The 55186-nt window shown below is 68.4% G+C and carries 57 protein-coding genes (1 of these 57 cut by a window edge); 34 read left to right on the forward strand and 23 right to left on the reverse strand.

The features are described 5' to 3' along the window. The coding region (locus ACQG07_RS18215; RefSeq protein ID WP_426739043.1) for a PDZ domain-containing protein at positions 1-243 on the forward strand (243 nt) is incomplete at its 5' end. Positions 244-368: 125 nt separating this feature from the next. After that, positions 369-1586, forward strand: a complete 1218-nt coding sequence (locus ACQG07_RS18220; protein WP_426739044.1) for a DUF429 domain-containing protein — start codon at positions 369-371, stop codon at positions 1584-1586. 8 nt (positions 1587-1594) lie between these two features. On the opposite strand, the gene ACQG07_RS18225 is transcribed toward ACQG07_RS18220, so the two are convergent. Next, entirely contained in the window at positions 1595-2092 is a 498-nt protein-coding gene (locus tag ACQG07_RS18225; RefSeq protein ID WP_426739045.1) for a DUF2809 domain-containing protein, read from the reverse strand. Next, positions 2089-3453, reverse strand: a complete 1365-nt coding sequence (locus ACQG07_RS18230; RefSeq protein WP_426739046.1) for an LssY C-terminal domain-containing protein — start codon at positions 3451-3453, stop codon at positions 2089-2091. The genes ACQG07_RS18225 and ACQG07_RS18230 overlap by 4 nt, the downstream gene beginning before the upstream one ends. Positions 3454-3516: 63 nt before the next feature. Here ACQG07_RS18230 and ACQG07_RS18235 point away from each other — a divergent pair, with 63 nt between their 5' ends. Continuing rightward, entirely contained in the window at positions 3517-4800 is a 1284-nt protein-coding gene (locus ACQG07_RS18235) for a M18 family aminopeptidase (protein WP_426739047.1), read from the forward strand. Between the two features lie 91 nt (positions 4801-4891). Here the strand turns inward: ACQG07_RS18235 and ACQG07_RS18240 are convergent, their stop codons facing one another. Further along, positions 4892-5977 (reverse strand): NYN domain-containing protein, encoded by a 1086-nt coding sequence (locus tag ACQG07_RS18240; RefSeq protein WP_079704288.1) that lies wholly within the window; start codon positions 5975-5977, stop codon positions 4892-4894. A gap of 201 nt (positions 5978-6178) precedes the next feature. Between ACQG07_RS18240 and ACQG07_RS18245 the strand changes: the two genes are divergently transcribed. Both ACQG07_RS18245 and ACQG07_RS18250 read left to right on the forward strand, forming a co-directional pair. Continuing rightward, on the forward strand, positions 6179-6436 hold the full coding sequence (locus ACQG07_RS18245; RefSeq protein WP_426739048.1) for a CopG family ribbon-helix-helix protein: 258 nt from the start codon (positions 6179-6181) through the stop codon (positions 6434-6436). Next, positions 6433-6777, forward strand: a complete 345-nt coding sequence (locus tag ACQG07_RS18250; RefSeq protein WP_274498837.1) for a type II toxin-antitoxin system PemK/MazF family toxin — start codon at positions 6433-6435, stop codon at positions 6775-6777. Before ACQG07_RS18245 ends, ACQG07_RS18250 begins: the two co-directional genes overlap by 4 nt. A gap of 21 nt (positions 6778-6798) precedes the next feature. Here ACQG07_RS18250 and ACQG07_RS18255 read toward each other — a convergent pair whose 3' ends face one another. Further along, a complete protein-coding gene (locus ACQG07_RS18255) occupies positions 6799-8277 on the reverse strand; it encodes a SulP family inorganic anion transporter (protein ID WP_426739079.1) in 1479 nt (492 codons plus the stop codon). Between the two features lie 132 nt (positions 8278-8409). Then, the gene (locus ACQG07_RS18260) at positions 8410-9822 is read right to left on the reverse strand and encodes an aminopeptidase P family protein (protein ID WP_426739049.1); all 1413 of its coding nucleotides are present in this window, start codon (positions 9820-9822) and stop codon (positions 8410-8412) included. Between the two features lie 181 nt (positions 9823-10003). Between ACQG07_RS18260 and ACQG07_RS18265 the strand changes: the two genes are divergently transcribed. Beyond that, positions 10004-10387 carry a hypothetical protein gene (locus ACQG07_RS18265; RefSeq protein WP_274498835.1) on the forward strand — a complete coding sequence of 128 codons (384 nt, stop codon included), beginning with the start codon at positions 10004-10006 and terminating at the stop codon, positions 10385-10387. 33 nt (positions 10388-10420) lie between these two features. Here ACQG07_RS18265 and ACQG07_RS18270 read toward each other — a convergent pair whose 3' ends face one another. Further along, the gene (locus ACQG07_RS18270; RefSeq protein ID WP_079003723.1) at positions 10421-10981 is read right to left on the reverse strand and encodes an Lrp/AsnC family transcriptional regulator; all 561 of its coding nucleotides are present in this window, start codon (positions 10979-10981) and stop codon (positions 10421-10423) included. Between the two features lie 174 nt (positions 10982-11155). Here ACQG07_RS18270 and ACQG07_RS18275 point away from each other — a divergent pair, with 174 nt between their 5' ends. The 5 genes from ACQG07_RS18275 to ACQG07_RS18295 are packed head-to-tail and all read left to right on the forward strand — an operon-like array spanning position 11156 to position 16310. Continuing rightward, positions 11156-12739, forward strand: a complete 1584-nt coding sequence (locus ACQG07_RS18275) for an ABC transporter substrate-binding protein (RefSeq protein ID WP_197977346.1) — start codon at positions 11156-11158, stop codon at positions 12737-12739. Continuing rightward, the gene (locus ACQG07_RS18280; RefSeq protein ID WP_228501403.1) at positions 12723-13796 is read left to right on the forward strand and encodes an ABC transporter permease; all 1074 of its coding nucleotides are present in this window, start codon (positions 12723-12725) and stop codon (positions 13794-13796) included. The genes ACQG07_RS18275 and ACQG07_RS18280 overlap by 17 nt, the downstream gene beginning before the upstream one ends. After that, positions 13793-14674, forward strand: a complete 882-nt coding sequence (locus ACQG07_RS18285) for an ABC transporter permease (protein WP_079704282.1) — start codon at positions 13793-13795, stop codon at positions 14672-14674. The genes ACQG07_RS18280 and ACQG07_RS18285 overlap by 4 nt, the downstream gene beginning before the upstream one ends. Before the next feature lie 38 nt (positions 14675-14712). Further along, positions 14713-15534, forward strand: a complete 822-nt coding sequence (locus tag ACQG07_RS18290; protein WP_274498834.1) for an ABC transporter ATP-binding protein — start codon at positions 14713-14715, stop codon at positions 15532-15534. Beyond that, the gene (locus ACQG07_RS18295; protein WP_079003721.1) at positions 15531-16310 is read left to right on the forward strand and encodes an ABC transporter ATP-binding protein; all 780 of its coding nucleotides are present in this window, start codon (positions 15531-15533) and stop codon (positions 16308-16310) included. The genes ACQG07_RS18290 and ACQG07_RS18295 overlap by 4 nt, the downstream gene beginning before the upstream one ends. A 94-nt stretch (positions 16311-16404) precedes the next feature. Here the strand turns inward: ACQG07_RS18295 and ACQG07_RS18300 are convergent, their stop codons facing one another. Next, positions 16405-17184 (reverse strand): DUF1353 domain-containing protein, encoded by a 780-nt coding sequence (locus ACQG07_RS18300; RefSeq protein WP_426739050.1) that lies wholly within the window; start codon positions 17182-17184, stop codon positions 16405-16407. A 140-nt stretch (positions 17185-17324) separates the two neighbouring features. Here ACQG07_RS18300 and ACQG07_RS18305 point away from each other — a divergent pair, with 140 nt between their 5' ends. Both ACQG07_RS18305 and ACQG07_RS18310 read left to right on the forward strand, forming a co-directional pair. Further along, complete coding sequence (locus ACQG07_RS18305) at positions 17325-18302, forward strand: phosphodiesterase (protein ID WP_426739051.1); 978 nt, start codon at positions 17325-17327, stop codon at positions 18300-18302. Positions 18303-18474: 172 nt separating this feature from the next. Beyond that, positions 18475-19554 (forward strand): SDR family oxidoreductase, encoded by a 1080-nt coding sequence (locus ACQG07_RS18310; protein ID WP_426739052.1) that lies wholly within the window; start codon positions 18475-18477, stop codon positions 19552-19554. Positions 19555-19660: 106 nt separating this feature from the next. Here ACQG07_RS18310 and ACQG07_RS18315 read toward each other — a convergent pair whose 3' ends face one another. Next, a complete protein-coding gene (locus tag ACQG07_RS18315) occupies positions 19661-21406 on the reverse strand; it encodes a stealth family protein (protein ID WP_426739053.1) in 1746 nt (581 codons plus the stop codon). Between the two features lie 82 nt (positions 21407-21488). On the opposite strand from ACQG07_RS18315, the gene ACQG07_RS18320 reads away from it, so the two are divergent. From ACQG07_RS18320 to ACQG07_RS18350, 7 genes are all read left to right on the forward strand, one after another. Continuing rightward, positions 21489-22940: a CCA tRNA nucleotidyltransferase gene (locus tag ACQG07_RS18320; protein WP_274498829.1), complete on the forward strand. Its 1452-nt coding sequence runs from the start codon at positions 21489-21491 to the stop codon at positions 22938-22940. Positions 22941-23069: 129 nt separating this feature from the next. Further along, positions 23070-24386 carry an ABC transporter substrate-binding protein gene (locus tag ACQG07_RS18325; RefSeq protein ID WP_194642820.1) on the forward strand — a complete coding sequence of 439 codons (1317 nt, stop codon included), beginning with the start codon at positions 23070-23072 and terminating at the stop codon, positions 24384-24386. A gap of 38 nt (positions 24387-24424) precedes the next feature. Then, positions 24425-25444 (forward strand): D-2-hydroxyacid dehydrogenase, encoded by a 1020-nt coding sequence (locus tag ACQG07_RS18330; protein ID WP_426739054.1) that lies wholly within the window; start codon positions 24425-24427, stop codon positions 25442-25444. 243 nt (positions 25445-25687) lie between these two features. Beyond that, a complete protein-coding gene (locus ACQG07_RS18335) occupies positions 25688-27316 on the forward strand; it encodes an ABC transporter substrate-binding protein (RefSeq protein ID WP_079704272.1) in 1629 nt (542 codons plus the stop codon). 124 nt (positions 27317-27440) lie between these two features. Next, entirely contained in the window at positions 27441-28514 is a 1074-nt protein-coding gene (locus ACQG07_RS18340) for an ABC transporter permease (RefSeq protein WP_124767788.1), read from the forward strand. Between the two features lie 2 nt (positions 28515-28516). Then, the gene (locus ACQG07_RS18345; protein ID WP_194642818.1) at positions 28517-29641 is read left to right on the forward strand and encodes an ABC transporter permease; all 1125 of its coding nucleotides are present in this window, start codon (positions 28517-28519) and stop codon (positions 29639-29641) included. Then, on the forward strand, positions 29638-31359 hold the full coding sequence (locus ACQG07_RS18350) for a dipeptide ABC transporter ATP-binding protein (protein WP_229939146.1): 1722 nt from the start codon (positions 29638-29640) through the stop codon (positions 31357-31359). The genes ACQG07_RS18345 and ACQG07_RS18350 overlap by 4 nt, the downstream gene beginning before the upstream one ends. A 92-nt stretch (positions 31360-31451) precedes the next feature. Here the strand turns inward: ACQG07_RS18350 and ACQG07_RS18355 are convergent, their stop codons facing one another. After that, complete coding sequence (locus ACQG07_RS18355; protein ID WP_064294105.1) at positions 31452-31766, reverse strand: YbjQ family protein; 315 nt, start codon at positions 31764-31766, stop codon at positions 31452-31454. Between the two features lie 162 nt (positions 31767-31928). Here ACQG07_RS18355 and ACQG07_RS18360 point away from each other — a divergent pair, with 162 nt between their 5' ends. Next, entirely contained in the window at positions 31929-32474 is a 546-nt protein-coding gene (locus tag ACQG07_RS18360) for a hypothetical protein (protein ID WP_274498824.1), read from the forward strand. 303 nt (positions 32475-32777) lie between these two features. Beyond that, positions 32778-34496 carry a bifunctional 3'-5' exonuclease/DNA polymerase gene (locus tag ACQG07_RS18365; protein ID WP_274498823.1) on the forward strand — a complete coding sequence of 573 codons (1719 nt, stop codon included), beginning with the start codon at positions 32778-32780 and terminating at the stop codon, positions 34494-34496. Positions 34497-34572: 76 nt separating this feature from the next. Here ACQG07_RS18365 and ACQG07_RS18370 read toward each other — a convergent pair whose 3' ends face one another. Then, positions 34573-35676, reverse strand: a complete 1104-nt coding sequence (locus ACQG07_RS18370; RefSeq protein WP_426739055.1) for a hypothetical protein — start codon at positions 35674-35676, stop codon at positions 34573-34575. Beyond that, complete coding sequence (locus ACQG07_RS18375) at positions 35673-36980, reverse strand: heparan-alpha-glucosaminide N-acetyltransferase domain-containing protein (protein ID WP_426739056.1); 1308 nt, start codon at positions 36978-36980, stop codon at positions 35673-35675. The genes ACQG07_RS18370 and ACQG07_RS18375 overlap by 4 nt, the downstream gene beginning before the upstream one ends. A gap of 204 nt (positions 36981-37184) precedes the next feature. Between ACQG07_RS18375 and rpsF the strand changes: the two genes are divergently transcribed. The 5 genes from rpsF to dnaB all read left to right on the forward strand — a co-directional run bounded on the left by rpsF (position 37185) and on the right by dnaB (position 40862). Beyond that, positions 37185-37592 (forward strand): 30S ribosomal protein S6, encoded by a 408-nt coding sequence (gene rpsF, locus ACQG07_RS18380; protein ID WP_194718777.1) that lies wholly within the window; start codon positions 37185-37187, stop codon positions 37590-37592. Positions 37593-37597: 5 nt separating this feature from the next. Further along, positions 37598-38119, forward strand: a complete 522-nt coding sequence (locus ACQG07_RS18385) for a single-stranded DNA-binding protein (RefSeq protein WP_064295656.1) — start codon at positions 37598-37600, stop codon at positions 38117-38119. 65 nt (positions 38120-38184) lie between these two features. After that, complete coding sequence (gene rpsR, locus ACQG07_RS18390; protein WP_056010351.1) at positions 38185-38448, forward strand: 30S ribosomal protein S18; 264 nt, start codon at positions 38185-38187, stop codon at positions 38446-38448. A gap of 12 nt (positions 38449-38460) precedes the next feature. Further along, positions 38461-38913, forward strand: coding sequence for a 50S ribosomal protein L9 (rplI, locus tag ACQG07_RS18395; protein WP_056010352.1), 453 nt, complete (start codon positions 38461-38463; stop codon positions 38911-38913). A 575-nt stretch (positions 38914-39488) separates the two neighbouring features. After that, on the forward strand, positions 39489-40862 hold the full coding sequence (gene dnaB, locus ACQG07_RS18400) for a replicative DNA helicase (protein WP_369808454.1): 1374 nt from the start codon (positions 39489-39491) through the stop codon (positions 40860-40862). Between the two features lie 571 nt (positions 40863-41433). On the opposite strand, the gene ACQG07_RS18405 is transcribed toward dnaB, so the two are convergent. The 3 genes from ACQG07_RS18405 to ACQG07_RS18415 form a co-directional block, all read right to left on the reverse strand. Beyond that, the gene (locus ACQG07_RS18405) at positions 41434-41706 is read right to left on the reverse strand and encodes a hypothetical protein (RefSeq protein WP_274498820.1); all 273 of its coding nucleotides are present in this window, start codon (positions 41704-41706) and stop codon (positions 41434-41436) included. Between the two features lie 67 nt (positions 41707-41773). Beyond that, positions 41774-42736, reverse strand: coding sequence for an Imm47 family immunity protein (gene imm47 / locus ACQG07_RS18410; protein ID WP_426739058.1), 963 nt, complete (start codon positions 42734-42736; stop codon positions 41774-41776). A gap of 231 nt (positions 42737-42967) precedes the next feature. Then, positions 42968-43219 (reverse strand): hypothetical protein, encoded by a 252-nt coding sequence (locus ACQG07_RS18415; protein WP_236555306.1) that lies wholly within the window; start codon positions 43217-43219, stop codon positions 42968-42970. Between the two features lie 364 nt (positions 43220-43583). Between ACQG07_RS18415 and ACQG07_RS18420 the strand changes: the two genes are divergently transcribed. Further along, the gene (locus ACQG07_RS18420) at positions 43584-44093 is read left to right on the forward strand and encodes an RES family NAD+ phosphorylase (RefSeq protein ID WP_426739059.1); all 510 of its coding nucleotides are present in this window, start codon (positions 43584-43586) and stop codon (positions 44091-44093) included. A gap of 46 nt (positions 44094-44139) precedes the next feature. On the opposite strand, the gene ACQG07_RS18425 is transcribed toward ACQG07_RS18420, so the two are convergent. Then, positions 44140-44637 carry a CGNR zinc finger domain-containing protein gene (locus ACQG07_RS18425; RefSeq protein ID WP_426739060.1) on the reverse strand — a complete coding sequence of 166 codons (498 nt, stop codon included), beginning with the start codon at positions 44635-44637 and terminating at the stop codon, positions 44140-44142. 85 nt (positions 44638-44722) lie between these two features. On the opposite strand from ACQG07_RS18425, the gene ACQG07_RS18430 reads away from it, so the two are divergent. After that, positions 44723-45595 (forward strand): alpha/beta fold hydrolase, encoded by an 873-nt coding sequence (locus ACQG07_RS18430; RefSeq protein ID WP_426739061.1) that lies wholly within the window; start codon positions 44723-44725, stop codon positions 45593-45595. Between the two features lie 62 nt (positions 45596-45657). Here ACQG07_RS18430 and ACQG07_RS18435 read toward each other — a convergent pair whose 3' ends face one another. Together ACQG07_RS18435 and ACQG07_RS18440 are read right to left on the reverse strand one after the other, a co-directional pair. After that, positions 45658-46455: a hypothetical protein gene (locus tag ACQG07_RS18435; RefSeq protein ID WP_426739062.1), complete on the reverse strand. Its 798-nt coding sequence runs from the start codon at positions 46453-46455 to the stop codon at positions 45658-45660. A gap of 171 nt (positions 46456-46626) precedes the next feature. After that, positions 46627-47556: a hypothetical protein gene (locus tag ACQG07_RS18440; protein ID WP_426739063.1), complete on the reverse strand. Its 930-nt coding sequence runs from the start codon at positions 47554-47556 to the stop codon at positions 46627-46629. A gap of 290 nt (positions 47557-47846) precedes the next feature. Here ACQG07_RS18440 and ACQG07_RS18445 point away from each other — a divergent pair, with 290 nt between their 5' ends. Both ACQG07_RS18445 and ACQG07_RS18450 read left to right on the forward strand, forming a co-directional pair. Then, positions 47847-48734 (forward strand): MerR family DNA-binding transcriptional regulator, encoded by an 888-nt coding sequence (locus ACQG07_RS18445; RefSeq protein ID WP_426739064.1) that lies wholly within the window; start codon positions 47847-47849, stop codon positions 48732-48734. A 112-nt stretch (positions 48735-48846) separates the two neighbouring features. Next, positions 48847-49353 carry a hypothetical protein gene (locus ACQG07_RS18450; protein WP_426739065.1) on the forward strand — a complete coding sequence of 169 codons (507 nt, stop codon included), beginning with the start codon at positions 48847-48849 and terminating at the stop codon, positions 49351-49353. A 29-nt stretch (positions 49354-49382) separates the two neighbouring features. Here the strand turns inward: ACQG07_RS18450 and ACQG07_RS18455 are convergent, their stop codons facing one another. After that, a complete protein-coding gene (locus ACQG07_RS18455; RefSeq protein WP_342365610.1) occupies positions 49383-49586 on the reverse strand; it encodes a winged helix-turn-helix domain-containing protein in 204 nt (67 codons plus the stop codon). 80 nt (positions 49587-49666) lie between these two features. Between ACQG07_RS18455 and ACQG07_RS18460 the strand changes: the two genes are divergently transcribed. Further along, positions 49667-50065 carry a hypothetical protein gene (locus ACQG07_RS18460; protein ID WP_137242998.1) on the forward strand — a complete coding sequence of 133 codons (399 nt, stop codon included), beginning with the start codon at positions 49667-49669 and terminating at the stop codon, positions 50063-50065. Between the two features lie 130 nt (positions 50066-50195). On the opposite strand, the gene ACQG07_RS18465 is transcribed toward ACQG07_RS18460, so the two are convergent. The 3 genes from ACQG07_RS18465 to ACQG07_RS18475 form a co-directional block, all read right to left on the reverse strand. Then, entirely contained in the window at positions 50196-50540 is a 345-nt protein-coding gene (locus ACQG07_RS18465) for a hypothetical protein (protein WP_426739066.1), read from the reverse strand. A gap of 51 nt (positions 50541-50591) precedes the next feature. Next, complete coding sequence (locus tag ACQG07_RS18470; RefSeq protein ID WP_426739067.1) at positions 50592-51809, reverse strand: Fic family protein; 1218 nt, start codon at positions 51807-51809, stop codon at positions 50592-50594. 113 nt (positions 51810-51922) lie between these two features. Next, the gene (locus ACQG07_RS18475; protein WP_274498809.1) at positions 51923-52840 is read right to left on the reverse strand and encodes a hypothetical protein; all 918 of its coding nucleotides are present in this window, start codon (positions 52838-52840) and stop codon (positions 51923-51925) included. Between the two features lie 52 nt (positions 52841-52892). Here ACQG07_RS18475 and ACQG07_RS18480 point away from each other — a divergent pair, with 52 nt between their 5' ends. Then, positions 52893-53633, forward strand: coding sequence for a hypothetical protein (locus ACQG07_RS18480; protein WP_426739068.1), 741 nt, complete (start codon positions 52893-52895; stop codon positions 53631-53633). Between the two features lie 310 nt (positions 53634-53943). Next, positions 53944-54297: a hypothetical protein gene (locus ACQG07_RS18485; RefSeq protein WP_426739069.1), complete on the forward strand. Its 354-nt coding sequence runs from the start codon at positions 53944-53946 to the stop codon at positions 54295-54297. Between the two features lie 24 nt (positions 54298-54321). Here ACQG07_RS18485 and ACQG07_RS18490 read toward each other — a convergent pair whose 3' ends face one another. Both ACQG07_RS18490 and ACQG07_RS18495 read right to left on the reverse strand, forming a co-directional pair. Continuing rightward, positions 54322-55068: a hypothetical protein gene (locus tag ACQG07_RS18490; RefSeq protein ID WP_426739070.1), complete on the reverse strand. Its 747-nt coding sequence runs from the start codon at positions 55066-55068 to the stop codon at positions 54322-54324. Then, positions 55065-55186, reverse strand: partial view of a PadR family transcriptional regulator gene (locus ACQG07_RS18495; protein WP_124767744.1) — the 3' portion only. It continues 238 nt past the right edge of the window; the window shows 122 of its 360 coding nt (coding positions 239-360); its start codon lies beyond the right edge, outside the window — the gene reads right to left on this strand; it ends in the stop codon at positions 55065-55067. The genes ACQG07_RS18490 and ACQG07_RS18495 overlap by 4 nt, the downstream gene beginning before the upstream one ends.

Here is a 55186-nt window from a genome sequence, read left to right on the forward strand (position 1 = left end):
GCCCAGACCGTGCCGGGTGCCGTGGTCGGTTCGGTGATCGAGAACACGCCGGCGGCGTCGATCGGCCTCGCAGCCGGCGATGTCATCACCGGCCTCAACGGTGTCGCCATCGATTCCGCTCAGACCCTGACGGCGACCATGGCGACGCTCGAGCCCGGTCAGACGGTCTCCGTCACCTGGACCACGGCGAGTGGGACCTCCCAGACCGCGGACGTGACGCTGATCGAGGGCCCGGTCGGCTGATCGCGCGCTCGGGACGCTCGACGACTCCTCACCTCCGGCCCGCCGCCGGATCCGAGGAGTCGTCGACGTCTGCCCAGTAGGCTCGGGAGGCGGTGCCTCGCCGCGTCCACCGGAAGGAACCGCTCGTGACCCGCTTCCTCGGAGTCGACCTCGCCTGGGGCGAGGGGACCGGCTCCCGCGCGGCGAACGAGTCGGGACTGGTGTGCATCGACGAGACCGGGACCGTCATCGAGGCCGGGTGGGCCGTGGGGATCGACGCCGTCGTCGCCTGGATCGTCGCCACCGCCTCACCGGGCTCCGTGATCGCGGTCGACGCCCCGCTGCTGGTCCAGAACGAGACCGGCATGCGTCTCTGTGAACGTGAGGTCGGGCAGCGGTACGGGCGCTGGCAGGTCTCGGCCTACCCGTCGAACCTCGCCCTGCCCGCGCTCGGTGGTGTCGCGCTCTTCTCTGCGCTGGAGGCGGCGGGGTTCCAGTACTTCGACGGACTGAGCACGCCCGCGGCGGATGCCGTCGTGTTCTTCGAGGCCTATCCCCACACCACGTTGGTGGGTGCCGAGGAGTTCGGGTACCCGGATGCGCGGCCCCGCTACAAACGCCTCGACCCCGGTCTCCCCGTCGCCGAGCGACGGCGACGCCGCGCGGAGGTCTGCGACGACCTCGTCTCGCGCCTGCAGGCGCTGACCTCGGCGACTCCGCCACTCGACCTCGACACCCACCCGGTGACGGCGCTCCTCGTCGCGGAACCGTCGCCGCTGAAGGAATCGGCGCACAAGCACCGCGAGGACCTCATCGATGCGGCCATCTGCGCGTGGACGGCATCCGCTTGGTCCCGTTGGGGGCTGGAACGGTTCCAGGTCCTCGGTGCCTCGGATGCTCCGGACGACCGTGGGCGTGTTCCGACGCTCCTCGCGATGGCGCGACCCGAACAGCGCTCGAAACCGGACATTCCCATCTCGGCATATATCACTTCGGCTCCACAACAGGCATCTTCGCTGCCAGTGGAGCCGATCTCCCGGCAAACCACAACGAACCCCGATCTCGATGAAGGACATATGAAGAAGAAGGAATACGCTCAGCCCGAGGCTCCACAGGAATCGAATACGATCGAGTTCGTCCCCGGCGGAGCGGCGAACGCCGACGCGTCACCCGCGGCCTCGACGCGAGCCCCCTCCCCCGCTCCGACGACCGTCGATCTCCTGCGCAGTGCCACCTGGCACCTCGAGCACGCACGGGTGGTGGGCCACCCCGACGATGTCGAATTCGAAGCGGCGAGGTCGGCGTTGGCGGAGGCCGTCTTCGACCTCGAGCACGTCCAGTACGGGGAGACGACTCGCGGCTAGGGTACCCGTCAGGCGGGTCCTGAGCCCGATCGGCGCCGTGTCTCCCGGTCCGCGCGTGCGCGTCGCTCGAGGATGTCGTTGCGAACCCAGCGGATCAGCAGCGACACGGCGAGCGACAGGAACAGGAACGCCGCCGCGCCCAGGGCGTAGGAGATGAAGTCCGTGGGGATGAACGTCGTGCCGAGCACGAGTGCCGAGGGCGGCCACTGGTCGGCGAGTGCGGCCGGCGCGCCCGTGGCCTGGAAGCACTCGATCGCCGCCGAGAAGACGAACGCGCCGAGGGCGATCTGCCACAGCGGACGCCGTGGGGCGGCGAAGGCCAGGAGGAGCGCGACGAGGACCGTGTACAGCGCGTTGGTCACGGGGTTCGCCCAGGCTGCCGCCACCGACCAGTGCACCGTCAGCCCGGCCACGATCGTGATGATGGCTGCGCCGAGGAGCAGCGCGCGCTTGAGCGAGGTGGCGGGGCGTGGTCCCTCGTCCGTCTGGTCGGGTGCGTCGGTCATGCTTTCGTCCTCCGGGTGCGTCGTTGTCGCCCACGGGCCCAGTCGCGGGCCTCGGTTCCGGAGAGGGCGAGGATGATGGAACAGTCGACCGCGAAGCCGATCAGGTTGGTCTGCAGCGTCAGTCCGCCGGCGCCGGCGACATAGCTCGCGGCGAGGGTGGCGATGGACGTCGAGCTGAAGGTCATGGCGAGCAGGCGCGCGAGGTTGCCTCCCCGATGGACCCGCCAGGCGAGGACGAGGTAGCAGAGCGTCACCACGGCCGACAGGGCCAGCACGGCCCCGACCACCCACGGGATGAGGACGACGTCGTCAGCCGTAGCGGCTGTCGCGCGGGCCTCCGAGATGACCTGCTTCCAATCGGAGACCAGGAGGGCGCCGGAGAGCACGGTGGACAGCGCCGCGACGACCATGAGGACCACGCCGACAGTGGTGTCCAAGGGCCGCGGGTCGCCGGCCCGGATGAGGGAGCGCGTCGGGGGAGCGTCGGCGGCCGGCAGGGTCGCCGCCGGGGGCACGACCACGGCGCTGAGATCGATGATCGGCAGGTCGCCGTCGGTGACGATCGCGTCGCCTCCGCCGTTCCGCGAGTGGTAGCCGGTGGAGAAGTTGTCGATCACGGACGTCGACGCCCCGAGGTCCGCGGCCGCGATCGACGCGACGATGTGATCGCGTTCGTCGTCGACGTCGTCGGCGATCCGATGGGTCACCTGCAGGGTGAAGACGCTGATGCCGACCGATCGGTCGTACGTCCCGGCGGCCAGCCAATCCGCCTGGTAGCCGCCCGGGAGCAGCCAGCCCTCGGGGGTCGGCCAGAACCGGACGTGGTGCCGCTTCCCCGGACTGCCGTCGACCTGCTGCTGGTAGCAGAACGCCTGGGGACGACCGAACAGGTAGAGCGACGAGACGGGTGCCTCGGAGTAGCTGCGCCTGGTCAGCGTCGAGGTCACGATCCGGAGGTTCGCGCGCAGGCCGAGGTCGTCGGCGAGCGTCCAGCCCGCCGAGAGCATCGCCATGTGGATCTGCTCCTCCCGACCACGGAGGCCGAGGTTCACGGGATCACCGAGGATGCCCTCGCGCGTGCGAGTGCGTCCGATGAAGTAGTCGGGCAGGTAGACGCGCGACAGCACGGTGTGCAGGCGGGGGAGGATGAGGTAGGCGATGACGAGGTAGATGACGAGGATGAACCAGGCTTGGGCCCACCCGCGCGCGAACGCCTCGGTGAGCAGCACGTACGCCAGGAAGACGGCCGCAGCCGTGCCGAAGGCGAAGAACCAACCGTCGACGATGCGTGCGATCCGTCCGCGACGATCCTCGGACAGGCCGCTTGCGGGCCCGATGAGGTCGCTGCGGGTCTTCGTCACCCGTCCAGGGTAGGGCCTGGTGCATCCACGTGCCGGGTGCGTGGGTGGTGGGAGGATGGTGGGATGGACTCCGTCGCCCACATCACCGACCTCGCCGACTTCATCGTCGCCTCGCCCACCTCGTATCACGCGGTCGCGGAGAGTGCTCAGCGCCTCACGGCGGCCGGCTTCACCCGGCGGCTCGAGACCGAGTCCTGGGACGGCGGCGCCGGCCGGTTCTTCGTCGAACGCGAGGGCGCGGTGATCGCCTGGGTGCAGCCCGAGCAGGCCCACGCCACGACGCCGTTCCGCATCCTCGGCTCGCATACCGACTCGCCGAGCTTCAAACTCAAGCCGAAGCCGACGACCGGCGCTCACGGGTGGCTGCAGGCCGGCGTGGAGGTCTACGGGGGACCGCTCCTCAACTCCTGGCTCGACCGCGAGCTCGAACTCGCCGGACGCCTGGTGACGCTCGACGGCACCGTGCACCTCGTCCGGACCGGCCCGTTCCTGCGCATCCCGCAGCTCGCCGTGCACCTCGATCGAGGTGTCAACGACGGCCTCGTCCTCGATCGCCAGCGCCACCTGCAGCCGGTGTACGGGGTCGGCGACCTCGCCCACGCCGACGTGCTCGCGCACCTGGCGACGATCGCAGGTGTCGACCCCACCGCGATCGCCGGGTACGACGTGCTCGTCGCCGACACCCAGGAGCCTCGGCGATTCGGTCTCGACGGTCAGCTGTTCGCCGCCGGACGCATGGACAACCTGACCTCGGTCCACGCGGGACTCGCGGCGTTGCTGGCCGCGAGCGACGGGGGAGCGACGGACGACGCCGGACACATCACGGTCTTCGCCGCCTTCGACCACGAGGAGCTCGGTTCGGCCTCGACGTCCGGCGCCAGCGGTCCGTTCCTCGACGACGTCCTCACCCGCATCGGCGCATCGCTGGGCGCGACGACGTCCGAACGGCTCCAGGCCTATGCGGCCTCCTGGTGCCTGTCAGCGGACGCCGGCCACGCGATCCACCCGAACTACCCGGAGCGCCACGACCCGGCCAACCGTCCGATCGCCGGTGGCGGGCCACTGCTCAAGATCAACGCGAACCAGCGTTACGCCACCGACGCCCTCGGGGCCGCACTGTGGGCCCGGAGCTGCGCCGCCGCAGGTGTGGCCTCACAGGACTTCGTGTCGAACAACACGGTGCCGTGCGGCTCGACCATCGGCCCGCTCACCGCGACGCGGCTCGGCATCCGGACGGTCGACGTCGGGACGCCGCTGCTGTCGATGCACTCCGCCCGCGAGCTGTGCCACATTGACGATCCGACCGCTCTGAGCGCAGCGGTCCAGGCGTTCTTCCGGGGCGCCTGAGCCGCGCCGCAGCAGGAGATCCGCGCGGGAGCAGGACGCCCGAAGGCGGACGGTCCTGCTCCGGCGCTGATCTCCTGCTACCGGGCCGGGCTCAGCCCAGTTCGCGCAGTCGCAGACGACGTCCGTCGGGGCTCGCGTCCGGGTTCACCTCGACGAGGTCGGAGCGCGAGTTGATGAAGTCGCTGAACGAGCGGTAGCCGAGCGGCTTCTCCTTGAACGCCGGATCCATGCGGATCATCTGGTTCTTCACCTCGGCGTTCAGCAGCCAGTCCTCGTCGTCGTTCTTCGCGTGCACGAGGCGGAGCGCCCGCACGAGGAGCTCGGTCGCCGCACGCTGTGCGTCGGGGCCGGAGGGGTCCGCGGTCTCCTCGTCGGTGTCGTCCAGGTCGTCGGCGTCGCGGTGGCTGAAGACCGGTTCAGTGAAGAGGCCGCCGATGCGGGGAGGTGTCTGGGCGACCGGCGCTTCGGCCGTCGGCGTGGACCCGGACGAGGCGCGACGACGCCCGCCGGACTTGGGCGCGGACTTCGGCGCCTCCTCCGGGGAGACCTCCGCCGTGCTCTCGACGGCGGCAGGGGTCCGGGGCGTGCGCGTGACGACCGGCCGGACGATCCCGGGGATGTCGTCGTAGTCGGAGAACTCGTCACACGCCGCCATGAGCGCACGACTCGTCGCACCGGCGACACCGATCCCGATCACGTGGCGTCCGAGGCGTCGGCAGCGCTGCGCGAGGGAGATGTAGTCCGAGTCGCCTGCGACGATCACGATGTGCGTGAGGTCGGGGAGGCGGAAGAGGTCCTCGACGACGTCGACGGCGAGGCGGATGTCGGCACCGTTCTTCATCGCCTTCGTCGTGGGGAACATCTGCGTCAGGTCGACCGCGCGGTCCACGAGGTCCTTCTGATACGCGGAGTTGACCGGCTCGGACCAGTCGGCGTAGGAACGGCTGATGACGATGTTCCCGAACGACGAGGTGTAGTCGAGGATGGCGCCCACGTCGACGCGAGCGGCCTGCAGGCGCTCGGAGATCTCGTCGCCTTCGGGTGCGGCGGAGGGCACGTGGGACCGCGCGCGATCCCGGCTGAACGCCGCCTTCCCGTAGAGCTGGTTGTAGCGCGAGATGACGATGTTGTCGAAGTCGATGTAGACCGCGACTCTGGGCGTTCCGGTTTCTGCCATGACTCCATCATCCTCTGGTGGCCCGCGAATCGGCGACTTCAGTCCTCCACAGCCCGGCTTGCGGGGCTCCTCTCCACCGCTGCTGCGCCGGCCAGGCCGTGACCGACCTGGGCTGCGTACCGTGGTCGCATGCCCAGTCACGCCGTCGACATCTTCAGCCCAGGGGCGCAACCCAAGTTATACCCGGTTATACTCTCACCTGTGAAGACCGCCATCTCGTTGCCTGATGAACTGTTCACCCGCGTCGAGGCTCGCGCCGCCGAGCTCGGTGTCAACCGGTCCGAATTCTTCGCGGCGGCGGCGAGTCGGTATCTCGACGAGACCGATGCCGCCGGTCTCATTGACGCAGTGGACACCGCGCTGCGGCGTGCGGGAGTCGCTTCAGCGGAGGAAGCACGGGGCGTCGCCGCGGCCGGACGCGACCGCCTTGCCGAACTCACTGCCGGAAACGATTGGTGATCCGCCGCGGTGACATCCGGTGGGTCGATCTCGGCCCTCGCGAACGGGGGAGTGCGCCCGCCGGTCGGCGCCCGGTCGTCGTCGTCCAACATGACGCCTACACGCGGAGCGCACTCCGGACCGTGATCGTCGCGGTCGTCACGTCGAACACGGCGCTCGCCGAGCTCCCGGGCAACGTTTTCCTCCCTGCGACGGCTTCCGGCCTGCCGAAGGACTCGGTCGTGAACACCACGCAGCTGCTCACCCTCGATGAGGACGACCTCGGTCCGGCCGCCGGAAGGGTTCCCGTCACCCTGTCACTGGATCTGGACGCGGGGCTCCGGCGAGTGCTGCACCTCTGAGGTGGTGCCGGAGCGATCGGCTCAGAGGTGGCCGGTGAGCTTTCCGTGGAACGCCGAGCTGCGTTCGTCGAGTCCGGTGAATACGACCTGCTTGCCGTGTGCGGCGTACTTCTCCTGCACGGCGTCGAGGACGGCGACGCTCGAGGCGTCCCAGATCTGCGAGGCGGTGAAGTCGACGACGACTTCCGCAGGATCGGCGGCGTAGTCGAACTGCTCGACCAGGTCGTTGCTACTGCCGAAGAACAGGGGGCCGATGACGCTGTAGCGGACGGAGGCGGCGTCGTCCGTGAGGACCCGGCGGACGCGGATCACGTGGGCCACGCGCCGCGCGAAGAGCACCATCGCGAGGACGGCTCCTGCAGCGACGCCGATCGCGAGGTTGTGTGTGATGACGACCACCGAGACGGTCACCACCATCACGACCGTCTCGGGGATCGGCATCCGTCGCAGGGTCGCCGGGCGCACGCTGTGCCAGTCGACGGTCTTGATGGCGACGATCATCATCACGGCGGCCAGCGCGACCATCGGGATCTGCGCCATCACCGGGCTGAGCGCGGTCACGAGCAGCAGGAGGAAGACGCCGGCGACGAATGTGGAGATCCTCGTCCGAGCTCGGCCCAGTTTGACGTTCACGACCGTCTGACCGATCATCGCGCAGCCGGCGATCCCGCCGTACCAACCGGCCAGGATGTTGGCGACGCCGAGGGCCCACGACTCGCGCCCCTTCGACGACGTCGTGTCGGTGATGTCGTCGACGAGTTTCGCTGTGAGGAGGGTCTCCATGAGCCCCACGAACGCGACGCTCAGCGCGGTCGGCCAGATGATGCCGAGCGTCTCGAGGTTCAGCGGCACGAGCAGCGCGGTCAGGCCGGGGAGGCCGCCGGAGACGTCGCCCTGGTCGCCGACGGTCGGCACGGCGGCGCGCGCGATCATCGTGATCGCGGTGACGACGACGATGGCGACGAGTGGCGCCGGCACCGCGGTGGTGAGCTTGGGGAGCAGCAGGACGATCAGCACCGTGATGACGAACAGCGGGTAGACGAGCCACGGGACGCCGAGCAGGTGGGGGACCTGGGCGACGAAGATGAGGATGCCGAGCGCGTTGACGAACCCGATCATCACCGAGCGGGGGATGAACCGCATGAGCCGGGAGAGACCGGTGACGCCGAACACGATCTGGATGAGGCCCGCGAGGATGACGGCGGGGAGCAGGTACTCCACGCCGTGTTCCTTGACGAGCGGCGCGACGACGAGGGCGACGGCTCCCGCGGCGGCCGTGATCATCGCCGGACGCCCGCCGAGGATCGACATCGAGATGGCGAGCACGACGGAGGCGATGAGGCTGACCTTCGGGTCGACGCCGGCGATGATCGAGAAGGAGATGACCTCGGGGATGAGCGCCAGCGTCGTCACGATCCCGGCGAGGATCTCGACACTGAAGGCCCTGGGGTTCCGCAGGGTCGCGAGGACGCCGGGGCTCGGGCGGACGGCGGTGCGCATGGGGGCGTCGGGCTGACTCACCGTGCAAGCCTAGGCGCGTTCACAACGCAGGACGCCCCCGGCGTGTCGCTGCTGGCGCCGGAGGGGCGCGTCGCGACACAGCGACGACCGTCCTGAGTTGCGAACCGTCGGTCAGCTCCGCAACCATGCCTCGAGACCGTCCGCGCTGATCGGGAGTGCTGCGGAGAGGACCTCGTGGCCGGTGGCGGTCACGAGCAGGTCGTCCTCGATCCGGACGCCGATACCGCGCAGCTCCGGCGGCACGGTGAGGTCGTTCGCGTGGAAGTAGAGGCCCGGTTCGACCGTCAGGACGGCGCCCGGCTGCAACGGCTCGTCGAGGTACCGCTCGTCGCCGATGCGGGCGCAGTCGTGCACGTCGAGTCCGAGATGGTGGCCGGTGCCGCTCGGCAGGTAGCGGCGGTGCTGCTGGCCGTTCGGCGACATCGCCTCGTCGACCGACACCTGCAGGATGCCGAGGTCGCGGAGGCTCGTGGCGATCTGCTCGTAGGCCGTGTTCCGCATGTCGATGAACGACCGGCCGGGGCCCACCTCCGACATCGCGGCGCGGTGGGCCCGCTCGACGTGGTCGTGGACCTCGCGCTGGGCCGCGGTGTAGGACCCGCTCGCGGGGAAGGTCCTCGTGACGTCGGCGGTGTACAACGAGCGGGCTTCGACACCGGCGTCCATGAGGATGAGATGCTCGGGGAGGACCGGACCGTCGCAGCGCGTCCAGTGCAGCGTGGGAGCATGCGGTCCGCTGCCGATGATTGTCGAGTACCCGACACCGTTGCCGAAGGTGCGGGCGTGGCGCTCGAAGGTCGACTGCAACCAGCGTTCTCCGCCGAACTCGATGGCGGCGGGCAGTTCGCGCACGACCGAGCGGAACCCGCCGACCGTGGCGTCCACGGCGGCGCGGAGCTGCGCGATCTCCCAGTCGTCCTTGATGAGCTTCGCGGCGGACAGGGCGATGAGGAGCGCTCGCGACGCCGCGAATCGACCGTCGACCCTGGGCTCCGGGGCGCCTGCGCGGAGCGCGTCGGCGGGTACGAGGGCGAGGGACTCGTCCAGCGCCTCGAGCGAGCGGACCTCGATGCCGAGCGCCTCCGCCCACTGGGGGAGTCCGGCGGACGGGCCGATCCAGAGCTCGCCGCGCATGGCGTCGGCGTAGAACGCCTCCTCGCCGGGACCGACGGGCTCGGCGAGGTACAGCGTCGCGTCGTGCCCACCGGCGGTCGGCCGCATGACGAGGACGGCGCCCTCCGCCTGACAGGAGGTGAGCCACACGAAGTCGCTGTCGGGCCGGAACGGGAACTCGGTGTCGTTCGCGCGCGTCACGGCGCGTCCCGCGGTGACCACGAGCCACTGGCCGGGGAACTGCGCGCTGACGACGTCGCGGTGACGCCCGGCGGCTGCGCCGGCACCCTCGGCGAGGTCGACGGAGCGGTCCACCGCACCCCAGCCCGTCGCGAGGTACTCGCGGAACGCGTCGTCCCGGGGGAGCGGCTGGGTGCGGGGGTCGCGGAACTGCAGGCTGTCTGGACACATGGAGATCAGTAAGCCACCCGCGGTGGACGCCGTCAAGCTGCGACGCCTGGAGCCAGCGGAACATCTCGTCGGTGTCGTCAGATCCGGCGTTTCGTCCTGTCCGACCGGCTCAGGTGATGGACGGGATGGACGGATCGTCGGCAGGTTGACACCTGTTCGGACGCCTCCGCAGAATGACGGCATGACAGGAACCGCCGACACCGGCACCAGTGCCACGCTCGATTTCAACCTCGATGCGAAGGTGTTCGACATGGTGTCGTCGTCCGCGAGCGTCGTCGACGCCGACGCACCCACGCGATTCGTCTACCACGAGACGCACGGCGTGCTGTGGGGCGAATACGTCGGCGACACCGTCTCCGTCGGACGGTTCTGCGGGGTGCGCACCGGCGAACGCATCGACATCTCGTTCGTGCACCGCAACCGTGCCGGCGACCTGACGACGCGCGGCGAAGCGAGCTCGATCATCTCCCGCGCCGAGGACGGCTCGTTCATCCTCACCGAGGACTTCATCGGCCCGGACGGCCAGTCCCACGTCAGCGTCTGTCGGGAGATCGCCGCCGCCTGAGCCGGTCAGGACGGGCACGCCACCGTCGCCCGGTCAGCGTCCGCGTCGCTCCGGCACCCGCTGGGCGCGCTCGTCGCTCGTGCGGACGAATCGCGTCATGCCGAAGCGCTCGCCGGAGTCCTCGACGCTCGTGCGTTCGGACCTCGTCATGCGGAGCGACACGTTCGACCGCTCCTCGTCCATGAGGAAGACGGTCGTCGTCGCCTTGATGGACGGCCACTGTGCGAGCCGGGTGGCGACCAGTTCGTGGATCGCCGCCACATCGGGGGCCCGGATCAGCATCATCGCGTCGTGCTCGCCGGTCGTGACGGCGAAGTACTCGAGCTCCGGGACCGAGGACAGCCGCGCCCGGAAGTCCGCCCACTGGCTCTGGCGCAGCGTGATGAAGACCATCGCCGCGACACCGAGCCCGACCGTGGCCGGCTCGATCTCCGCGTGGACCCCCTTCAGGACGCCGGCGCGGAGCATCGCCTCGTAGCGCGAGTAAGCGTTCGAGCGGGAGATCCCGAGCTCCTCCGCGAGTGCGGCGACCGAAGCCCGCCCGTCCTCCCGGAGCAGCTCCAACATGCGGATGTGGGTGTCGTCGAGTTGCATCGATTGCTCCAAACGTCCAGATTCAGCGGTGGTCCTGGCGGTCGATTGAGAGGATATGGCAGATTCGCCGCGAAATCGAGACAATTCTTCTTTGGTAACGGCTTGTGGATTGACGAATGATCGCGTATCGCACTACTTTCAGCTCATCCCTCCAACCAGATAAGGAGCTCCACCTTGTCACGATCCTTCAGCCGCACGAGCCGGCGCGGCATGGCGGCCCTCGGCCTCGCCCTCGCCGCCGGCCTCGCGCTCAGCGCCTGCTCCCCCTCAGGTGGCTCCGATGACAGTGCGGGCAAGTCGCTCGTCGTCGACGCGTCCTTCGACCTCAAGACCGCCGACCCGAACCGCGAGTACGAGACCACCGGCTCGATCGTCGCGAAGGCGCTCTACGAGACCCTCCTCACGTTCAAGGGCGACGACGTCACCGCCCCCGTCGACGGCCTCGCGAGCTACGAGATGAACGCCGACAACACGGTGATGACCCTCACGATGAAGGACGGCAAGAAGTTCTCCGACGGCTCCGACGTGACCGTCGACGACGCGGTGTTCTCGCTGCAGCGCGTCCAGGGCGTGAAGGGCAACCCGTCCTTCCTGCTCGACGGCGTCACGATCGAGAAGACCTCGGACACGACCCTCACGCTCACCTCGGCGACGCCGAACCCGGCCCTCCCGTTCATCCTGCCGAACCCGGCCCTCGGCGTCGTGAACAAGAAGGTCGTCGAGGAGAACGGTGGCAGCGCGACCGCCGACGACGCGGCCGAGTCGTTCCTCAACACCACCTCCGCTGGCTCCGGCCCGTACAAGCTCGAGTCCTTCGACGCCGCCTCGCAGGTCGTTTTCACGGCGAACCCCGAGTACACGGGGACCAAGCCCGCGTACGAGCGCGTCGTCCTCCGCAACGTGCAGGGCCCGACCCAGAAGCTCAACGTCGAGGCCGGTGACTCGCAGGTCGCCCTCGATCTCAACCCCGACCAGGTCTCCGAGCTCGACGACTCGAAGGTGAAGATCATCGCGAACCCCTCGCGCTACATGATCTTCCTCATGCTCAACCAGGACCCCGCGATCAGCGACATCACGAGCAACCCCAAGTTCCTCGAGGCCGTCAAGCTCGGCATCGACTACGACAAGATCGTCGACCTCGCCGGCGACGGTTCCGTCCGTCCCGGTGGCTTCATCCCCTCGATCTTCAACGGTGCGCTCGACGCCGCCGACGGCAACCAGTTCGACGCCGATGCGGCGAAGGCGGCTCTCAAGGAGTCCGGTTACGCCGGCGAAGCCGTCACGCTGAACTTCCCGAACGACATCACGGTGCAGGGGCTCTCGCTCCAGAGCATCGCCGAGTCGGTCCAGGCGCAGCTGAAGTCGGTCGGCATCACCATCACGCTCGCCCCGGCTCCGGTCGCCACCGAGCTGGACGCCTACCGCGATGGCAAGGAGACCGTGGGTCTCTGGTACTGGGGCCCGGACTTCCCGGACCCGTCGAACTACCTCGCGTTCACGCCGGGCGAGCTCGTCGGCCTCCGCGCGGGCTGGCCGGCAGGCGCCGATCCGACCGTGACCGACCTCGCGAACGCGGCGCTCGCCGCGACCGACACGGACGCCCGTGCCGCCGCGTACCAGGACCTCCAGAAGGCGCAGAACGCGAGCGGGCCGTTCATCCCGCTCCTGCAGCCGGCGCAGAACGTGGTCACCGCGACCACGATCACCGAGGTTCCGCTGAACCCGACGTGGACCGTCGATCTTGCCGGAATCAAGTAGCGTCGCACCGACGACGTCCAGCGCGCGAGCGGGTCTCCACCCGCTCGCGCGCTACCTCGGCATCCGGCTCGGACTCACGGTCCTCCTGATGTTCGGGGTGACGCTCGTCACCTTCACGCTGACCAACCTCGTCCCCGCGGACCCCGTGCAGGCGGCGCTCGGTGAGCAGGCCGCAGCTGATCCGACGATCGTCGCGCAGTTCCGCGAGAGCGCCGGCCTCGACAAGCCACTGCCCGTCCAGTACGTCACCTACGTCGCGAACCTGTTCCAGGGTGACCTCGGGACCTCGCAGCAGACCCGCGGCGCCGTCGCGGACGAACTCGGTCGCGCCTTCCCGGCCACGGCCGAACTGGCGCTCACCGCCATCGTCATCTCGATCATCATCGGCGTCGGTCTCGGCATGTGGGCCGCGCTGCGACGCAAGACGATCACCGACCAGGTCATCCGGGTCGTGAGCCTCATCGGCATCTCGGTGCCGTCGTTCTGGCTCGCACTCGTCGTCTACTTCGTGTTCTTCTCCCAGCTGCACTGGTTCCCGGGCTCCGGGCGGCTCTCGCCCGCGGCGATCCCGCCGCCGAAGGTCACCGGGATGTACACGATCGACGCGTTGCTCGCCGGCCAGTGGTCGACCTTCGGCGACGCCATCGCCCACCTGATCCTGCCCGCCTCGGTCCTGGCGCTCTACACGATCGGCCTGCTCACCCGGTTCGCACGGTCGGCGATCCTCGAGGTGCTCGACCTCGACTACGTGCGCGCAGCACGGGCGAAGGGCCTTCCCGGCCACGTCGTCGTGACCCGGTACGTGCTCCGCGGGGCGCTCGTCCCCATCATCACCGTGCTCGGCGTCGCCTTCGGGTCGCTACTGTCCGGGACGGTCCTCGTCGAGAAGGTGTACTCGTGGCACGGCCTCGGCGAGTACGCGTACTCCGCGGCGACCAAACTCGACCTGCCCGCGATCATGGGCGTCGGGCTCATCGTCGGCTTCGTGTACATCGGCCTGAACTTCCTGGTCGACGTGCTGTACGGCTTCATCGACCCGAGAGTGAGGGTGGCATGACCGACGTCCTCGCCGTCCAGACCAAGCGCAAGGGCCGCCTCCGCATCTCGAAGCAGCTGCGCACCCCGCTCGCTGTCGCGGGTGGTGTCATCGTGCTCTTCTGGCTGCTCGTCGCGGTGCTCGCGCCGTGGATCCGGCCGTTCGACCCGCTCGCCCAGGACTTCGACCGACTGCAGGCCCCGAGTGCCGCGCACTGGTTCGGCACCGACCAGGTGGGTCGCGACGTCCTGTCCCGGGTCGTCAGCGGCGCGCAGGTCTCGATCCCGCTCGCCCTCATGCTCGTGATCTTCGCGATGCTCATCGGTTCGCTGCTCGGGGCGATCGCCGGCTACTTCGGCAAGGCCCTCGACGAGACCATCATGCGGATCGCGGACCTCGTGTTCGCGTTCCCGACGATCATCCTCGCGATGGTCATCGCGGCTGCGCTCGGCCCGAGCCTCACGAACGCCGTCATCGCGATGCTCATCGTGTCGTGGCCGGCCTACGCCCGAGTGACGCGTTCACTCGTCATCGGAGCCAGGGGTGCCGAGTACGTCATCGCCGGTCGTCTGCTCGGCAACGGGCCGTTCACCTCGCTCGGCAAGGACATCCTGCCGAACGTCGTGTCGCCGGTCGTCGTGCTCGCCACACTCGACGTCGGTACGGCCATCCTGCTGCTGTCGGGTCTCTCGTTCCTCGGCCTCGGTGCCGTCCCGCCGACGCCGGACTGGGGGGCGATGGTGTCCGACGGGGTGCAGAACTTCTCCTCCTGGTGGATCGCGGTCTTCCCGGGACTCGCAATCCTCACGGTGGTGCTCGCCTTCAACTTCCTCGGCGACGCCCTCCGCGACGCCCTCGACCCCCGGTCGCAGGAAGCCGTCCAGGGGCGCGCGCTGTGAGCGGCGCACGCGGTGCGAGCGACCCGAAAGGACGCGACATGACGCAGTCAGCAGGCGGCAGCGGTGGCGGGATCGTGATCGAGGGGCTCACGCTCGGCTTCGGTCGCGGCGCAGCCACGAAGCAGATCCTCCGCGGCATCGACCTCGAGGTCCCCGCCGGTCGCATCACCGGGCTGGCCGGTGAGTCGGGGTCCGGAAAGACCATGACCGGACTCGCGATCTGCGGGCTCCTGCCGGCCGGCGCTGACCTCGGTGGCAGCATCCGCTTCGACGGTACCGAACTCGTCGGGCTCAAGCAGCGCACCATGAACCGGTACCGCGGCACGGAGATCGCGATGATCTTCCAGGACCCGACCGCGAGCCTGCACCCCATGCTCACGGTCGAGGCCCAGCTCGTCGACCACTACCGGCACCACACGGGAGCCTCGAAGGCGGCCGCCCACGCGCGGGCGCTGGAGATGCTCGGACTCGTCGCCGTCCCGAACCCGGAGGCGGCGCTGCGCAAGTACCCGCACCAGTTCTCGGGCGGGCAGCTGCAGCGCATCGCGATCGCATCGGCGCTCATGTGCGAGCCGTCCGTGCTCATCGCCGACGAACCGACGACAGCGCTCGACGTCACCGTTCAGGCCGGCATCCTCCGCCTGCTGCGGAAGCTGTGCGACGAGCTCGGGATCGCGATCATCCTCGTCACCCACGACCTCGGAGTGATGTCGGCGCTCGCCGACACGATCGCGGTCATGCGGCTCGGCGAGATCGTCGAGCACGGCAGCCGGTACCAGGTCATCACCGATCCGCAGCACGAGTACACCAAGGCGCTCATCGACGCGCTGCCCGACACGGGAACGGAGGCGGCGTCATGACGCTGCTGCACCTCGACGACGTCCACGTGACGTACAAGCTGCCCGGTCGCGGCACGCTGAACGCGGTCGACGGCGTGAGCTTCGACCTCGAGCCGCGACAGGTGCTCGGCCTGGTGGGGGAGTCGGGCTGCGGCAAGTCGACCCTCGCGCGAGCGGTCTGCGGGCTGGAACCGACCTCGGGTGGCGCGATCACGTTCAACGGGACGCCGATCGGCAAGCTGGGTCTCCGGAAGCGCGCACCGGAGCTGCTGCGGATCCAGATGGTCTTCCAGAACCCGTACGCCTCGCTGAACCCGCGCCGCACGGTCGGGAGTCAGATCGAGGACGGCCTCCGGGTCAACCCGGTGCGCGACGCGTGGGACGTCGGTCAGCTGCTCGAGCACGTCGAACTCGACGCCGCCAGCCGCACCCGCTACCCGCACCAGTTCTCGGGCGGCCAGCGGCAGCGCATCGCGATCGCCCGGGCCATCGCGGCGGGCCCCGAGCTGCTCATCGGTGACGAGCCGATCGCGTCGCTCGACGCCTCCCTGCAGGCACGGGTGGCGAAGCTCATGCGGAAGCTCGCGGTCGAGACCGGCGCGGCGCTCCTGTTCATCAGCCACGACCTGTCCGTCGTGCGGGTCATCGCGGACGACGTGGCGGTCATGAGCGCCGGTCGCATCGTCGAGCACGGTCCGGTCGACCGCGTCTGGTCCGACCCGCAGGACGCCTACACGCAGCGGCTCCTCGCGGCGATCCCGGTCGTCGACGGACTCGGCACCCTCCCCGGCGCCTAGCCGGACCCCTGCTCCGTCCCTGTCTCAGGAGCGCCTCGGCGTGTCGGGTCCCCCGCGCTCGACACGCCGAGGCGTTCCTGAGTCAGGGAACCGGTCAGCGGAGGGTCGGCGGGCCGACCGGGCCGGGGGAGTCGTCGATGAACGGGCGGTCGATCGTCTCCCGGACGAGCAGTTCGAGGAGGCGGAACGCGCCGACCGCCGCGAGCTGGACGAGGAGGAGCGGTCCGAGGAGCGCACCGGCGTACGGCAACCAGACGAGGAGTCTCCGTTCCTCCCGCCAGCACACGGCGAGGACCGCGGGTGCCATCGCGAGACCGAGCCACCCGGGCGTCGGAGCGCCGAGCACGGGCGTGACGAGTCCGATCGTCGCGACCCAGACGGCCAGGACCCCGAGGACCGACTGCCCGATCAGTACGGCGGCGATGCCTGGAGCGTGCCTGACGTACCGCTCGACCGACACGACCGCCCACATGAGCCAGGCCCGGAGGAGCGGCACCCGCTGCTGGCGGAGTCCGACGCGGAACTGTCGATCGTCCTCGAACCGCTGCTCGAGTGCTTGGTCCGCCGGGAGCCCGTGTGCGAGGAGCGCCCGGTGGTCGTGCACGACGGCCGGCGCGGACTGCCGGCCGTAGCTGCCGATGAAGCTCCACAGGACGCCCGGGACGGACGCGAGGTCGGTCCATCCCTCCGTGCGGCCGCCGTCGTGCCCGCCGTCGTGCCCGCCGTCGGACGCCGGTGCCCACACGACGGGACCGTCAGGGGCGTGCTCCTGGAACCCGATCCGCCGTTCGAGCCGGAACCGGCGTCCGGTCGGGGGGATCTGCGCCAGATCGATCCGCTGCAGCGGCTGCTCATCGTCGTCGAGGTAGGGCATGCGGACATCCTCCCGCAGCCCACCGTCAGGTGTGAGTCCCCTGGATGTCGGCTCGTGACCTTGCTCACGAGTTTCCCGCGTCGTAGCGTGGCGTTCCGTTGCCGTTCAACCGAGTCTGGTCAGATGGTCAAACAGCTGCGATGCGGTTCGGAGAGCATCGCTCGAACGAGAGTTGTCACGTGAGTCTTCGCACGGCCGAGTACCCGAGGCCCGATCACTTCCTGCTCCATGTGAGCGACACGCACCTCCTCGCCGGCGGGGGGAGCCTCTACGACAGCGTCGACAGCGAGACGCATCTGCGTCGCCTGTTCGCCGAGTTCGAGGCGTCCGGCGGTCGGCCCGAAGCGATCGTCTTCACGGGTGATCTCGCCGACAAGGGCGAACCCGACGCGTACGACCGCATCCGCTCGATCGTCGAGCCGGTCGCCGAGCGCCTCGGATCGCAGATCATCTGGGTGATGGGCAACCACGACGACCGCCAGGCGTTCCGGGCCGGGCTGTTCGGTGAGGTGCCGACCACCCGCCCGGTCGACCGCGTCTACGACGTCAACGGCCTCCGCGTCATCACCCTCGACTCGAGCGTGCCCGGTCACCACCACGGCGAGATCTCGGACGAGCAGCTCGACTGGCTCGCCGAGGAACTCTCGACGAAGGCGCCTCACGGCACGATCCTCGCGATGCACCACCCGCCCGTCCCGAGTGTGCTCGACCTCGCCGTGAGCGTCGAGCTCCGGGATCAGGCGAAGCTCGCCGAAGTGCTCGAGGGATCCGACGTCCGGAGCATCATCGCCGGTCACCTGCACTACTCGTCGACCGCGACGTTCGCGGGCATCCCGGTGTCGGTCGCCTCGGCCACGTGCTACACGCAGGACCTCAACGTGCCCGTCGGCGGGACGCGTGGTCGCGACGGCGCGCGGGCGTTCAACCTCGTCCATGTCTACGGCAAGACGGTCCTGCACTCGGTGGTGCCGCTGGGTGAGACCCCGCCGCTGCACTACATCGACGCCGAGGAGAGTGCACGCCTGCTCGCTCGCGACGGCATCGAGCTGCCCCTGTCGGACACGGTGTCGGTGCAGCCGGAGCCGCCGCTGACGATGCCGATCGGCGTCCTCGTCTAGGGCTGCACCTCCCCGGTCCCTGAGCTCGCCTCCGGTCCCTGAACTTCCCCCGCTCCCTGAGCCTGTCGAAGGGCGTCGCCTTGCCCCGCTCCCTGAGCCTGTCGAAGGGCCGCAGCCCGGCGGGTCCGCCGTTCCGGGAGCCTCCCCGGTCCGACGCGCCTATCGTGGACGGATGACCTCCCCAGAAGCACCCCGCACCGCACTCGTCGTCGGCGCCAGCGGCATCACCGGTTCCGCGATCGTGTCGCAGCTCCTCGCTGACGGTGGCTGGCGGATCCTCGCCCTCGCTCGCCGAGCGCCGGCGGCCCACCCGCAGGTCGAGCACGTCGCGGCCGACCTCCGGGACGCGGACGACCTCGCGCGCGCCCTCGGCGGCACCGGCGTCACCCACGTGTTCTTCACCGCCTGGTCACGTCAGGACACCGAGGCCGAGAACATCCGGGTCAACGGCGGCATGGTCCGCGACCTGCTGGCAGCCCTCTCCGCCGAGCCCGTTCAGCACGTCGCCCTGGTCACCGGCCTGAAGCACTACCTCGGCCCGTTCGAGGCCTATGCGGCGGGCGAGATGCCCGACACCCCGTTCCACGAGGACGAGGACCGACTCGACACGCCCAACTTCTACTACGAGCAGGAGGACGAGCTCTTCGCCGCGGCTGCGCGAGCGGGGTTCACCTGGTCGGTACACCGCTCCCACACCGTGATCGGACATGCGGTCGGCAACGCGATGAACATGGCGTCCACGCTCGCGGTGCAGGCGGCGCTCTGCAAGCGGCTCGACCGACCGTTCGTGTTCCCCGGTTCCGAGACCCAGTGGAACGGCCTCACCGACATGACCGACGCCGGACTCCTCGCCGAGCAGATGCTCTGGGCTGCGACCTCACCGGCCGGTGCGGACGAGGCGTTCAACATCGTCAACGGCGACGTCTTCCGCTGGCGCTGGATGTGGCCGCGACTGGCTGCGCACCTCGGCGTCGAGCCGCAGGGTTTCGACACCGAGCCTCGTCCGCTCGAGCAGCAGATGGCGGGCGCCGAGGGCACCTGGGCCGAGCTGGTGGCCGAACACGGTCTCGTCGAGGCCGACCTCTCCCGCGTGGCGTCGTGGTGGCACACCGACGGCGATCTCGGCCGGGACATCGAGGTCGTCACCGACATGAGCAAGAGCCGACTCGCCGGCTTCACCGGCTACCGGCGGACGCTGGACGCCTTCATCGCGATCTTCGACCGCCTCCGCGCGGAGCGCATCGTCCCCTGACCGGCCCCGGTCCCCGGGCGCCCTTCCGGTCCCTGGGCACCCGTACGGTCCCTGAGCCTGTCGAAGGGCGGTGGCCGTCTCGGTCCCTGAGCCTGTCGAAGGGCGGTCAGCTGAGCTTGGCGGGCTCGATCTCGAGGGCGTTCGGCACGGCGGCCTCGCGCTCCCACGGGGCCGGGAACGGGAAGTACCGCTCGAGGAAGTCGATCACCGCGGTGGTGCGCTGCTCCACCGAGATCTCCGGCCGGCTGCCGTCGTTCAGGCAGAACATGTCCTGGTCGCGTCGCTTGAGGAGTCGCTCCATCTGCCCGAGCGACTGCTTGAGCGTCGTCTCGATGTAGCGGACCTTCGCCTGGGTCTGCTGCACCGCGCGACCCGTCATGAGGCCGTAGTAGTGGTAGAACGAGTTCGTCACCGAGATGTTGTCCGCCGCACGGAACGCGCTGTGGGAGGTCGCGCGGAACTCCTCGGCGAACTCCTGCTCCATCTCCGCCATGATGCTCCGGCGGAGGGGCGCGGCGCAGTGCTCGAGGTGACGGGTGGTGACGCGTCCGAAGCGCTCGTGCAGGAGCCGACGGTTCACGCGGGCCGCGTTCTCGAAGCCGCTGCGCGAGGGGTCGTTCGCCCCGAGGCCGATGCGGGTGGTCGCCTCCACGAACTTGCTGATGCCGCCCGGTGAGAAGAACAGTTCGGGACTGATCGGTCGGCCGAGGAACATGTCGTCGTTGGAGTAGAGGAAGTGCTCCGACAGCCCCTCGATGCGGTGGAGCTGGCTCTCGACGGCCATGGAGTTGTGCGTCGGCAGGGCGTCGAGGTCGCCGAAGAACTCCTCGCTGCGAACGATGGTGACCTTCGGGTGCTCCGCCAGCCATTCGGGCGCGGGGGAGTCGGTCGCGATGAAGATGCGTCGGATCCAGGGGGCGAAGGTGTGCACGCTGCGGAGGGCGTACTTGAGCTCGTTGATCTGGCGGAAGCGGGCGTCGGAGTCGTCGCCGTCGCCGACGACGTAGCTCTGCATCCGCTTGGCGCGGGCGCGCTGGAACTCCTCGGAGGAGCCGTCCACCCACGAGAAGACGAGGTCGATGTCGAAGGTGACGTCGCTCGCGAGCGCGCCGAACATGTGCTCGAGCGTCCGCCAGCTGCGGCCGTAGCGTTCGACGGTCGTCTCGACGGCCTCCGTCCGTGGCATGTACGTCCGCATGAGGACGTTCTCCACGGGAGCGGTGATCTCCTCGTCGCCGAAGCGCCAGAGTTCGAGCTGCAGGGCGGTCTCCATGCCGTAGCGGAGGCGGCCGAGCGGTTCGATGCGCGGCCGGTACAGCCGGAACACCTCGGCCTTGCGGGCGCCGGTGAGCAGGCCGTCGGAGAGGAGGTGAGGATCGCCGGCCGGCTTCACCGTCGACATGCGCGCTTTGAGCGGCACGCTGTAGAAGGGCTCGTCGGCGAACGCCTCCGCGAGTGCGGTCTGCAAGCGCTTGCGCAGGGAGCGGTCGACGACGATGACGGGGCGGTCGTGCTCGCCCCGGATGAGGAGGTATTCGATCTCGGCCGCGTCGAGCACGTCGGCGACGGCGAGCAGGTCCTCCACCATCGACTGCTGTGGGGTCAGATGACCGTTGATGAGGGTGTACACGCCCTTGCGCTGCACGACGTCGGGGCGGTCGAAGCGCTGCGATCGGGAGCCACCGGTCACGAGGACGAGCTCAGGGGCGGTGGTGAACGGGAGTTCCGGCGGAATCGGGTCCTTCGCGGTACTGGTGAAGGCCGTCGGTGCCTGAGTGCCGACGGTTGGCCGCTGGTCGTCGAGCTCGTTCGTGATCGTGTCCGCCTCTGGTCTGCTGGGGAGTGGGTTCATCGTTATTGTACGGCCGTCGCCCGGGACCGCTCGCGGCTTGACGGCGATGGCCACGGAGCGCCGTCCGGCTACGATTGACGACATGGTGAGCGTGGCGGAATCCTTGGTGCGCCTGCAGGACCTGGCCTCGTCGCCCGTGGTCGCTCGGGTGGCGTCGGCGTTCGCCGAAGCCGGGTACGAACTGGCCCTCGTCGGCGGACCGGTTCGCGATGCGATGCTCGGTCGCACCGTGAGCGACCTCGACTTCACGTCGAACGCCTCGCCCGACCAGATCCTCGCGGTCCTCAAGCCGATGGCGAGCGCCTGGTGGGACGTCGGGCGCGACTTCGGGACGATCGGCGCGAAGGTCACCGTCACCGACGACGGCGGCGTCGAGCACGCCGACACGGTCGAGATCACCACCTACCGGGCCGACGCCTACGACGGCGTGACCCGCAAGCCGGTCGTCGCGTTCGGCGACACCCTCGAAGACGATCTGCGCCGGCGCGACTTCACCGTCAACTCGATGGCGCTCCGCATCCCCGAGATCACCCTCGTCGACCCGTCCGGCGGCGTCGAGGACCTCGTCGCCCACCTGCTGCGGACGCCGAGCTCGCCCGAGGTCTCCTTCGGCGACGACCCGTTGCGCATGCTCCGGGCCGCGCGGTTCGCTTCGCAGCTCGGCTTCCGTCCCACCGACGACGTCATCGAGGCGATGGAGGAGCGTCGCGAGACCATCTCCATCGTGAGCCCTGAGCGCATCCAGGCCGAGCTCGGCAAGCTGCTCGCGACCGACCACCCGCGCGCGGGCCTCGAGCTGCTCGTCGACACTGGCATCGCCGACCTCGTGCTGCCCGAGCTGCCCGCGCTCCGGCTGGAGCCCGACGAGCACCACCACCACAAGGACGTCTACCAGCACTCGCTCACGGTGCTCGAGCAGGCGATCGGCTACGAGCACTCGCGGCACCCCGGCGAGGCGCCCGACCTCGTCCTGCGTTGGGCCGCGCTGCTCCACGACATCGGCAAGCCGGCGACGAAGAAGACCGGCCCCGGCGCAGCCGTCACCTTCTACCACCACGACCTCGTGGGTGCGAAGCTGGCGAAGAAGCGCCTCACCGCGCTCCGGTACGACGGCGACACGATCAAGAGCGTCGCGCGGCTCGTCGAGCTGCACATGCGGTTCTTCGGGTACTCCGAGGGCGTGTGGGCCGACTCCGCGGTGCGGCGCTACGTCCGCGACGCCGGTCCGCTGCTCGAGCGGCTGCACATGCTCGTCCGCGCCGATGTCACGACCCGCAACCGGCGCAAGGCCGACCGCCTCGGCTTCGCCTACGACGACCTGGAGCAGCGCATCGTCGAGCTCCAGGAGCAGGAGGAGCTCGAGTCCGTCCGGCCCGACCTCGACGGCAACCGCATCCAGGAGGTGTTGGGCATCGCACCCGGTCGCGAGGTCGGCGAGGCGTACCGCTGGCTACTGGAGCTGCGCCTCGACGAGGGCCCGCTCGGCGAGGAGGAGGCAACCCGCCGCCTCCTCGACTGGTGGTCCTCCCGGTGACAGCCCCACCTGCCCGCGAACTGTCACAAACGCACGGTCAGACGGCGTCACACTGACCGTTTCTGACAGCTCGCGAGCGTTCAGACTGAACTGCTAGCCTCCCTGAGGTTCACGGAACGAAGGATTCTCATGCTCAAGCGCCACGCCGCCCTCGCGATCGCGGCCGCCTCCGCCCTGATGCTGAGCGGTTGCGCCGCCGGATCCACGGAGCGCACGACGGTCACGGTGCGCGTCTGGGATGCCGCCGTCGCCGACGCCTATGAGACCTCGTTCGCCGCCTTCGAGCGAGAGAACCCCGACATCCGTGTCCGCGTCGACGTCGTCGAATGGGCGGACTACTGGACGAAGCTCCGCACCGACGTCGCGGCGGACACCGCTCCCGACGTCTTCTGGTTGAACAACTCCTACCTCGCCGGGTACGCGGACAGCGGGAGCGTGCTCGACGTCGGGCAGACGCTCGGCAAGGACGCCTCGAAGGACTGGGCGCCGAGCGTCGTCAGCCAGTTCACCCGGAACGACAAGCTCTGGGCCGTCCCGCAACTGTCCGACGCCGGCATCGCGGTCTACTACAACGCCGACCTCCTCGACGCGGCCGGCGTGAAGCCCGCCGAGCTCGAGGAGGCGACGTGGTCGCCCGACGCGACGAAGGACACCTTCCTGCCCCTGGCGAAGAAGCTGACGAAGGACGCGGCCGGGGTCTCGGCCGACCAGCCCGGCTTCAACCCGGCGGCGCCCGCGACCTACGGCACCGGCCTCGGGTACGACCTGCAGGCCGTGCTCCTGCCGTTCATCGGCTCGAACGGCGGGAAATACCAGGACGGCGACGACTTCGCGTTCAACGACCCGAAGACGAGCGAGTCCGTCAACTACCTCGTCAACGCGATCAACGGTGCCAAGGTCGCCCCACCGGCCGCTTCCACGAACGCCGACGGCGACTTCTCCCGCGACGCCTTCCTCCAGGGCAAGGTCGCGATGTTCCAGTCGGGGCTCTACAGCCTGAAGGCCGTGCACGACGGTGCCGACTTCCGCTGGGGTGTCGCCGAGCTCCCGGCCGGCCCTGCGGGCAAGGTCAGCGTCACGAACGGGATCGCCGCAGCGGGCAACGCGGCCACGAAGCACCCCGACCAGGTGAAGAAGGTGCTCGCCTGGTTGGGCAGCACCGAGGGCAACGCCCCCGTCGGTTCGTCCGGCTCGGCGGTCCCCGCCGTCACCGCGGCCCAGAAGCAGTACTTCGACTACTGGAAGGGCCAGGACGTCGACGTGCAGCCCTTCTTCGACGTGATCGCCGACGACGCGAAGACCATCGCGCCGCCGACGGGTGCCGGGTACGCGAAGGGACTCGCCGCCTACGACCCGATCTTCAAGGAGATCTTCGCGGGCACGACGCCCGTCGCCGACGGTCTCAAGAAGGCGCAGGAGGCGGCCAACGCCGCCATCAACGACTGAGTCCGGGCGCAGGGTATCGCAGGGCATGATGGACCATCATGCGGATCCTCATCGCGAGTCACCTCGAGCCTGAGTACGTCGAGGCGATCGGCGCCTCCCACCCGGATGTCGAGGTGCTGTACGACCCGACGCTCGTCGCGGTCCCGCAGTACGTCGCCGATCACCGTGGGCCGGCACCCGAGCTGTCCGCAGCGGACCAGCAACGGTGGGCGGACATGCTCGCCCGGGCCGACGTCGCGTTCGACTTCGACTGGCAGGACCCGGCGGCACTGCCGGAGCGCGCCCCGAACCTGAGATGGATCCAGGCGACGAGCGCCGGCATCGGTGCGTTCATGCGCCGGACCGGACTCGACGGCAGCGGCATCACCGTCACGACGGCGGGCGGCGTGCATGCCGTCCCACTCGCCGAGTTCGCCCTCACCGGGGCGCTCTTCGTGGTGAAGGGTGTTCCGTTCCTCCAGCGACGGCAGCGTGAGCGCCGGTTCGAGCGGTACACGACCAGGCAGCTCGCCGGGATGCGGGTCACGGTCGTCGGCGTCGGCGGCATGGGGTCGAACGTGGTGCGGACCTTCGACGCCATCGGCGCACGGGTGACCGCGGTGGGTCGGGTCGGTGGCACCTATGAGCTCCCCGACGGCGTCGAGCTGAGCGATGTGGACCGGCTCGACGAGGTGCTGCCGGGCACCGACGTGCTCGTCCTCTGCACGGCGCTCACGCCCGAGACCGAGAACCTCATCAGCGCCGACCGGATCGCACTCCTGCCCGACGGCGCCGCCATCGTCAACATCTCCCGAGGGCAGGTCGTCGATGAGGACGCGCTGATCGAGGCACTTCGGTCGGGCAAGCTCGGTGGCGCGGCGCTCGACGTCTTCCGCGAGGAGCCGCTGCCCGCGGACTCACCGCTCTGGGGCCTCGACAACGTCCTCATCTCGCCCCACTCGGCGTCCACGGTCGAGAGCGAGAACGCGACGCTCACGGCACTGTTCATCGAGAACCTCGCCCGCTACCGTGCAGGCGGACCGCTGCTGAACCGGTTCGACGCCGAGCGCGGGTACTGACCGACCCCGGCCATCGGGGCGTCGAGCCCGGGATCTCGGTGGCGTCCGAACCTGGCGAAACGCGCGGTCATTGCGCTAGAGATGTCGCTCGCGCACGTTTCGTGCTCGTAACGAATCTGCACCGGAAGGCTTCTCGGTTTGAGGGATTTGTTCGGAGCGTGCTGTAATCCTCTACAAGCACGTGCGAAGAACCTGCACACAGCCGTGCCGTCTCTCACACACAGAAAAACGAGGTCGACATCAATGTCATCCCCACGTAGTGGATTCCGGAAGAGCGCCGTCGCGCTCGCGGGTCTGTCCATCACCGCCCTCGCCCTCGCCGGCTGCGCCGCCGGTGGCAGCGGCTCCAGCAGCGGTGCCAGCGGCACGATCGTCATCGGCACGACCGACAAGGTCACGACGCTCGACCCGGCCGGATCGTACGACAACGGCTCCTTCGCCGTCATGAACCAGGTCTTCCCCTTCCTCCTGAACACGCCGTACAACAGCCCCGACGTCGAGCCCGACATCGCCGAGTCGGCCGAGTTCACCTCGCCGACCGAGTACACGGTGAAGCTCAAGAAGGGCCTCAAGTGGGCCAACGGCAACGACCTCACCTCCTCGGACGTGAAGTTCAGCTTCGACCGTCAGCTGGCCATCGCCGACGACAACGGCCCGTCGTCGCTCCTCAGCAACCTCGAGAAGACCGACGCGCCCGACGACCTCACCGTCGTCTTCACGCTGAAGACCGAGAACGACCAGACCTTCCCACAGGTGCTCTCGAGCCCCGTCGGCCCGATCGTGGACGAAGACGTCTTCTCCGCCACCGAGGTCACGCCCGACAACGACATCGTCAAGGGCAAGGCGTTCGCCGGCCAGTACACGATCGACAGCTACAAGTTCAACGAGCTCATCTCGTACAAGAAGTACGCCGACTACCAGGGCCTCCTCGGCGAGGCGAAGAACGACACCGTCAACGTGAAGTACTACACCGACGAGTCCAACCTGAAGCTCGACGTCAAGCAGGGCAACATCGACGTCGCATCGCGCAGCCTCTCCGCGACCGACATCGAAGACCTGAAGAAGGACAAGAACGTCAAGGTCGTCGACGGCCCCGGTGGCGAGATCCGCTACTTCGTCTTCAACTTCGACACGATGCCCTACGGAGCGACCACTGCTGACGCCGACCCGGCGAAGGCGCTCGCCGTCCGCCAGGCCGCTGCCGACCTGATCGACCGCGCTGCGATCGCCAAGGACGTCTACAAGGACACCTACACGCCGCTCTACTCCTACGTGCCCGCCGGCCTGACCGGTGCCACCGAGTCCCTCAAGGGCCTCTACGGCGACGGCGACGGCGGCCCGGATGCCGCCAAGGCGAAGGAGACGCTCGAGGCAGCCGGTGTGACCGTTCCGGTCGCGCTCAACCTCCAGTACAACGGTGACCACTACGGTTCCGGCTCCGGCGACGAGTACGCGCTCATCAAGGACCAGCTCGAGGCCGACGGCCTGTTCACCGTCAACCTGCAGCAGACCGAGTGGGTGCAGTACTCGAAGGACCGCACGACGGACGTCTACCCGGCGTACCAGCTGGGTTGGTTCCCGGACTACTCCGACGCGGACAACTACCTGACGCCGTTCTTCGCCACGGACAACTTCCTCGCGAACCACTACGACAACCCGGCCGTCAACGACCTCATCAACGAGCAGCGCTCGACGACGGACGCGGACGCACGGACCAAGCTCATCGAGCAGATCCAGGACACGGAGGCGGCCGACCTGTCGACCATCCCGCTGCTCCAGGGCGCTCAGGTGGCGGTCGTCGGCAAGGACATCGAGGGCACCGTCCTCGATGCGTCGTTCAAGTTCCGCTACGCCCCCATCACCAAGGGCTGAGTAGCCTGACCAACTGATAGCCGACTATGGTGAGTCGGACGTCGCGATCGGGGTGGCTCCACAGAGCCGCCCCGATCGTCTGTCCGGGCTCTACCGAGTCGGTGATCGAGGAGGATCCACTGCAATGACGGCAGCTGTCGCAACCCCACCCCCCAAGGCGGCCAGACGTTCCGGAGGTGGCGGACTCTGGCGGTACCTCGTCATCCGCTTCCTGCTGATCATCCCGACGGTGTTCATCCTCGTCACCATGGTCTTCTTCCTGATGCGCCTGACCGGTGACCCGATCACCGCGGCGCTCGGAGGTCGCCTCCCAGCCGACCAACTTGCGGAACGCATCAGCGCCGCCGGCTACGACCGGCCGCTCTTCGTCCAGTACTTCGAGTTCCTCGGACAGATCGCCGTCGGCAACTTCGGCACGACGATCTCCGACAACCGCCCGGTCATCGAGGTCCTCCTCACCTACGGCTCCGCGACCCTCGAACTCGCGATCTACGCCCTCATCGTCGCGTTCATCGTCGGCATCCCGCTCGGCATGCTCGCCGCCGCCCGCCGCGACCGCTGGCAGGACGCGGGCCTCCGCGTCTTCGCGATCCTCAGCTATGCCACCCCGGTGTTCTTCGCCGGCCTGCTGCTCAAGCTGGTCTTCTCCGTCTGGCTCGGGATCCTCCCGGTCGCCGGTCGAGCGAGCACCGGCACCGAGCTGACGCTCCAGACCATCTCCAACCCGTCCGGCATCTACCTGATCGACGCGATCCGCCTCGGCGACCCGACGGCGATCAGCGACGTCCTCGCCCACGCGGTGCTCCCGGCGATCGCCCTCGGCCTGTTGACGGCCGGGGTCTTCCTGCGGCTGGTCCGCACCAACGTCATCGGCACGCTCGGTTCCGGCTACGTCGACGCGGCCCGGTCGCGCGGCGTCAGCGAGTTCCGGCTCGTGACGAAGCACGCCTACCGTCCGGCGCTCATCCCGATCATCACGGTCATCGGCCTGCAGATCGCGCTCCTCCTCGCGGGCGCGGTCCTCACCGAGACGACGTTCGAATGGAAGGGCCTCGGCTTCATGCTGAGCGAGTACCTCAAGGCGCGTGACTTCGTCGCCGTCCAGGGGATCGTCGCGCTGCTGGCCGTCATCGTCGCCCTGACCAACTTCATCGTCGACATCATCGCGGCGATCATCGACCCGAGGGTGAGGTACTGAGCATGAGTGCTCCGACAGCCACCACCGCCGTGCAGACCGCGCCAGCGAAGCGTCCGCTGCGCGACCGCCTGCCCGTCGTGAAGCAGTTCCGCCAGTCGGTCGGGCTGCAGCGGGCGATGCTCGTCATCGGTCTCGTCGTCACGGGCGTGTTCGTGCTCATCGCGATCCTCGCGCCGCTCGTCGCGCCCTACCGGTTCAACCAGCTGCGCGGCGACGACGGTTCGTTCGGCACGCAGCAGGCGCCGAACGCGACGAACCTCCTCGGCACGACCGTCGGCGGGTACGACGTCCTGTCCCGGGTGCTCTGGGGCGCCCAGACCGCGCTCTTCGTCATCGTTTCCGCGATCATCCTGTCGATCTTCATCGGCGTCCTGCTCGGGCTCGTCGCCGGGTACTTCGGTGGCTGGCTCGACCGCGTGCTCGTGGTCGTGTGCGACGCGGTCTACGCCTTCCCGTCGCTGCTGCTCGCGATCGTCATGTCGATCGTCATCAGCCGGGGCCAGTCGAGCCTCTGGGGCGGCATCCTCGCCGCCGCGATCTCGATCACCGTGGTCTTCATCCCGCAGTACTTCCGGGTGATCCGCTCCGAGGTCGTGCGCATCAAGAGCGAGGCGTTCGTCGAGTCGGCGAAGGTCATCGGTGCGTCGAGCTCCCGCATCATGTTCCGTCACGTGCTGCGGAACGCGACGCGGACCCTGCCGCTCATCATCACCCTCAACGCCTCCGAGGCCATCCTCACGCTCGCGGGGCTCGGCTTCCTCGGGTTCGGCATCGAGCCGACTGCGGCCGCGGAGTGGGGCTACGACCTCAACCGGTCCGTCTCCGACGTCACGAGCGGGATCTGGTGGACCGCGCTGTTCCCCGGCCTCGCGATCGTGCTCGTCGTGCTCGGCATCACGCTCGTCGGTGAGAGCCTCAACGATCTGTCCGACCCGCGTCTGCGCAGCCGTCGTCGGGTCGGCGCGTCGAGCGGGTCGGTCGCTGCGACGTCGAGCATCACGACCACCGGCGGCACGCCCGACAGCCCCGGTGGCGCCGGGATGATGGACGCCGAGTCGCTGGGAGCCGTGAGCGACGCCGCGGCGGACAGCGATCAGGAGAACCGACGAGAGGACGAGCGCTCATGAGCGAGTCGACGCCGACCACCGGTCCACGCGACCTCGGCACCAAGGACATCGTCAGCATCCGCGACCTCGGGGTCTCGTTCTCGACCGACGCCGGCGCGGTGAAGGCGATCAACGACATCTCGCTGTCGGTCGCACCGCGCGAGATCGTCGCGATCGTCGGTGAGTCCGGCTCGGGCAAGACGGTCACGGCCAAGACCATCCTCGGTCTGCTCCCGGAGACGGCCACGGCCTCCGGCGCGGTCGTCCTGCGCTCGCGCGACGGTTCGACCGAGCAGGACGTCGTCACGGCGTCGGCGGAGCAGCTGCGGTCCATCCGCGGCAGCGACGCGGCGATGGTGTTCCAGGAGCCGTCCACGGCCCTCAACCCCGTCTACAAGGTGGGGTGGCAGATCGCCGAAGGTCTCCGCGCGCACGGGTCGTACACGAAGGCCGAGGCGCGGGCCAAGGCCATCGACATCCTGCGTCGCGTCGGCATCCCGGAGCCGGAGGAGCGGGTCGACTACTTCCCGCACCAGTTCTCCGGCGGGCAGAAGCAGCGCATCGTCATCGCGATGGCGCTCGTGCTCGACCCCGGACTGATCGTGGCCGACGAGCCGACGACCGCGCTCGACGTCACGGTGCAGGCGGAGATCCTCGACCTCCTGCGTCGGTGCCGCGACGAGTTCGGGACGGCCATCGTCCTCATCACCCACAACATGGGCGTCGTGGCCGACCTCGCCGACCGCGTCGTGGTCATGTACCAGGGCGACATCGTCGAGGAGGCTCCCGTCCAGGAGCTGTTCTCCTCACCGAAGGCCGAGTACACGAAGAAGCTCCTGTCGTCGGTGCCGCACGTCGGCCGCGGCAAGAGCTCCGCGCCGGCCGAGGTCGAGCGCGGGAAGCAGCTGCAGCTCGGTGAGCCGGTGGTGGTCGCGAAGGGGCTCGAGATCGAGTACCCCGGCCGCTTCGGTCGTGCCGGGTTCCGGGCGGTCAAGGGCGTCGACTTCACGATCCACGCGGGCGAGGTCCTTGGCCTGGTGGGGGAGTCGGGGTCGGGCAAGACCACGATCGGCCGCGCGATCGCCGGCCTCACCAAGGTGACCGGCGGCTCGCTGTCGGTGCTCGGTGTGGAGATGAACCGGGTGAAGGAGCGCGAGTTCGCCCCGAAGCGTCGTGAGATCGGGTTCGTGTTCCAGGACCCGGCGACGAGCTTCAACCCACTGCTCACGATCGCGGAGTGCGTGGCGGAGCCGCTCATCGTGCACGGCCGCTTCGGCGACGCACGGGCGGCCCGACGCCGGGTGGACGAGCTCCTCGAAGCGGTCCAGCTGCCGAAGGCGTTCGGCGACCGGTTCCCGCACGAGCTCTCCGGAGGTCAGCGGCAGCGCGCTTCGCTCGCGCGGGCGTTGGCGCTCGAACCGGCACTGCTGGTCGCCGACGAACCGACCTCGGCGCTCGACGTGTCCGTGCAGGCCCGCGTGCTGGAGCTCTTCGCCGAGCTGCAGCGTGAGTTCGGGTTCGCGTCGCTGTTCATCAGCCACGACCTCGCCGTCGTCGACATCCTCGCCGACCGCATCGTCGTGCTGTATCGCGGCGACATCGTGGAGGAGGGGCCCGGCTCAGCGGTGCTCGGTGCGCCGAGCGACGTCTACACGCGTCGTCTCCTCGCGTCTCTCCCCGTGCCCGACCCGGCCGAACAGGCCGTGCGTCGCGAGGAGCTCAAGCGCCTCCGCGCCTGACAGCAGGAGATCTGGACGAGGGCAGGATCGAACGTCGCGTTCGGGTCCTGCCCTCAGTCGCTTCTCCTGTTGCCAAGCGGTGGTCTGTGACCTCAGCCGAGCTTGACGGCGGTGCCGTAGGCGACGACCTCCTGGTAGTTCTGGCCGACCTCGGCCGCGTCGAACCGCATCGCGAGTACCGCGTCGGCTCCGAGCGCGGTGGCCGCCTCGATGAGTCGCTGCTTCGCTTCCTCGCGGCTCTCAGCGAGCTGCTTGGTGAGCCCGGAGAGCTCACCGCCCAGCAGTGCCTTGAAGTTGGCGCCGAGTTGCACGCCCGCGTTGCGTGCACGGACCGTGAGTCCGGTCACCTCGCCCAGCACCTCGGTGACCTGGCGGCCGGGGACATCGTTCATCGTCGAGATCAGCATGCTCGCAGTCTGGCACCGCTGCGCCCGCCCCCATAGGGGGGATGTCCCGGGTTCCAATCGCTTCATGGGAACGATGAAGTCAAAAATATTTAACTCGACTTACATCTCATATTCCTTTATTGTCATGGCAACCTGGAAGTTCCAGGAGAACTGGGGTTCAAGATGAGGAAAGTATTCGTGCGTGGCGGTATTACTGGAGCGGCGGTGGCCGCACTCGTGGTTTTCGGGGCGGCCTTCCCGGCGCATGGCGAGACAAGTGAGCCCGCGCAGCTCGCCGCCTCATCGCCGTCGAGCGGCCTCCCAGCAGGGGAAATCGATCAGGATACCGTCGCAGCTGCTGTTGCGAACCTTGAGGTTTCGGACTTCGAACGCGCGACCACCATTGACGGTTCATCAGTCATCACCACATATGACTTGGGATCCGGGATTAAGTTGGCCGTTTCTCAGGACCGATCGCGTCTCGGTGGCGGCTGGGGGCCTTACGGGCTGTATGTGGATCTAAATCGGACAGATCAAGGGATCATCGCTAGCGGCGGTGCCGGTGCTCTGGCGGTTACGCTGTGCGCATTGCCCGGCGTTGGCATTCCGCTCTGCGCAGTAGCTACCGGGGTCTTCGTTGCAGCGGCAGCCGCTATTGCCGCTCATGGTCTATGCGGCAATGTGCTTCGTATCCACGTTCAGCAGCTCGGATATCCGCAGTGCGTGTGAAATCCCGCCGCGAGCCGCTGCAGATCCGACGCGCTATGACCGCCGGAATAGTGTCCAGCGCGGTTCTGATTACCGTGGTCGGTCAGAACCTGACGTATACCCCGGCGGAATATGCGGCAGTTGCGGGCGGAGTCGGTGTTCTGCTTCTCGCTTGTTATCTCGTCCTGAGGTGGATCAACGAAACCCGCTCGAGATGATCGCGGCACACGCATCGTGAACCCGGCGGCCGGACGGAGGGCCTTTCCTTCGTTCGGCCGCTGGGTTGCGTCGGGCGAGGTCGGCGGGTGACGGCAGACTGGGGTGGTGCACATCGTCCTCCAGCAGCTCGACGGCGCCCGTGTGCGCGTCGTGCACCTCGAGGACCGTCCCACTTCATCCGGCGAGCCACCTCCGGTATCCGAGACCACCATCCCGCGGGCCGACCTCGCGGCCTTCGTCCGGCGTCTCGAAGCCGAGCCGAATCCGCCGCGCTGGGTGTGGGACGACACCACGCTCTGGTACCCGGCGCTCCTCGCCGCGGGTGTCCGGATCGCCCGCTGCGTCGACCTCCGGCTCTCCCACAACCTCCTCCGCAACGCCGCCTTCACCGCCGACTCCGCACTCGCGACGGCTCCGGCCGGCCCGTGGGACGAGGTCCTCGACCCGCGCGTCGCCCAGCGTGCGGAGGCCGTCGGGACCCTCTTCGACCTCGACCTCCCAGGCGGCGAACGCGATCCCGTCGCCGAGTTCACGCTCCAGCGTGATGCCGTCGACGGCGCGACACCGCAGGGACGCTCGCAGCTCGGACTCCTCCTCGCCGCCGAGTCCGCCGGTGCCCTCATCGCCACGGAGATGACCTTCGCCGGTCTCCCGTGGGACGCCGAGGCCCACGACCGCATCCTCGCCGACGCCCTCGGCCCCAAGGTGCCGCCCGGTGTCCGTCCGGCGAAGCTGGCCGCGGTCCTCGAGGAGGTCAAGGCCGCCCTCGGGGTGCAGGACCTCAGCCCTGAGTCGCCTGGCGAACTCCTCAAGGCCCTGCAGCGTGCCGGCATCAACGCGACGTCCACCCGGCAGTGGGAGCTGCAGGAGATCGAGCACCCCGTCATCGAGCCACTGCTCCGGTACAAGAAGTTGTCGCGTCTCCTCACCGCGAACGGTTGGACGTGGGTCGAGACCTGGGTGAAGGACGGACGCTTCCGTCCCACCTACGTTCCCGGCGGGGTCGTCACCGGCCGCTGGGCGTCCGACGGTGGCGGTGCCCTCCAGCTGCCGCACCAGGTCCGCGGTGCCGTCCTCGCGGACGAGGGGTGGCGCTTCGTCGTCGCCGACGCCGCCCAGCTCGAGCCACGCATCCTCACCGCGATGTCCGGCGACCGCGCGATGGCCGATGCCGGACGCGGCGTCGACCTCTACCAGGGCATGGTCGACGTCGGCGCGGTCGACACCAGACCACACGCGAAGATCGCGATGCTCGGTGCCATGTACGGCGCGACGACGGGGGAGAGCGGGCGCCTCCTGCCCCGGCTCACGCGGGCGTTCCCTCGGGCGATCGAGTTCGTCGAGACGGCCGCCAGGGCCGGTGAACGCGGCGAGCGGGTCAGCACCCGACTCGGTCGGACCTCTCCGCTCCCCGGTGCCGACTGGCGGGAGATCCAGTCGGCCGCCTCGATGGAGGGGGCGAACGCCGCCGCGACCCAACGCGCCCGCATGGAGGCGCGCAGCTGGGGTCGCTTCACGCGCAACTTCGTCGTGCAGGGCACAGCCGCCGAATGGGCGCTGTGCTGGATGGCCGGCCTCCGGACACGGCTGCAGGCGCTCGCCGCAGAGACGGTCGGTCCGGCGGCCGCGCTCACCGAGTCGGCCCACCTCGTCTTCTTCCTCCACGACGAGATCGTCGTCCACTGCCCCGAGCACCAGACCGAGCGGGTCGTCGCCCTCGTGCGCGAGGCGGCTGCTGAGGCCGGTCGCCTGATCTTCGGCACCGCGCCGGTCGAGTTCCCGGTCACCACCGCCGTCGTCACCTCCTACGCCGACGCCAAGTAGCCCGCGAACTGTCAGTAGATGCGGGTGTGCGCGGCCCGCACTGTTCCGAAGTGACAGTTCGCGAGCCAGGCCGGACTCAGCCGCCGGTGATCGCCCGGACCGCGTCGCCGATGATGAGGTACCACCCGTAGACGGCGAGGGCGAGACCGATGAGCCACCACCATCCCGTCCGCCGGGACAGACGTCTGCCCTGCCCGGCCACGCCCCGAGGCGGACGGATCAGCGGGAACGAACCCGGCATCGTCGCCGCGTCGACCGGTTCCAGTCGGCGATCCCGCCAACGCTCCCACTGCGTGATGCGCTCGGTCAGGATGTCGACGACCGACATCAGCCACCTCCACACCTCGGGGTCGAGGGTCGAGAGGTCCTTGGGCGAGTAGAGGAACAGATGGTCGTCGACGATCTCGACATCGAGCTCGGCCACCGTGTCGATGAACCTCGCCATGATGTCGGGCGTGAAGAGGTACAGGGCGTCGGTCTCGTACCCGCGCGGGCAATACAGCTCGAAGTGGCGGTCGAAGTCGCCTTCGAGTGAGAGCCGCTGATCCTTGGCGTAGGTGACGGGCAGACGGGGGTGCAGGAGCGAGTTGTTGCCGACGGCGTCCAAGACGATGTGGGGGAGCGCCACCGGCAGCCGGAGTGCCACATACCCCCAGCGGTGCTCCTTGCGATTCCGCCCCGAACCGACGATCGTGCGCAGGTTCCCGACGGACAACGGCGACCTGCCGCCCCGCCACAGCAGGTCCCTGACCACGCTCGTCCCACCCATCGTGAAGATCAGGCCGGGCAACGCCACCGGTATGGCGAACGGTCGGTAGCTCAGTCCGTTCGCCCGCGCGAACCGGTCCAGCCGGTACTGGCGGACGCCACTGCGTCGTCGGACCGTGCGCGCCAGCAGGACGAGCATGCCGACGGGCAGTGCGAGGTAGGGCAGGAGGATCAGGGCCGACCAGTCCCATGGCTCGTCCGGCATCGAGCCGTCTTCGAGCACGAACCACCAGGCGGAGAGGAAGAGGACCGGCAGCACAGCCACCACGACGGCGGGCCAGATCGCGGCCATGAGTGGTGGACGGACCTCGCCCGGGAGGCCCGCGCGGTACTCGCGGAGTGCGCGTCGGTCGATCCGTTCCGTGAGTGGTCGCGTGTCCAGCGTCGAGGTTCGAGTCGTCGGAGCGGTCATCGCACGTGCGGTGTTCCGTGGGGTACGGGCGCGGGCGTCATCGTCGCGGGCGTCCGGCCAGGGCGGTTCGCGGCGACCGTGAGTGCCCGGCCGGCCGCGTGGACGAGGGCCTCGAGCGGACCGCGACGCTTGGTGAGGGCGATGATCCAGCCGAGGACGAGCGCGCCGGCGACGTGCATGAGCCAGAGCTGCGGGCTCGAGATCAACCACGCCGTGTCGGCATACGTCCCCACGATCGCGGCGATCAAGGCGCCCACCGACGCCATGAAGACGTGCGCCGAGTAGACGGTGAGCGGCGCGGCCCCGGCCACGGTCGCCGGCAGGAGTGCGAGCGACCAGCCGCGGTTCAGGACCGTACCGAGCGCCAGGCACAGGCCGATGACGACCGCCGCGATCCCGATCGTGAAGACGAGGTCGAGCGTGGTGCCCGAGTGCGGGGCGCGGGCGACGAGCCACCAGAAGGACTCCGTGGGGCTCGTGCCGTACATCCCTTCGGCGAGGGCGTCCTCGACGGCGGTGATCGTCGTCGGATGGGGCTCGAGGCCGCCGGTCCAGGCGCGCGCGATGCCCTGGACACCGCCGACGGGACCGAGGAGCAGGGCGGCGAGGCGATCTGCGGCGATGGCGACGACGAGTCCGATCGCCGCAAGCCGGAGTGCGAACCGCCGCAGGGTCCCGTTCGCCCGAGCATCCATGAGCAGCCGACCGACCGCCATCCCGACGAGGACGTAGACGATCCAGGTGAGCGCCGGGTAGACCCCGGTGAGGAGCAGCCCGCGGGCGAACCCGCCACCCGAGACGTCGAACCAGGATGCACTGCCGATCTCGGGGGAGTCCACGCCACTCAGCGGCACCCGGAGCGCCTGCGAGCAGATCGGCCAGACCACCGCCCAGACGGCTGCGACGATCAGCAACGTGCGCGGACGCCACGTGACGGCCGGGATCGCGAGCCAGAAGGTCACGCCGTAGTAGGCGATGATCACGTAGATGCCGCCGGGCAGGACGCCGAGCGTGAGACCGAGGACGAGCAGGGCGAAGCCGCGTCCGAAGAGGTTGAGGCGCGCTGCTGCGGGAGAGCCGGCGGCGAGGTCGCGGCGGCTCGTGAGCACGATCCCGATCCCGGCCAGCACCGCGAACAGGGCCGCGGCCTTGCCCGAGAGGACCTCCGTGATCGGCGTGTGTCCACCGGTCGCAATGTCGAACGCCCAGACGTGCGTGGCCATCATGCCGATGAGCGCGAGGAACCGCGCGAGATCGAGACCGAGCAGTCGGTCGGCGCGCTGTCGGCTGGCTGGGGTGCTCATCGGGTCCAGCATCCCACGCGTGGCGACTTCGCGACAGGCCCGCGGTGGCGGTACGGGCTCTCGTCCGGTACGCTGTGAAGGTTGCCCGGGTACGTCCGCTCTGTTCTCACCCGATCGCAACGATGCTTACACCCTCCTGCCACAGAAAGTCTGTGGCCGTTCGAGTCCGAAGGAGGTGGGTTAGTGACGCATCAGTACGAACTCATGGTCATCCTCGACCCCGAGATTGACGAGCGCACGGTTGCACCGAGCCTCGACAAGTTCCTCAACGTCATCCGCAACGATGGTGGAACCATCGACAAGGTCGACATCTGGGGCCGTCGTCGTCTCGCTTACGAGATCAACAAGAAGACCGAAGGCATCTACGCCGTCGTGGACTTCACTGCATCGAGCGCTGCCACGCAGGAGCTCGACCGTCAGCTGAAGCTCTCCGAGGCCGTCATGCGCACCAAGGTGCTGCGTGCCGAAGAGGCCATCGCTCAGGTCGCCACCGAGACGAAGCGCAGCGAAGAGAAGGCCGCCCGCAAGGCTGCCGCCAAGCCCGCTGCTGCTGTCGCCGCGGCTCCCAAGGCAGACGCGGCTCCGGCTGCGGCTGAGACCAAGGAAGCCTAGGGCTCATGGCCGGCGAGACCGTCATCACCGTGGTGGGCAACCTGACCAGCGATCCGGAACTGCGTTTCACGCAGAACGGCCTGGCTGTCGCCAACTTCACCATCGCTTCCACGCCGCGCAACTTCGATCGCGCGACGAACGAATGGAAGGACGGCGAAGCGCTGTTCCTGCGCGCGAGCGTCTGGCGTGAATTCGCCGAGCACGTGGCCGGATCGCTCACCAAGGGAAGCCGCGTCATCGCGACCGGGCGTCTCAAGCAGCGTTCCTACGAGACGAAGGAAGGCGAGAAGCGGACTTCGATGGAACTCGAAGTCGACGAGATCGGCCCTTCGCTCCGGTACGCGACCGCGACCATCAGCCGTGCACCCTCGGGTGGCGGCGGCGGTGGTCAGCAGCGCGGCGGCGGAGCTCCGCAGGTGCAGCAGAACGAGCCCTGGGCTCAGAGCGCACCCGCAGCTTCCGGCGGCAACGGCGGTGCAGATGCCTGGAACACTCCGGGCAGCTACAGCGACGAGACCCCCTTCTAAACAGATTCGATCGGTCCGGTTCTGCCGGCTAGCCGATCACTCCATTCACACGCAAAGGAACAACCATGGCTGGAAAGTCGAGCGGCGACCGCCGCAAGCCTGCCCGCGGTGCTAAGGGCGGCAAGAACGTCGCTCCCGCGAAGGCGATCCGCGTTGGTGTCATCGATTACAAGGATGTCGCCACGCTTCGCAAGTTCATCTCAGAGCGGGGAAAGATCCGCGCTCGTCGTATCACCGGTGTCAACGTCCAGGAGCAGCGACTCATCGCACGTGCGGTCAAGAACGCACGCGAGATGGCGCTCCTGCCCTACGCCGGCTCTGGCCGCTAGGAGGCGCCGCACATGTCGAAAGTGATTCTGACGCACGAGGTCTCCGGCCTCGGCTCCGCTGGTGACGTCGTCGACGTCAAGAACGGCTACGCTCGCAACTTCCTCGTGCCCCAGGGTTTCGCGACCCCGTGGACCCGCGGTGGCGAGAAGCAGGTCGAGCAGATCAAGTCGGCCCGCGCTGCGCGCGAGCACGCCACGATCGAAGAGGCCCAGGACCTGAAGGCTCGCCTCCAGGCCACCAAGGTCAAGCTCACGGTCAAGACGGGTGGCGAAGGCCGTCTGTTCGGTTCCGTGAAGCCTGCCGACATCGCGAAGGCCGTGGCGGAAGCCGGGCTGGGCGAGGTCGACAAGCGCAAGATCGAGATCCACACCCCGATCAAGTACGTCGGCGAGCACGAGGCCACCATCAGCCTCCGCGACGAGATCGTCGCCACGATCACCCTTCAGGTGGTCGCGGCCAAGTAGTACCCGCCGTGCGGTGTCGGACCTTCTGGTCCGGCGCCTCATGCGCGTCGTGATGAGCGCGATGGCGGTGGACCGAGAGGTCTGCCGCCATCGCGTTTTTCTGTGCCCAGAACGGGGGCGACGCGTCGCCCCGACACCTGTGTGCTACACCCGTTTCGCCCTCTGCGTCAAGCAAGTTGTACACAGGTGACCCCCGTTCTCCCCAACGTTCGACACAGGATCGAAAGAACTTTCCACACACAGCCTGTGGAGTCAGAATCACCTGGTCAGAAGCGTATTGTGCGCCAGAAAAACTTCTCTCTCCACAGGGTTTCCCACAGCTTGTGCACACGACACGCGGCGTTTCCCCCGATCTCTCCACAGAGTTATCCACAGGCAGAGTTGGTTGTGGAGACGAGTGGCCCTATCGTGAGTCATCGGCGTCTCGGAACAGCCGGACGAGCAGGCTGAGCAGCCCTCGTCCGTAGCCCTTGAGCGCCCCGCAGGGCCCGTGCGTGTCGCATGCTCCTGCTACACCTGAGTCGTCACCACCCGCACCACCCGAGTCCACATCGAGAAGGGATGTCCACTTGTCGATCGCTCACCTCAACCGCTCCGAAGGCGGCGGATCGTACGACGAGCCGCGCGGCAACGAGCGGGTCCCCCCGCACGACCTCCTCGCGGAGCAGAGTGCACTCGGCGGCATGCTGCTGTCGAAGGACGCGGTCGCCGATGTGGTCGAGACGCTCCGTGGCGTGGACTTCTACATCCCGAAGCATGAGGTCATCTACGACGCCCTCCTGACGCTGTACTCGCACGGTGAGCCGACCGACGTCATCACCGTCACCGACGAGCTCGTCAAGACGGGTGAGCTGTCGCGCGCCGGTGGCGCGGACTACCTCCACACGCTGACGAGCCTCGTCCCGACCGCGGCGAACGCCGGCTACTACGCCCGCATCGTCGCGGAGCGCGCACTGCTGCGTCGTCTCGTCGAGGCGGGCACCCGCATCGTGCAGATGGGTTACGCCGCAGAGGGTGAGGCCGTCGAGCTCGTCAACTCCGCTCAGGCCGAGATCTACGCCGTCTCCGGTAACCAGGAGGTCGAGGACTACGTCCCGCTGACCGACGCGGTGAGCGCGGCGATCGATGAGATCGAGGCCGCCAAGCACACCGACGGTTCCATGACCGGCGTGCCGACGGGCTTCCGCGAGCTCGACGAACTGACGAACGGTCTGCACCCGGGTCAGCTCATCATCGTCGCCGCCCGACCCGCTATCGGTAAGTCCACGCTCGCGCTCGACTTCGCTCGTGCCGCTTCGGTCCACTACAACCAGCCGTCGATCTTCTTCTCGCTTGAGATGGGGCGTAGCGAGATCGCGATGCGTCTCATGAGTGCTGAGGCATCCGTGCCGCTGCAGCTCATGCGTAAGGGCACCGTCGATTCGCAGGACTGGACGAAGATCGCCCAGGTGCGCGGCCGCATCAACGACGCACCGCTCTACATCGACGACAGCCCGAACATGACGCTCGTGGAGATCCGCGCGAAGTGCCGTCGACTCAAGCAGCGCGTGGGCCTGAAGATGGTCGTCATCGACTACCTCCAGCTGCTGACCTCCGGTAAGCGTGTCGAGAGCCGTCAGCAAGAGGTCTCGGAGTTCTCCCGTGCGCTGAAGCTCATGGCGAAGGAACTCCAGGTCCCCGTCATCGCGCTGTCGCAGCTGAACCGTGGTGCGGAGCAGCGTGCCGACAAGATGCCGGCGCTGTCCGACCTCCGTGAGTCGGGCTCGATCGAGCAGGACGCCGACATGGTGGTGCTCCTGCACCGCGAGTCCGCCTACGAGAAGGACAGCCCGCGAGCCGGCGAGGCCGATCTCATCATCGCCAAGCACCGCAACGGCCCGACCCGCACGATCACCGTGGGCTTCCACGGCCACTTCAGCCGCTTCGCCGACATGGCGCCGGGGATGTAGGTGTGAACGCGCCATGCAAAGTATCGCGTGGCCAAACTTCTCGTCGTTTCGTGTGAAGCGCGACAGATTATTTGGCATTTCTGCCTCGGCGCGTCTCTTCAGCACAAGAGACGGGGCGCCCCGCTGAGAGCAAACCCGAATTGCCCTCTGGTCCGGCCGTGGCGGAACCCGATCCGCCGCGGCCTGCTTTCAACCTTGGTAGGTGAAGTCACTCGAGTTCGTCTATCCAGCGGTTCACCGTACGAGATCGGCAGATCCCAGTGTGCAGGGGAAGCTTTGGGCTGCTTGGCGTCTGTGTACGTGGGCTGAGGCCACGAAACCGGGCTCATGCGGACTCGAGTTTGCAGGTGGTGTCGACTACCCGACGTCGGTACGCACTCTGGCGTCACCGTGACTGTGCAAAGGGATTGGAACGGAGAAGCCCCACGGCTATTCGGAGGGGACCGGAGTAGCCGTGGGGCCCGAGCGACGTATCCACTTCCGCTCGGAAGTGCAGTGCTGCGGTCGTTCGGGGAAACGGGTGCAGCACCGCGACTGGAGCTGGATGAGAACAGCTCCGAGGGGACGGGGTTCAGGACGTCGGGCGGACGAACTTCTCCGGCGGGGTACGAGTGCCGGCGAGGAACGCGGCGAGGCCGGCATCGAAATCCATGGCGGAGCCGACGAAAAGCGCACTCTCGTCGGGAGCGACGTAGATCGTCCCGCCCCCGCGCGTGGTATGCACGACGCAGACTCCTGCACCGTCCTCGAGCGGGATACTGCGCAGTTCTGCGTCGGGATCGAGTTGAGCGAAGTACCGCTCAGCCACCGTTACAAGCTGTTCGTTGTCGCGGGATCCGTTCATGGGAGCCTCCCAGGGGTCGTGAGGAGCACATCGAGTGAGATTCCGAGCACTGCACGGTCGCTCCGAGTCAGAGTCGGTGGCCGTAGAAATACTTCGCCCCGCGGACCCAGTCCTGGCGACTGAGTGCGTCGACGTAGGCGTGCACGGCGTCGAGCCGGTCGCCATTCATCTGCGTGTCGTAGTCGACGGGACAGTCGACACCGGACCAGATCGACAGGAGACTCCCCGGAACGATGATCCCGAGCTGTTCCCCGGAAGCCGCAGCGATCGAGGCGTGTTCGACGAGTCTCCGTGCAAACAGCGAGGGGTGAGCGGGCTGACCGTAGAGGACGTATGCTGTCCGATCAGTTGACTGGATGGCGCGGCCGACGTGCTCGGCGAGTTCGTCGGGGGACGGAGAATCGCCGAGTTCCGCCTGGAACGGCACCAGGCTGGCGATGGCCTGGAGCAGGGCCTCGGAGATCTCCGGGTCTTCGTTCCAGTCCTCGAGCAAACCCAACATCAGCGCCACAGCCTCGATGGACATCATCGACGTGCTGCTGTGCGCGAAGGTAACGACCGTGGACGGAGCCGCATTCGTCAGGAATGCCATCGTCTCGAGGTCGGCCAGGTCGTCGTGCGTCGCAACCGACGCGAACACTCGGACAGCGAAGTCCGTGAATGGCTGGTGACGCACCGTATTGAGAAGATCGATGAGGATGCTCTTCGGATCGAGATCGCCGACCCTGAAGGAGTCGAGTGCTGCGAGAAGGTACTCGTCCGGCGTCCGCGCGGCACGCAGTGCTGCTGCGCGATCCGCAGCCGTCGCGCTCGATACCGGGCCGAACCATTTGCTGCGTTGCAGTTCGATGGAGATCGTCATGGCTGGCTCCTCTCGGTCGTCGAGCCTACCCGTCGCTGCCACGCCATGACGCTGATCGATCCGGAAGGCGATCACTTCGGTGCAGTTCGGGTTCGCTCTTGCGTCGATGTTCAGCCACTCCGGATTGGGCGTCCTACCGTATTGGCCAACGCAGAAGTCGGTGTTCACGTCGGCAAGGGCATCGGACGACACACGGTTCTCGCCGGTGAGCGGACATTGTCGACATCCGATACGCGGCCGACCTCATGGTGCACGGCGACCGGTTGAGACCGCCATCGTTACTGGACGGCGCTCAGCGGTTTATCGTGGATAAAGCCAACGTCACACGCTGTTGTGGGACGGTCAGTAGGTCGGCTCGATCCTCATGTCCGTTCCCCGCACCGACCCAGGGCCTACGTTCTAGCGTGAAGCCCGTCGATGCTGGTTTCTCTCACCATCGAAAGCGGGATGGTCGGGAATGCTGCTTTCTCGTGGTGGGGTGGGTCGCGAGCGACGCGCTCCACGGAACCAACGCCAGCGGATGATCGCCATGACGAGCGCCACCGCGCCGGCGCCGCCAGGGAGGATCGCGATGAAGATCCCCGCCATGAGCCTCTCCTGATCGCCACTCGTCATTCCGATGGCGACAAAGAGGGCGGCGGCGCCGAGCATGAGGAGGCCGAGGGAGCCTAGTCCCCAGGGGCTGACCACCGGCCAAAAGTGCGGACCCGCCTGCCGTTCGTCGGTCAGCCAGGGAAACGGCCCACGACGAAAGTCGGGGCGGGGCGGACGAGTCACGTGCAGCTCCTGGTGCGCGTCACGGCTACCCGCCGAACTTCGGGACGTCGATGCTCACGGTGTCGTCCACGCCGTCGATGCCGGTGCTCGTCATCCTCTCACCATACTGCTCACCCCAATGATGACTTCCGCACGAGATCGCGATCACTGGCCGCGCCTGAGTTTGGCACTTTGCCCATCGTCAGTTCTGGCTCGGCACCGGGTCGCGCGCGACATTCCGCGGTGAGAAGCTTGCGTTGTGACCGGTATCAACCTGACCTTCGCGCCACCGCTGAGGGGCACGTTCTATCGCGCGATCGACCCGAGCTTCCGCGAGTTCGCGATCGCCGGATCGCGTGCCGCCGGGCGCTACTCGCGGGCGAACGAGCCGACGCTGTACCTGAGCTCGTCCATCGACGGAGTGGAGGCCGCGATGCTCGCCCACCAGGACGCTCGGGCGGCGGCGCGTGAGATCGTGGAGATCGATGTCGAGGCGTCCGGCATCGTCGACCTGCGCGACGTGGGTGCGCTGGAGTCGGCAGGCATCGACCTTGCTGACGCGGCAGCCCCGTGGCAGAACGTCGCCGCCGCCGGAGGCACGCCGACATCGTGGAGCGTCCGCGACCGCCTCCTTGCCGGCGGCGCGAACGGTTTGATCGATCCCTCGCGCAAGCGACCGGGCCTCTGGCATCTGGTGCTCTTCCGCTGGAACGAGGCCGATGCGCCGGTCGTCAGCTTGAGAGGGACTCATGTTGCCGCCGCGAAGTGACGCCGCGAGACGACGTTCGTCCTGATCCGAGCGTGTGCCGGGTCGCTCAGCTCTGAGCGCGGCGCGCATGCGTGCGCGCCTTCATCCGGTTGCCGCAGACCGCCATCGAACACCACTTCGCGGTGCCAGGTCGACTGTGGTCGACGAGGAACTGCGTGCACTCGTGGTTCGCGCAGGCGCGGAGGCGCCCGGGGAACTCCGTGATCACGCTCGACCACGCCAGCACGACCCCCGCCACAAGGCGATCGTCGTCAGGGACCTGAAGCTCCCAGACCACGCCGTCCGGGGTGATGCGCGGCGTGCGCACGGCATCGTCGAGGATACCCGCGAGGTCTCTGATCGCTCCTCCGTCATCGCCACGAACCATGGTCTGCAACGCCTGTCTCGCACGTCGGAGGCGCGCCAGCTCGTCCACGGATCCGGTGCCGCCCCAGCTGCGCGCCAGGTCTTGTCCGGTCGCCCCCTCGAGACGGTCGGTCGGGGTGCCCTCGACGACCGGCGCACTGTTCAGCAGGCCCAGCAGCAGCTCCTCGTCGCGAAGCATCGCTCTCCGTTCTCGTGCGCCGTCCGGCGCCCAGGATCCATGCTACCGTCTGGCTAACCAGTAAAACAATCTTAAGGGGTTAGCAATGGTCACCGTTCACCACCGCACCGTCTCGATCGACGGGCTCGACGTCTTCTACCGTGAGGCCGGCCCGGCAGACGCTCCCGTCCTCCTGCTCCTCCACGGGTACCCGAGCAGCTCCCACATGTTCCGGCACCTCATCCCGGCCCTTGCCGGCCAGTACCGCGTCATCGCTCCGGACCACATCGGCTTCGGTCGCTCCTCCGCCCCCTCGGTCGACGAGTTCGAGTACACCTTCGCGGCCCTCGCCGGGGTGACCGGCCGGTTCCTCTCGACCATCGGCGTGACGCAGTACACGATCTACGTCCAGGACTACGGCGCCCCGGTCGGCTGGCGCCTGGCCCTCAATGACCCCACTGCCGTCGTCGGGGTCATCTCCCAGAACGGCAACGCCTACGAAGAAGGCTTCGTGCCGAGCTTCTGGGACCCGATCTGGGCCGACGCCGCCGAGCGGACCACCGAGACGCGCGACGCGCTCCGTCCAGCCCTCGGCCGGGAAGCCGTCGAATGGCAGTACACCCACGGCGTGCCGGACGTGACGACTGTCGACCCCGACGCCTGGGAGCACGACCTGGCGCTCCTCGCCCGCCCGGGTCAGGACGACGTGCAGCTGGCGCTCTTCCGCGACTACGCCACCAACCGGGACCTCTACCCCGCGGTGCACGAATGGCTCCGCACCTCACAGGTACCGGTCCTGGCGATCTGGGGTCGTCACGACGAGATCTTCGCCGCCGCCGGAGCCACAGCGTTCACCCGCGACGCCCCCGATGCTCGCGTCGAGCTCGTCGACGGCGGACACTTCCTCCTCGAATCCGACCTCGACCACGTCGCTGCCACCATCACGGAATGGCTCCGGACGACTGACCGGAGCGCTTAGCCCGGCGGGTTGGTCCCTCCGCCTGGACCGAGGTCAGCGGCGGCGCGTTCGGCTCGGACGGCTCAGGCTGCTGGCGGGTTGATCGTCAGTACGCCGGGTAGTCCGGAGGCTGCGAATGCCGCTTGGATGGCAGCGGTGACCTGGTCATCCGGTTTGCTGAGGTTGGCGTGGAGCGTGGTTTCGCCGTCGGCGACGGTGTAGATGATGCTGTCCAGGCCCGATGATCCCTGGAACGGGATGGTGAGCGCTTCGAGGAAGTCGGCGAGTGCAGCGGGTGGTGTCTCGTCAGTGGTGATGCGTACGCCCTTGTAGGCGCCGGTGCCGCTGTCCCAGGTCAGGGTCCATCGGACGGGACCGACGGTGTCCTCGAGGCGGTCGCCGGTCGTGTGCTGGCGGAGCAGGTCGACGAAGTCGGTGTACCGTCCCCGCTCGGAAGCGTCCAGATGGGCGGGGGCGTCGGTGGCGAAGTACAGCGTGATCGGCCCCGGTCCGGCCAGGTGTTCGGCGACCGACACCCAGCCGTCGTCCGAGATGGTGTTCCAGTTCTCGGCGAACACCGTCGAACGGGCGGCCGTTTCGACGGTGCTGATGTCGCAGGGTGCGAAGCGGTCGGTGGGTGCGAGTGACTGCAGGACCGTCGCCGTCTCATCGACCGTGATGTCCTTGTCGAGGTCCACCGACAGGGTGCAGCTCGAGCCGGAGCTGTAGGTGAACTCCTTCGCGTACGCCGAGACGGTGCCGTGATCGCCGACGACCTCCTGGAGGGCCGGTGTCACCCGCCAGGAGGCGATCCTCATCGTCGAACAGGAGTACAGGATCAGCGCTGCGATGCAGGCCATGGCGATGAGGAGGACGAGCACGACGATCCGGCCGGCCCTACTGCGGTGGGTGCGTGGCGATCTCGGCCGGGGTTCGCGAAGGGTCGGCTGGACGAACACGTCACACCACTTCCTGTGTGGCCGACCTGCGTCGGCGGAGGCGACCGGTGCCGACGGCGGCCGCGCGCGGTCCGATCGTCGCCGTCGCGGACATCATCGTCGGGAGAAGAGCCGCTCGAACAGCGAGGGCTTCGGAGCGGGCCGGCTGCCGGCGATCCGGCGCATCCGTGCCTGGATCTCCGGATCGCTCTGCATCGCCAACATCGCCAACCGCGCCGATCCGAGACCCCACTGCGACCAGTGCTTCGCGTGAGCCGTCACCGCCGTGATCTGGCTGAGCTGGTTCAGATCGCTGAGTTCCCGCCATCGCGTGAGGTCGAGCATCGCGATCTCCTCGGCATAGGTCTCGTTCACCCGGGTGATCCCGGCGTTGCCCGCTCGACGGCGCGCAGGGGTCTCGGCCGAGGCGTCGCCCGTCGCGAGGTGGATGGTGGCGAGCTCGTCGAGTAACTCCTCGAACACTGCGTGCAGCTCGGAACGGACCTCGGGGGCTGTCGCGATGACCTGGTCCTCCTCGGTCCTCCACGCGATGAGCACGCCGCCGGAGCAGAGGCGGCACAGTTGCCTGGGCACGATGCGGCTCGTGGCGTAGCCGCACTGGCAATACCCCGCGATGTTGGAGAGGGTGTCGTCGAGTGAGATGAAGGTGCTGTTCTCCTCCGACTCGGCCTCTTCCACGGACTCCATCAGCAGCAGGGCTCCGGGCACGCCGACGGCCGCCGCTCGTCCGACATAGCTGCCGGGCACCCGGCTGATCTTCGCGGTCCACAGGTCGACGTCCTCGGCGCTGAACAGCCCACTGGCCTGACGGACGTACTCACTGACGCTCCGCTCGACGATCGCCTCGAGCTCGGCGTCGAGTCGCTTCATCGCCGTGTCGTCCGACGGGTCGTCGGATCGTTCGTTCAGCGCGATCACGGCTTCGCGGCCGCGAGCCACGATCGCCTGGTGTACGGCTGCCGCTCGCGGGTTCCGCTGCAGCAGCAGCTCCTCAGTGCCGAGTATCTCGATGCTCGTGATCATGGGGTTCCTCGCAACGTTGTGGTCGCGCTCAGCGCATGTTCTCGCGCTGCGTTCCGAAGCGTTGTGATGCGTGCGATGCGATTCCCCATGGCCAAACCGTACCGGTCGCAATCGGCGCAGCGAATGGGGACCGCTCACCATCGAGCGTCACCGTGCCCAGGGGCGTTCGTTCGATCGGGGACCCGTCTCCCGTCTCCCGTCTCCCGGGGGACGGCCGCGGCGCGACTTGCACCTGCCGTAGCGTCATGTGGTGCAGTGGACGTATTCCGCCCACCGAGGAAGGCCCCCACATGTTCTCGTCCTTCACCCCGCCGCGCCAGGTCACGATCGGAGGCGCCGCTGCGTTCGTCGGCACCACCCCGCGGGCGATCCGTCACTACCACCAGATCGGACTGCTCCCTGAGCCCGAGCGGGGGAGTGACGATCGCCGCCGTTACGGCTACCACGAGATGATCCGGCTGTTGTGGATCCGTCGGATGGCGGACGCCGGCATCGCCCTCGACGACATCCGCGACGCCTTCGCGGGTGGCATCACCGATGCCGACGACGATGTCGCGCGCATCCTGGACCGCCTGGAGGGCTCCCTCGCCGCTCGGCAGTCGGAACTCGAGCAGCAGCGGACCGCCGTGCAGCGCATGCGTGCGCAGGGCAGCAGGTTGGGGCTGCTCTCCGACGTCGTGAGCGACCGCCTCACAGACCTGCCCGAGGGCGCCCTTCGGCAGGACGACCTGGACACCCTGCTCGTGACCGAGCGGATCTTCGGTGGGCTCGGCGCGTCCGTCCAGGCGTCGCGGTTCATCGCCCTGGCCACCCACCCGGAGCTGCGGGAGGAGTCCGACCGGGTCGACGCCGCCGAAGCAGCACTCGACGACACGGTCGCGGTCGACGACCCCCGCGTCGCGGAGGTCGCCGCCGAACGGCATGCCTTCGAGGCGGCCCTCCGCACGGTCATCGAGGACTCCGGGCTGGCGCAGGCCGACGACGACCGCTTCGACGCTTGGGACGAGTCCCACCCCCTTCCCGACGACGAGGACGGCGCAGGCGCGACGTGCGGCTCGACGAGCCTCACCGAGGCCGTCCGGATGATGCCCTACGACTTCTCCCGCGCACGCCTGCGGTGCATGGAACTGGTCCTCGAACTCGATGCACTTGACCTCGCGCCACCGGTCGAACGCTGAGTCGTCGACCGCGATCGTCCGTGTCGCGACTGGGCGTCACCGCGCCCGTCATCGTCTTCATGACCTGATCATCCGCGCTGCTCGGTGTCACCGACACGGGTAGGTTCGGTGCATGGAGCAGACGCAGAACATCCAGGGCTTCCGGAAACTCGTCGATGAGCCGCTCTCCACCTGGCCCGGAGCACTGGTCGTACTCCTGGCTGTGTTGGGCCTCGGTTTCGTCGCAACGGCGGCGGCTGTGGGCCCACTGGACGACTATTCGGAGGAGGAGCTGGCGCAGACCCTGCCGGTCATCGTGATCTCGCTCGGGGCGTCGCTCTTGGCTGTCGGAGTCGTCGTCCAGCAGGTCGCGGGAGCGGTGCAGCTGCGGATCGACGCCTCTGCCCGCGTCGTGGCGCGGCTGTCCGAGCCGACGGCCGCCGCTCCGACCACACCGGCAGACGACGCCTTGCGCCGTCGTTTCGCAGCAGAACTCGCGATGCACGTGGAGACCGTCACCCGCCTGCGTCGACGTCTCGGTCTCGCCAGGAGGATCAGCGCGGGCCTCGTGTGTGCTGCCGGGCTGGTGCTCGTCTCGGGTGCCGTGCTGAGCTTCTGGGCACTGCCTGTCCTGACCTGAGCCAGCGGCGCGAGGCGTCCGGGCCTCGCTCAGCCCGCGTGGAGGGTGCACCCGACTCCGTAGACGGTGACGAGGCGGGTGGGCTGCTGTGGATCGGACTCGATCTTGGCCCGGAGGTTCTTCACGTGGGTGTCGATGGTGCGGCCTCCGATCCAGCGGTCGGTCCCGTGGCCACGATCGGGCCGGGCTGGCGCGCGGATCGTCGAAGTGGGACGCGCGCCCGCGAGTAACACGCCTTCGTCCTTGACTTCAAGCGACGACGGGTGGGTACGGTGTCGGCTTCGGAAACAAACGAGACAAAGGAGTATCTCTGATGCGTACGAAGTTCTCTCGGATCCTGATCACCGCGGTCGCAGCGATGGGGCTGACCGTCGGCGCGGCGGGCGCCGCGAACGCCGAACCCGCTGGGCAGTACGAATACGTCTGCGTCGGCACCGACGGCTCGTCCTACAGCATGACCAAGGGCGCGGCGCTGAGCACCTGCAAGGGCTCGTACCTGCAGAAGTACATCAACGGTAAGCAGATCGAGACCATCGCGCTGACCGGACACGGGACCATCGCCGATCCGAACGCCATCAACATGGATTGCCTGGTCGCCGTCGTCGGCACCGGCGCGTCGGCGTACGGCATCGTCCAGACGGCCGGTACCGGCGTCGTCGCCTACGTGGGCCTGGCTGCTTCCGTCTACGGACTGAAGTCCTGCGTCGCGTAAGCGCACACGGTGCGAAGACGGGCCCCGGGAGACCTCTCGGGGCCCGTCCGCGGTCAGACCCGGATTCGTGCGGGTCCGACACCTCCGACACCGACGGCCATGTCCACGCCCAATGCCGGTTCGTCGGACGTCAGGCGGGCACTTCGCCCATCGTCAGTTCCGGCTCGACGCCGGCCGGCATCGGGAACCAGGCGAGGAAGGTGACGCCCTCGTCGGTCGCGTCGAAGACGATCGTTTCGTTGGCCGGCTCGTGGAAGGTGTCGCCGGCCCGCAGGACGGTCTGAGGCCCGGTCCCCACTTGGAAGTTCACGGAGCCGGTTTCGATGACGCCGAACACCGGCCCGTTGTGCCAGTGGGCTCCGAGATGGACCTCGGCGTCGATCGTGATGCGCCGCACTTCGACGGAGGCGAAGCTCGGAGCCCCATCGAGCGTCACCGTGCTCAGGGTCGTTCGTTCGATCGGGGATTCACTCATGGGTCGATGATGCCAGTGGTCGGTGCTCGGCGGCGCCGGGCCGACCAGAGGTCAGGAACCTCCCCGACGACGACGGGCCCGTGCGCCGAACTCGTCCAGCGCCTGCAGGACCTCGCTGGCCTGCCAGTGGCGGTTCCGTCGGCCGGCGCTGGACTGGACGAGGATCCCGGCGTCGACGAGCTTCTGCACCGAGGTGTCCGCTGTCGAGAAGTGCAGCCCCAGGGTCGATGCCACCAGCGACGTCGTGATCACCGGCTGCCGCAGGAGCAGCTGCTTCAGACGCTGCACGGATGAATCGCTGCGCACCTTCACGGTTTCGTCCCACCGCTCTGCGATCGACGTGATGTCGCGCTCCAGCGTTCGGCCGTTGGCGACCGCCGCGTATGCGGCTTCCGTCATCGTCTCGATGATCGGGCGCAGGTCACCGGATCGGTACGCCGTGAGCGCGCGGAAGTAGTGGTCAGTGTCGCCGAGCAGGCCAGCGGACACGGGTACGGTGACGTTCCTCGTCACGTCAGCTGCCCGCAGCATGCCCTGCACGAGCGCGCGGCCAGTGCGTCCGTTGCCGTCCGGGAAGGGGTGGATCGTCTCGAACTGAGCGTGAGCGATCGCGATCTGCGCCATGACGGGCACATCGAGACGGTTCGCGAACGTCATCACATCCGTCATGAGCTCAGGCACACGATCCTGATGCGGGGGGACGAATGCGGCGCCGTGCGGGGAGAAGCCGGTTCCGCCGATCCACACCTGGTCGTCGCGCCACCGACCCACGATGTCGGGATCGGACCGATCCAGCAGTGCGCGGTGCATCGCGAGGATCGCCTCGGGGTCCAAGCGATCCGCCAGCGCCACGGCCGCCTCCATGGCGGCGACGTTCTGCACGACGAGCTTCGCGTTGACCGACGTCGAGTCGCCGATCTCCGCAAGGGCCACCTGCTTCGCGCTCGAGGTGAGATGCTCCACCTCGGAGCTCGATGCGCTCTCGGTCCGCAGCAGGATCGACGAGAACGGTGCCGCCAGTGTGCCGACCTCGGCGTCGAAGCGGGTCAGCTCGCGGCCGGCGTCCTCGCTTGCAGCCACGAGGTCCGCGGGCAGCTCGACAGACAGATCCGCGATGAAGGGTGGGACTGCCGCCTGGTATGGGCCCGCGGCCAACCGGCGGCGTCGCTTGGACGCGACCGCGTCGCTGTCGTGCGTCCATGGCCGCGGTTCGTAACTCGTCGCCGGCCAGGACCGTTCCAGCCCTGCGGAGTCGGTAGGCGAGATCATGGCGCTACCTTATTCGGGTTTACTGAAATTAACCCGAATACAGATCGCGATCCCGAGCATGGTGAACGCGACGGCGATCACCACGGTCGGGACGGCCTCGAGTACATCAGCGATCAGGACGGATGGCCGATCGTGACGCTCTCCCGCTCGGCGCGAGAGAGTTTGACCCGGGCCAGACGGACCCGCTGCCCGCCCTTCACCGGTCGCGGAAGGGCCACGGTGAGTAATCCCTCGTCCTGGGCGCCGAACAGGCAACCGTCCGCTTGTGGAAACACCACCGTCGCGGGAATGGCGCGAAAGACGCCGATCTGCTGCTTGAGTACCGCCAGCCGGTGGATGTCGAATGCACGCGCCACCGTGGCTGCGCGGACCGTGCGCAGGGCGCCCGCGAACACCCACGTCGGCATCCGCGGGCCTGAGATGAGCATGAACGGCTTCTGGAGATCACGAGCGCGAGCTTCACCCCTGCCGCCGACCAATCGCTGATCGTAGGTGATGGTGGGCGAACCCTCGCCACCCCATTCGGCGAGGCCGCTCGGTGCCTGCAGGGCGACCCAGCCGTCCTTGCGGAAGATCCCGAACTCTCGCCGGAGACGCACCTGTATCGACACCACCGAGATGGCGATCAGCAGGAGGCCCGTGGCGACCCACCCTGCCACGGCCGGTCTCGAGAGCCATTCCCCGAGCGCGCCGATGCCGGGCTCGGATGCTGTCGTGACGGCGTCGACGAGTCCGAAGACCTGTGGGATCAGGAACGGGATCCCGAGCACCAGCCCGAGTATGGAGTACTCGCCTTCAGTCTTCAACCGGCGACGGAAGCCGCCGAGGGTGCTGATCTCCTGCTCGATGCTCCACCGCAACTCGTCGAGGCGGCGAGGATCGACGCTCGCTTCCCAATCCGGGCCGAGCCAGCCACGCACTGGCCCACTGTCGTTCCGAGGAATGCTCACAGAACCCAGGGTAGAGGCACCGCCGCATCGCTCGACGAGTGGCCGAGAGACGTGTTCCGACTCAGAAACCGGTTGCGGCATCCGCTTGGGGAAGCTATCTTCCTATAAACACGTTCCATGAACATTGGGGGAGATGATGATTCGCAAGAAGATCCTGGTACTGCTCACGTCCGGACTGGTGGTCGCCGGCGGACTCGGCGGTGTGGCAGCGCAGGCCGTGGCGAGCTCCGCGGAGGCGCCGGCGGAGGCGACCGCGACGCCGACCGTGCCGGCCGCGCCCGCGACGCCGACCGAGACGCCAGCAGCGACCACGCCGCCCACCGAGTCCACGCACATCAACGAGTTCTACCTGCAGGGCCTCTGGCAGCGATTCTTCGAGGTTGGTAAAGCCGCGATGGCGTCCTGCATGACCGAAGCGGGGTTCGGGTTCGACGACACCAGCTTCGACGGGATGCCGCCAGGTCTGAGCGAGGCCGACCAGGACGCCTGGCAGGCGGCCGCGGTCCCCTGTCGTGAGGAGCGTGACGCGGCGACCGCTGCTGCCGAGGCGGCCTACGTGCCGACCGAGGAGGAGCGTGCCACGGCGCTGGCGTTCGCGACGCAGTATCAGGGCTGGATCGATGCGATGCGCTCATGCATGGCCGACCGCGGCCACGAGTTCGTGGGCGCCGTCGACATGACGCTCCAGGCCTACCCGTATCCCGAAGGTCAGCAGGCGACCGGGATGCCCGACGGCCTGTCTCCGGAGGAGAGCCACCAGTGGAAGTTGGATGCGACCGGCTACGACTCCAGCTACCCCGAGTCGGAGCAGAGCACCTGGGACGCGTCCTGCGGATTCGTCGCCGACGCCGCCTACGGTGGGCCGGGTCACTGATCGGTCTGTCGACGATCACCTCCGGGCTGGATGCCGGTCCGAATCGTCGTCCACGGTCACCGGGCGCGTGTTCCGGCGCGGCGGGCCGGGCGAACGGAGCCCCGGCGAGGACGAGCAGCGAGCTGGCTGGGATGGCGAGTACCGCCATCCCAGCGGCGGAGAGGGAGCGCCGATTGGCGCAGACGTCGTAGGGCGGCTCCGAGGTGTCTGTCGAGACGATCCCGCGAGCGACCATCCGGTCGCCTCCCGCGCCGAGCTCGCGGGGCCAGCCGGCGACGACCACGGATGAGCACACGGTGGTGTACCCGGGATGATCATCGCCGTCGACCCGCTCGTGGACGGTCGACGGGAGGAACGCGAGCACGCCCATCGCCACGACGGACGCCAGCCCGACCGCGAGCAGCACCCACCACGAGACCGATCGTCGAAGGCTTCCGGTGTCGTCCATGCCCGTATTGTGACGCATCAGGCACTCGCCCGTCACCTCGGCGTGAGCAACGTCACCGCCGAGGCTCACCGCGGTCGCCACGACCCTCGACTCACGCGCGGCGAAGAGGTCAGCGCCGACGCCATCCGGCACCCCGCCTTCGTCGGTCACCGGTTCAAGGCGTCGCTGCTCCCGGTGCAGCAGGCGATCATGGCGTTCGCCATCGGATCGTCCTGAGCTGCAGCGCCACCGCTTCCGCGGTCAGCTCTCCGCACGCACCTCGGTCGCCGTCGACGTCCGGGTGGGTGGCCACCACCAGATCGCGGCAGCGACGAGGCCGAGGAGGGAACTGATCCCGACACCGGCGGCGAGGAGCCCGAGGCTTCCGGCGGTCGCGGTCAGGTGGTCGGCCCAGGAGGCGATCTGCACACCGGTGGCGCTGATCAGGCTGAGCGATTCGACGGCGACGTACCCGAGCAGGAGCGTGGGCGGCGCGAGCGCGACCGCACCGGCGATGCGAGTACGGCGTCGGGCCGTCAGCGCGGTCCCGACCAGTGACAGGACGGCGAGCACACCGACGAGCATCGCCATCAGCGGCGCGACCCGGAGGTCGTCGATGATGATGGCTCGGATGATCCGCGCGTAGGTGTACCCGCCGAGGACGGTCAGGGTGACGCCGAGCGCGAGCATCCAGGACGTGATCCGCTGAGCGGTCCGCACGGTCCTGGCGTGGCGTGGGTCGCTCATCGCGCTGCGACCGAGCTGGTGGGCGCGCCAGCTCACGTCGTGGATGCTCCCGGCGACGAGGCGCCGGACGATGTCCCGGCGAAGGCGCCCGGCCGACCATCCGGCCTCGTCCGCCCAGAGCGCGTGCTCATGCAAGTCGGAGGCGAGCTCATCGCGCCGCGCGGCGGCGACCTCCTCGGGGAGGTCGCGGGTGTACTGAGCGCACCAAGCGAGGACCCAGTGCGTCGTGGTGGTGAACGTCCTCGTGTGGAGCAGGCTCATGCGATCCCCTGGTCGGCGACGCGAGCCGCGACGCGGTGCTCGTCGACGAGTCGTGCGTGCTCGCGGTTCCGTGCGGCGGCACCGACCGCCGTGATGCGGTACATCCGTCTTCGGGGTC

Source organism: Plantibacter sp. 2H11-2 (assembly GCF_050031945.1).
GTDB classification, from domain to species: Bacteria; Actinomycetota; Actinomycetes; order Actinomycetales; family Microbacteriaceae; genus Plantibacter; species Plantibacter auratus.

What these genes read in the sequence shown, in the direction of transcription:
- ACQG07_RS18225 (WP_426739045.1), bottom strand. Translation starts at nt 2,092, where the DNA reads ATGACCGACGCACCCGACCAGACGGACGAGGGACCACGCCCCGCCACC.
- ACQG07_RS18235 (WP_426739047.1), top strand. Translation starts at nt 3,517, where the DNA reads ATGGACTCCGTCGCCCACATCACCGACCTCGCCGACTTCATCGTCGCC.
- ACQG07_RS18240 (WP_079704288.1), bottom strand. Translation starts at nt 5,977, where the DNA reads ATGGCAGAAACCGGAACGCCCAGAGTCGCGGTCTACATCGACTTCGAC.
- ACQG07_RS18255 (WP_426739079.1), bottom strand. Translation starts at nt 8,277, where the DNA reads ATGCGCACCGCCGTCCGCCCGAGCCCCGGCGTCCTCGCGACCCTGCGG.
- ACQG07_RS18260 (WP_426739049.1), bottom strand. Translation starts at nt 9,822, where the DNA reads ATGTGTCCAGACAGCCTGCAGTTCCGCGACCCCCGCACCCAGCCGCTC.
- ACQG07_RS18265 (WP_274498835.1), top strand. Translation starts at nt 10,004, where the DNA reads ATGACAGGAACCGCCGACACCGGCACCAGTGCCACGCTCGATTTCAAC.
- ACQG07_RS18270 (WP_079003723.1), bottom strand. Translation starts at nt 10,981, where the DNA reads ATGCAACTCGACGACACCCACATCCGCATGTTGGAGCTGCTCCGGGAG.
- ACQG07_RS18285 (WP_079704282.1), top strand. Translation starts at nt 13,793, where the DNA reads ATGACCGACGTCCTCGCCGTCCAGACCAAGCGCAAGGGCCGCCTCCGC.
- ACQG07_RS18290 (WP_274498834.1), top strand. Translation starts at nt 14,713, where the DNA reads ATGACGCAGTCAGCAGGCGGCAGCGGTGGCGGGATCGTGATCGAGGGG.
- ACQG07_RS18295 (WP_079003721.1), top strand. Translation starts at nt 15,531, where the DNA reads ATGACGCTGCTGCACCTCGACGACGTCCACGTGACGTACAAGCTGCCC.
- ACQG07_RS18300 (WP_426739050.1), bottom strand. Translation starts at nt 17,184, where the DNA reads ATGCCCTACCTCGACGACGATGAGCAGCCGCTGCAGCGGATCGATCTG.
- ACQG07_RS18305 (WP_426739051.1), top strand. Translation starts at nt 17,325, where the DNA reads ATGCGGTTCGGAGAGCATCGCTCGAACGAGAGTTGTCACGTGAGTCTT.
- ACQG07_RS18310 (WP_426739052.1), top strand. Translation starts at nt 18,475, where the DNA reads ATGACCTCCCCAGAAGCACCCCGCACCGCACTCGTCGTCGGCGCCAGC.
- ACQG07_RS18315 (WP_426739053.1), bottom strand. Translation starts at nt 21,406, where the DNA reads ATGAACCCACTCCCCAGCAGACCAGAGGCGGACACGATCACGAACGAG.
- ACQG07_RS18320 (WP_274498829.1), top strand. Translation starts at nt 21,489, where the DNA reads ATGGTGAGCGTGGCGGAATCCTTGGTGCGCCTGCAGGACCTGGCCTCG.
- ACQG07_RS18325 (WP_194642820.1), top strand. Translation starts at nt 23,070, where the DNA reads ATGCTCAAGCGCCACGCCGCCCTCGCGATCGCGGCCGCCTCCGCCCTG.
- ACQG07_RS18330 (WP_426739054.1), top strand. Translation starts at nt 24,425, where the DNA reads ATGCGGATCCTCATCGCGAGTCACCTCGAGCCTGAGTACGTCGAGGCG.
- ACQG07_RS18335 (WP_079704272.1), top strand. Translation starts at nt 25,688, where the DNA reads ATGTCATCCCCACGTAGTGGATTCCGGAAGAGCGCCGTCGCGCTCGCG.
- ACQG07_RS18340 (WP_124767788.1), top strand. Translation starts at nt 27,441, where the DNA reads ATGACGGCAGCTGTCGCAACCCCACCCCCCAAGGCGGCCAGACGTTCC.
- ACQG07_RS18345 (WP_194642818.1), top strand. Translation starts at nt 28,517, where the DNA reads ATGAGTGCTCCGACAGCCACCACCGCCGTGCAGACCGCGCCAGCGAAG.
- ACQG07_RS18350 (WP_229939146.1), top strand. Translation starts at nt 29,638, where the DNA reads ATGAGCGAGTCGACGCCGACCACCGGTCCACGCGACCTCGGCACCAAG.
- ACQG07_RS18355 (WP_064294105.1), bottom strand. Translation starts at nt 31,766, where the DNA reads ATGCTGATCTCGACGATGAACGATGTCCCCGGCCGCCAGGTCACCGAG.
- ACQG07_RS18360 (WP_274498824.1), top strand. Translation starts at nt 31,929, where the DNA reads ATGAGGAAAGTATTCGTGCGTGGCGGTATTACTGGAGCGGCGGTGGCC.
- ACQG07_RS18370 (WP_426739055.1), bottom strand. Translation starts at nt 35,676, where the DNA reads ATGACCGCTCCGACGACTCGAACCTCGACGCTGGACACGCGACCACTC.
- ACQG07_RS18375 (WP_426739056.1), bottom strand. Translation starts at nt 36,980, where the DNA reads ATGAGCACCCCAGCCAGCCGACAGCGCGCCGACCGACTGCTCGGTCTC.
- rpsF (WP_194718777.1), top strand. Translation starts at nt 37,185, where the DNA reads ATGGTCATCCTCGACCCCGAGATTGACGAGCGCACGGTTGCACCGAGC.
- ACQG07_RS18385 (WP_064295656.1), top strand. Translation starts at nt 37,598, where the DNA reads ATGGCCGGCGAGACCGTCATCACCGTGGTGGGCAACCTGACCAGCGAT.
- rpsR (WP_056010351.1), top strand. Translation starts at nt 38,185, where the DNA reads ATGGCTGGAAAGTCGAGCGGCGACCGCCGCAAGCCTGCCCGCGGTGCT.
- rplI (WP_056010352.1), top strand. Translation starts at nt 38,461, where the DNA reads ATGTCGAAAGTGATTCTGACGCACGAGGTCTCCGGCCTCGGCTCCGCT.
- ACQG07_RS18405 (WP_274498820.1), bottom strand. Translation starts at nt 41,706, where the DNA reads ATGAACGGATCCCGCGACAACGAACAGCTTGTAACGGTGGCTGAGCGG.
- ACQG07_RS18415 (WP_236555306.1), bottom strand. Translation starts at nt 43,219, where the DNA reads ATGCTCGGCGCCGCCGCCCTCTTTGTCGCCATCGGAATGACGAGTGGC.
- ACQG07_RS18425 (WP_426739060.1), bottom strand. Translation starts at nt 44,637, where the DNA reads ATGCTTCGCGACGAGGAGCTGCTGCTGGGCCTGCTGAACAGTGCGCCG.
- ACQG07_RS18430 (WP_426739061.1), top strand. Translation starts at nt 44,723, where the DNA reads ATGGTCACCGTTCACCACCGCACCGTCTCGATCGACGGGCTCGACGTC.
- ACQG07_RS18440 (WP_426739063.1), bottom strand. Translation starts at nt 47,556, where the DNA reads ATGATCACGAGCATCGAGATACTCGGCACTGAGGAGCTGCTGCTGCAG.
- ACQG07_RS18445 (WP_426739064.1), top strand. Translation starts at nt 47,847, where the DNA reads ATGTTCTCGTCCTTCACCCCGCCGCGCCAGGTCACGATCGGAGGCGCC.
- ACQG07_RS18450 (WP_426739065.1), top strand. Translation starts at nt 48,847, where the DNA reads ATGGAGCAGACGCAGAACATCCAGGGCTTCCGGAAACTCGTCGATGAG.
- ACQG07_RS18460 (WP_137242998.1), top strand. Translation starts at nt 49,667, where the DNA reads ATGCGTACGAAGTTCTCTCGGATCCTGATCACCGCGGTCGCAGCGATG.
- ACQG07_RS18465 (WP_426739066.1), bottom strand. Translation starts at nt 50,540, where the DNA reads ATGAGTGAATCCCCGATCGAACGAACGACCCTGAGCACGGTGACGCTC.
- ACQG07_RS18470 (WP_426739067.1), bottom strand. Translation starts at nt 51,809, where the DNA reads ATGATCTCGCCTACCGACTCCGCAGGGCTGGAACGGTCCTGGCCGGCG.
- ACQG07_RS18475 (WP_274498809.1), bottom strand. Translation starts at nt 52,840, where the DNA reads ATGCCGCAACCGGTTTCTGAGTCGGAACACGTCTCTCGGCCACTCGTC.
- ACQG07_RS18480 (WP_426739068.1), top strand. Translation starts at nt 52,893, where the DNA reads ATGATGATTCGCAAGAAGATCCTGGTACTGCTCACGTCCGGACTGGTG.
- ACQG07_RS18485 (WP_426739069.1), top strand. Translation starts at nt 53,944, where the DNA reads ATGATCATCGCCGTCGACCCGCTCGTGGACGGTCGACGGGAGGAACGC.
- ACQG07_RS18490 (WP_426739070.1), bottom strand. Translation starts at nt 55,068, where the DNA reads ATGAGCCTGCTCCACACGAGGACGTTCACCACCACGACGCACTGGGTC.